Raw genomic sequence first — 57,671 nt, 5'->3', positions numbered from 1 at the left:
CACCGGCCACTTCGTCGAGAATGCGCAGGACGAACCCGGCATCATCCTCCAGGTGGAAGGCCAAATCGGTGCCGGGGATCAGCGCGGGGACGCCGTCGATGATTCCGAGGGTGCTCTCGTTGGGGCTCGGAACGAGTCGGGCCATGACTGCTTGCAACGCCTCCCGGGTAGATGGGTAGCTCGCACCGGACGCCTCCGGCAACGCCTCGACCTTGTTGAGGTTGGTAGTCGGCACGCCGGTGACGATGAAGCGCACACTCTCGACGCTCGTCGCTAGGCGAACATCGATGTCGTGCAGGGCGCGGTCGCGTTGCACGAGGTAGGCCGTACCGCCCGCAACGGCCAGACCAAGGCCGGCGACGACCAGAATGGCGGTGAGGATGCGCACCCGCACCGACCAACCGGATCGCACAGCGGACGAGGCAGTCGAGGTCATAGCTTCAGTATCCCTTAGAGAGTCGCAACCTCGCCCACGTTCGTGGTCCGGGCCCCGACCACTAGAGGAGGGTGGAAACTCGAGCCTGGATGGTGGCGGCGATCTCAGCGGCGGGGGCGGCAGCATTCACTACCAGAAACCGGGAGGGCTCGGCGGCGGCCAACTCGAGAAAAGCAGCGCGCACGCGGGCGTGAAAGTCGTTCTTCTCCGCCTCCAGCCGGTCGAAGACCTTGTTGTCTGCGTCGAGGCGGGCTCGGGCGGCGCGCGAGTCGAGGTCGAGTAGCACGGTCAGATCGGGCAGAAGCCCCTCGGCGGCCCAGAGCGACAGGTCGCGCACCTCGGTGGCACCGAGCACCCGGCCAGCGCCCTGGTAGGCGACCGAGGAGTCGAGGTAACGGTCCTGCACGATGACATCGCCGCGGGCGAGTGCCGGCCGCAGCTTCGTACCGACGTGCTGGGCCCGGTCTGCGGCGTAGAGCAGGGCTTCGGCGCGGGGATCCACCTCGCCGCGGTGGTGCAACACGATCTCGCGAATGTCGACGCCGACATCCGTTCCGCCGGGCTCGCGGGTGCGCACGACGGTGCGCCCCTGCTTTTCGAGCCAGTCGGTGAGTAGGAGCGACTGCGTGGTTTTGCCGGATCCGTCGCCGCCCTCCAGCGTGATGAAGAGGCCGGTCACGGCGCAATCGTGGTGGTCGACGCAGAGTCAGCGGCCGAGCTGGACAACTTCTTCACTGGTGTTTTCTTGGCGGCAGGCCTCGTCACAGCAGCCTTCTTGACCGGAGCCACTGGCGTGCCGACCAAGGCTGCCTTGGCCGCCGCATTCGCGGCACGGGTCGCAGCCGCCTTCTTGGCGGTGGCAGCCTTCGCTGCCGCAGTCGGCGCCTTACGCACGACCGGCTTCTTGGCGGCTGGTTTCTTGACAGCGACCTTCTTGGCCGGCGCCTTCTTGCGCGGCGCGGCCGGACCCTTAGCGCGCTTGTCAGCGAGCAGCTGCACGGCCCGCTCGAAGTCGATCTCCTCGATGTCCTCCGACTTAGGAATCGTCGCGTTGGTGACCCCGTCGGTCACGTAGGCGCCGAATCGGCCGTCCTTGATCTTGATCGCCTTGCCGCTCTCCGGGTCGGGCGCTTCGAATTCCTTCAGTGCACTCGATGCCCGGCGGGCACCATACTTCGGCTGGGCGTAGAGCTCGATCGCGCCAGGCAGGTCGATGTCGAAGATCTGGTCTTCGCTCGTGAGCGACCGGGTGTCGATACCCTTTTTCAGATACGGCCCGAACTTACCGTTCTGGGCCAGAATCTCGGTGCCGGTCTCCGGGTCCAGCCCCACCACGCGCGGCAGGGCGAGCAAGCGCAGCGCCGTTTCGAGATCGACCGTGGCGAGATCCATCGATTTGAAAATGGATGCCGTGCGCGGCTTGTCCGCGGCGGCCACCTTTTTCGCCGCCGGCTTGCGCTTGGGTTTGGCCAATGCTGCGGCAGAACTGGTGACCTCGCCGGTGACGGGGTCGATCGTTTCCACGGGAACAGCCACGACGACCGGAGCGACCGGCTCGGCTGGAGCCGGCACGAGCTCGGTGACGTACGGCCCGAAGCGGCCGTCCTTGGCAACGATCTCCTTGCCGTTTTCCGGGTTGAGTCCGATGACTCGATCGGTGACGACCGGAGCGTCGATGAGTTCGCGGGCCTTCGTCGCGGTCAATTCGTCTGGAGCGAGTTCCGGCGGAATGTTCACCCGGCGAGGCGGGGCATCCGCTGCAGCATCGGGGTCGATGACCTCGAGGTAGGGGCCGTACTTGCCGATGCGCAGGGTGATGTCATCGCTGATGGCGACCGAGTTGATCACGCGCGGGTCGATCTCGCCGAGATTATCGATGACCTGGCGCAGGCCGCGGTGCTTGTCGCTGCCGAAGTAGAAGCTCGTGAGCCAATCCAGGCGGTTGGCTTCACCGCCGGCGATGCGGTCGAGGTCGTCCTCCATCTCGGCGGTGAAGTCGTATTCGACCAGGTCGCCGAAGAATTCTTCGAGCAGGCGCACAACCGAGAATGCAATCCAGTTGGGGACGAGCGACTGACCGCGCGGCGTGACATAGCCACGCTCGGTGATGGTCGAGATGATCGACGCAAAAGTCGACGGCCGGCCGATGCCGAGCTCTTCCAGTTTCTTGACCAGGCTGGCCTCGGTATAGCGGGCGGCCGGCGTCGTCTCGTGGCCCTTGGCCTCGAGGCCCTGCAGCGCTAGCTTCTGGCCCTCCTCGAGCGGCGGCAGCTTCGATTCGGTCGCGTCGGTTGAAGCGTTGCGCTCTTCGTCCTTGGACTCTTCATAGGCGAGCATGAAGCCACGGAAGGTGATGACGGTTCCGCTGGCCGCGAATTCGGCGAGCGCGCCCGAGGCGGCGGGATGCTCCGACGTGCCGGTCGGGCCGGCCGCAATGGTCACCGAGGCGGTCGAACCGGTTGCGTCCTTCATCTGCGAGGCGACGGTGCGCTTCCAGATCAGGTCGTAGAGCTTGAAATCGTTGCCGCGCAGGCTCGAGGCGAGCGAAGCCGGGGTGCGGAAGGTGTCGCCGGACGGGCGGATGGCCTCGTGCGCTTCCTGCGCATTCTTACTCTTGCCCTTGTAAGCCCTTGGGGCATCTGGAACCGTTTCAGCGCCGTAGAGCGCTGCGGCCTGGGTGCGGGCGGCCGTAAGGGCCTGCTGCCCGAGCGACGGCGAGTCGGTACGCATATAGGTGATGTACCCGTTTTCGTACAACGACTGCGCGACGCTCATGGTCTGCCGGGCGGTGAAGCGCAGCTTGCGGGCCGCTTCCTGCTGCAGGGTCGAGGTCGTAAACGGTGCTGCTGGGCTGCGTCGGTACGGCTTGGAGGTGACTCTGGTGACCTCGAGCTTGACGCCGGGGCTCTGCAGCGCGGTCGTCAGAGCGTGGGCAGCGGATGCGTCGAGGGTGACGGCCTTCACGGTGGGCTTGAGCGCACCGGAATCGTCGAAGTCGCCACCGGTGGCGATGCGCTCACCGTTCAGCCGCACGAGCTTCGCATCGAAGGCCTGGTCAGTTTCTGAAGCGGATGCTGCCAGTCGCGCCAGCAAATCCCAATAGCCAGCGGAGACGAACGCGAGGCGCTCCTTCTCCCGGTCGACGACGAGGCGGGTCGCGGCGCTCTGCACACGTCCGGCGGAGAGGCCGGGGCCGACCTTGCGCCAGAGCACGGGAGAAATCTCGTAGCCGTAGATGCGGTCGAGGATGCGGCGGGTTTCCTGCGCGTCGACGAGGGCGGTGTCGAGGTCGCGAGTATTGTCCTTGGCGGCAAGGATGGCGTCCTTGGTGATCTCGTGAAACACCATGCGCTTGACCGGAACCTTGGGCTGCAGCACCTGCAGCAGGTGCCAGGCGATGGCCTCGCCTTCGCGGTCCTCATCAGTTGCGAGCAAGAGTTCGTTCGCATTCTTGAGGGCACGCTTGAGTTCGCTGACGGTCTTCTTCTTGGCGTCGGAGACCACGTAATATGGTTCGAAACCGTTTTCCACATCGACCGAGAATCGGCCGAGGGCACCCTTCTTCAGCTCTGGCGGCAGGTTTTTCGGCTCGATCAGATCGCGAATGTGACCGACTGAAGACAAAACTTCATAGCCGTCGCCGAGATACGCGGCGATCGACTTCATCTTGGTCGGTGATTCAACAATGACCAGCTTCTTAGTGCCTGGCACCAGACTCCTCTTTATATGTAGTGGCCAAATGATAGGCCAAGGCACACCATACACACTGGAATGGAGTGCCCGCCTAATCGACGAGTGCATGTCGGCGCGTCCCGCCGGCATACACGCCACTCCCAGCGACCGTTCAGTTCGCTCTGGGCGTGCCGCATATCGGCTCGATATCCTTGCCGTTTGCCCGCCCGCGTGCAGAATAGATCCATGGGTACAATGACGGCCACATACACCGCGATGTTGACGGATGGGCCCCTCCAAGGCAAGACAATCACAACGACCTTCCTCGATTCGGGCGATCCGCAGCCGCGCATTGAAATTCCGGCCGACGCTGGCAAGCGCTATCTCTACGCGCGTGGTGCTGGGCGGGAGTTTGAGGGCACCGACTCCGGTCGTCCGACTGCGGTCGAGTACCGGTACCTCGAGGTTCTCCTCTCTTAGGTCGTGTCTCCCTCGGGCGGCTGAGCTTCGGGCGGTGCAGACTCCGGCATTGCTTACTCCGGCGGCGGGCCGGCCCGTGCGCTCGCCGAGAGTTCGATGCCCAGTACCGTGCGCGATACCGAAACGGAGGTGATCAGTCCGGTCACTGCGCAGCGGGTTACGGCCACCTCGTTGAGTGCTGCGACGGCATCAGCCGCTGGGCAGGGGTAGCCCGCGATTGCACCGGATGCGGTGTCGGCCGCAGCGAGCGCGGCCGCGTCGGCGGCGTTCGCGACGGACCGGCCAACGCCGAGCAGTGCAAGAGTGGACACGACGAGGGTCGTCAGCAGTACGGTGGAGGCGAGTACCGCGATCGCGAGGATTGAGCCTGCTCCCTGCTCCGACCCGCTCTGCCGACCGTCCGCGCTCACTGGCCACCGGCGAGGGAGCAGGACTGAGCTTCGAGGGTGAACTCGGCGAACAAGCCAGAGCCGGCCGCTGTGACTCGGGCGCAGACGAATTCCCCGCGTCGTTCCGCCGCCAGGTCGGCTCCCGCCACGGCGCCGGCGACGAGCCCGGCTGCACGTGCCACGCTGTCACCGCGGGACAGAACGCGTGCCGCGGTGGCGGCGGCATCTGTCAACCGCACCTGCACCCCGACGACCTGCACGGCGCCGAGGCAGCAGACCAGCACGAGCACAACGGCCGGCAGCGCGGTGGCGAACTCGGCGGTGATGCTACCCCGATTCGCCTGACCACTCGTCCTTGCCCGGCCGGCTCGCTTTCCCCGGCTCGCCCAGCTGGCCGGGCGGGCCGGGCGTGCCGGGCTCGCCCGGACCTGTAGCAGATGCGCGCGCCCTCGACTACCCGATGCTGAGTGCACGGCGCACCAGGTCGGTGAGCATCCCACGCACCTCGTCGCTGCGCAGAATGACGATGAGTAATCCGGCGAAGCCAACCGCGGCCATCGTGGCAACCACGTATTCGGCGGTGGCGGCTCCAGCCTCGTCGGTCAGCCGTCTCAGGGCATTCCGCGCAGGCACCACAGCAATACTCACTGATTTCATCGGCACGGTTTGGGCCAGCACCACGTCGGCGGATTCCCCGGCCGCAGGCGCCGCTTTTTCCACCACCTCGATCTTTGTATACACAGACTCGTCTCCTTCTGGCGTCTGTCGACGCGGGTTGGGCGGCACGAGCACATTCACTCTGCTCCGGTCTGTCAACGGCAACCGCACGCATCCGCTGATCTGTGCACAGCCTTAGAACGTGGCGAGGGTGGAGGAGAGCACGCTAATCAGCAGCGGCACGACGCCGACGAGCATGAACGCGGGCAGAACGCACAGGCCGAGCGGCAGCATGAGCGTCACCGAGAGGGTCTCGGCTCGACGCTGCCCCGCACTTCGGGCATCCCGTCGCGTTTGTTCGGCTTCGCTGCGCAACAATTCCGCTGCCGGAACCCCCGCCCGAGTGGACAAATCAAGCACCCGCTCGATCGGGTCATCCCGCGACTCCGTTCCGGACCCGATCGCATATCGCGCGGCCGCAGCGTGCACGAGCGCCCGGGAACGATCGATCGACCCGCCCCCGGACATGGCAATTGCCATAAGTTCGAGTCGCAAACCGGGAGTCAGCTCGGTCGGCGCCGCTCGACGTACCAGCGCGCGGCTCCACCCCGCAGCGGCGAGCATCAGCACACCGCCACCGGCCAGACAGAGCAGCCCGGGAACGGTCGCGAACAGCGTGTGCACCGAGTCGAAGCCCATCAGGCTGCCAAAGAGGATGCCGATCACCGGCAGCACCATGACCAATCGTGCCGTCGCGCGTGGGGCGGCCAGCGCGACCTCGAGGTCGCGCTGCACCTGCGCCAGGTCACGCAGAGACGCGGCAAGTTCCCGCAGGCAACCGGCCAGTGGTGCCCCCGCCTGCGTGGCAACCTGCCAGGCTGCGGCGAGTCCCCGCCAGGCGGATTCGGTCTCGCCGCGTGCCTGTCCGACGATCGCATCGGCCACGCTGTCGCCACAGGCCGCAGCCCGAGCGGCAGCCCGCAGGATGCCCGTGTTCGCAATCTCCGCGTCGCCAGCGCCGGGTGAGTCGATCTGTCGCCCGACACCTCTCGTCACCGGCTGCTCCGTCGACGCGCCCCGCGGCGGCAACAAATATTCCCAGGCCGAGACCGGAGAAACGCCGGCCGAGAGCAGCACGGCCAGCCGTTGGGTGACCGCCGCGACCTCCTCGATCGGCGGCACCGATTCACCGCGCCGCATGAGCGAAGCCTCCCCGGGCGACCGTGTGCAGAGGCACACCGTTCCACGCGATCGCTGCCTCCGGCCGCATCACAAGGCCTCGATCGCCAGGCGGTCCCGACCGTTGATGGTGAACCGGCCGACCGCCTCAAGCCGGCGCACCCCCTCGGTGCGCTCCAGGTGCAGCACGAGCCCGATCGCGCTCACTGTTTGGCGCGCCACAGCCGCCGCGCTCATTCCGGCGAGTGCCCCGAGTGCTTCGAGGCGGGCCGGTACGTCGTTGAGTGAATTCGCGTGCAGGGTGCCAGCTCCCCCATCGTGCCCGGTGTTCAGTGCCGCGAGCAGCTCCCGAATTTCGGATCCGCGGCACTCGCCCAGAACGAGCCGATCCGGCCGCATGCGCAGAGCCTCACGCAGCAGTGCCTCAAGGCCGATGCGCCCGGCGCCCTCAAGGTTGGCTTGTCTGGCCTCAAGCGCGACCACGTGTGGATGCAGGATGCGCAGCTCGGCCACGTCTTCGATCGCGACGATGCGTTCGTCGGCCGGGGCCTCGCCGAGCAGCGCGGCCAACAGGGTGGTTTTTCCGCTGCCGGCAGCGCCGGTGATGAGCAGGTTCTGCCGACCGCGCACCGCGGCACGCAGTCGATTCAGCAGGGCAGCAGACGCCTCGCCCACGCCGAACAAACCGGCGTCAGCGAGTGCACGGAGGCTGCGATGCGCAGCGTGCGGAAGCCGAATCGACAGGAGCGTTCCCGTGCTCGATACCGGTGGCAGTACCGCATGCACCCGAATGCCGTCGGCGAGGCGCACGTCCACACACGGGCTGGCCTCGTCGATGTGGCGTCCGCCCAGGGCGATCAGCCGCACGGCCAGGGCGCGTACCTCCGCCTCGCCGAGCTGCCAGGCCGGTGCGAAGGCAAGGCCATGGCCGGCATCGATCCACAACCCGGAAGCCCCGTTGACGAATAGGTCGGTAGTCTCGGGGTCTTCGGCGTAGCCGGCCAGCGGTCCGAGCGCCCGAAGGTCGGAACGGTTGGTCCCGGAGCGAGTCGGGCTGTACGCCGGTTTGGTGCTGATCTCGCCAGCGATTTCACCGGCAGCGATCATCTGCTGAACTGCGCTGTTCTGCTGCACAGTACCGACGGCATCCGTGGGCATCGTGCGATGCCGGGCAGTGGGCGCTCGCTGCGGCGCGGCGACCGGGCGCGTGCCCGACGCGGTGATCGGATTCGCAGGCGACGCCGCAACCGCACCGGCGCAAGACGAACCGGCGACACCCGGAACGATGTCGGACACAACGGCGTAAGACGGAACGGCAACGAAGGGCTGGACCATGCTCCGACCGTAGAGCGGGTCAGGGCACACAGGCAGTCCGCTGCCGGGATCGGTGGGAAACGGCTGATGGTCGCATCTGGGGAGGATCAGCACCAATCCCACGCCCCGCGCAGCACGGCAAGCGCGATCCACCGGCCCTTGAGACGATCCGCCGCGCACGCGACTCACGACTGAAGACCTGCGACTGAAGACCTGCGACTGAAGACCTGCGCTCTTAAAAAGAAAGGGCGGCACCTATTGGGGGGAACAGGTGCCGCCTAGCAACACGCAGATTGGGGGGAACCATACGTCTTGCTGGCCAGAACTTTCGCTCGGACACCCTTAAGTTTACGCGGCGCGGGACAAATTGCAAGTCCGATGTCCTCCAAAAAGAGGACACTCGCATGGGGGCGTACAAAAATGCTATTTCTCATCTAATTTTTGGGCTCCTGTTGCTCAAAGGAGCGCTCTGTATACAGAGATTGGCCCGGAACCGCTAGGGTTCAATTGAGCTGGCAATGTCTTGCATGCACGTACCGCAAAGGAGCGAATTACAAATATGACGGTCAACATCGATAACCTCCTCCACGAATCGCGCCGATTCGCACCGACTCCGGAGTTTGCAGCGAAGACCGCAGCGACACCGGAACTGTACACCCAAGCGCAGAAGGATCCGGCCGCATTTTGGGCTGATCAGGCCCGCAATCTACTGCACTGGCACAAGCCGTTCACTAAGTCCCTCGACTGGTCCAACCCGCCGTTCGCCAAGTGGTTTGAAGACGGTGAACTTAACGTCGCGTACAACTGCCTCGACCGGCACGTTCTCGCCGGCAACGGCGATCGTGTCGCGCTCTACTTCGAGGGCGAGCCGGGCGATTCTCGCAGCTACACCTACGCCGAGCTGACCACCGAAGTCAAAAAGGCCGCCAATGTGCTGCTCGGCCTCGGCGTCAAGGCTGGCGACCGCGTGGCCGTATACCTGCCGATGATCCCAGAGGCCGTCATCTCCATGCTTGCCGTCGCCCGCATCGGCGCCGTGCACTCGGTCATTTTCGGCGGGTTCAGCGCCGAGAGCCTGCGCTCGCGCATCGATGACGCCAACGCCGTGCTCGTCATCACGGCCGATGGTGGCTACCGCAAGGGAAAGATCAGCGCCCTGAAGCCAGCCGTCGACGCTGCCCTCCAGACCAACGACTCCTCAGTGAAGAATGTGCTCGTGGTCAAGCGCACCGGCCAGGACGTGCAGTGGAATGACCGCGATATCTGGTGGTCCGATGCCATGGAGACCGCCTCCCCCGAGCATGAGGCCGAGGCCTTCCCGGCCGAGAACCCGCTGTTTATTCTGTATACATCGGGCACTACCGGCGCCCCCAAGGGCATCCTGCACACCAGCGGGGGCTACCTCACGCAAAATGCGTTCACGCACCAGAATGTGTTCGATCTCAAGCCCGAAACGGATGTTTACTGGTGCACCGCCGACGTCGGCTGGATCACTGGTCACAGCTACGTCGTTTACGGCCCCCTTGCTAACGGCGCCACCCAGGTGCTCTACGAAGGCACTCCCGATTCCCCACATACCGGTCGCTGGTGGGAAATCATCGAGAAGTACAAGGTCTCGATTCTGTATACAGCGCCCACGGCCATCCGCACGTTTATGAAGCTCGGCCGCCAGATTCCGCAGAAGTTCGACCTGTCGAGCCTGCGCGTGCTCGGCTCGGTCGGTGAGCCCATCAACCCCGAAGCCTGGATGTGGTATCGAGAGGTCATCGGCAGCAACATCACGCCGATCGTCGACACCTGGTGGCAGACCGAGACCGGATCGATCATGGTCTCGGCCCTCGCTGGTCTCACCGACACGAAGCCGGGCGCGGCCCAGGTTCCGGTTCCGGGCATCACCATCGACGTGCTCGACGATGACGGCCTGCACGTTGGCCTCGGCAACGGCGGACTCCTCGTGGTCACCCAGCCCTGGCCGGCCATGCTCCGCGGTATTTGGGGCGACCCGGAGCGTTTCAAGGAGACCTACTGGGACAAGTTTGAGGGGACCACCGGCGCGACGGACGGCCCGCTGTACTTCGCCGGGGACGGTGCCCGCCTTGACCACGACGGTGATATCTGGCTGCTCGGACGCGTCGACGACGTGATGAACGTCTCAGGACACCGCCTGTCGACCGCCGAGATCGAGTCCTCGCTCGTGGCGCACTCGCTCACCGCTGAAGCGGCCGTGGTCGGTGCCGCCGACGAGACGACCGGTCAGGCCGTCGTCGCGTTCGTCGTGATCAAGTTCAGTCAGGCCGAAGTTGCGTCGCACGAGGACATCGTCGGCATCCTGCGCAAGCACGTGGCCCAGCAGATTGGTGCGATTGCCCGCCCGCGCGACATCTACATCGTCGACGAGCTGCCGAAAACCCGCTCAGGCAAGATCATGCGCCGTCTGCTGCGCGACGCGGCCGAGGGGCGCGACGTCGGCGATGTAACGACCCTCGCCGACACCATGGTGATGAACACCATCACGTCACAGATGAAGAAGTAGTAGCCGCGCCAAACTCGCGTTAAACCACTGAGGCCGCCCCACCGGGGAGCGGCCTCAGTTCTTTGCGGTGGCTAATTCAGGAAACCCGGGTGCCGGCACCCCGTAATTGCGGGCTGCGCTAGACGCGGCCGTCGCATTTTTCCTGAAGTCGCCACCGCGGACCGGCATCCGTTTTACGGCGGATGCGCCGGCGCGCCAGAAACGCGCTTAGGCGAAGGCGACGACGAACTCGATCTCGACCGGAGCATCGAGCGGCAACACTGCAACACCCACGGCGGAGCGGGCATGGCGGCCAATGTCGCCGAAGATCTCGACCAAAACGTTCGAGGCACCGTTGACCACGGCCGGCTGGCCGGTGAACGCGGGGTCGGAGGCGACGAAGCCGGTGACCTTGACCACCTGGGTGATGCGGTCAAGCGAACCGATCACGCTCTTGATGGCCGCGAGGCCGTTGAGCGCGCAGGTGCGTGCGTAGTCCTGGGCATCAGCAGCTGGAACCAGGCCGTCGCCGTCGCCGACCTTGCCGGCCGCGGGCAGCGCACCAGACACCATCGGCAGCTGGCCAGCGGTGTAGACACAACCGTTGCTGATCACGGCGGGCACGTAGGCGGCGACCGGCGGCACGACGCTCGGCAGTTCAAGGCCCAGTTGGGCCAGGCGCGCTTCGATCTTCGACACGGCTATGCCCCTTCCTTGGCTGCGAGTGGGCGTTTCAGATAGGCAACGAGGCCACCTTCTGGACCGGGTACGACCTGTACGAGTTCCCACCCGTCAGAGCCCCAGCTGTTCAGAATGGCGGCCGTATTGTGGATCATCAACGGCGTTGTGAGGTATTCCCAGGCGGGCATGTGACTCCTATTGAGGCGGGCTTTCAGATTTGTCGCTTACGCTCAAGTCTATGTCTGCCAAAAATCGAACTGTGAGCGGGGCTCTGGGGGGTCTCCTGGGTCTCGTCGGGATGAGTGCCGTCGCCGGTATTCTCGTGACCGCCGCCGTCGCCCCAGCCGTTGCCCTGTCCGGCATGGCCGCCACGAACACCATCAATGTGTTCGACAGCCTGCCCGAGTACCTCTCCATCGATCGGCTCTCCCAGAAGAGCAACATCTACGCATCGTCGAACCCTGAAGATCCGGTGGGCACCCGCCAGCTCCTCGCCTCGTTCTACGAGCAGAACCGGGTCGAAGTGGCCTCTGACGCCATCAGCCAGTTCGCCAAGGATGCCGCCATCGCCGGTGAAGACCCGCGGTTTATGGAGCACGGTGGCGTTGACATTCAGTCCAGCTTCAACGGTGCCGTGCAGACCCTGGCCGGCGGTGACACCCGCGGTGGCTCGTCGATCACTCAGCAGTATGTGAAGAACGTGCTCATTCAAAAGTGCGAGGTAATGACCGACGCCGACGAGGCCAAGGCCTGCTATAAAGACGCCACTATACCTACTGCTGACCGCAAGCTGCGCGAGATGCGCCTCGCCATCGGGCTGGAGAAGAAATATGAAAAAGCAGACATTCTTCGCGGCTACCTGAACATCGCCGGCTACGGCGGAACGGTGTATGGCATCGAAGCCGCCGCGAGCTACTATTTCAACACGACCGCCCTCAACCTGACTCTGCCGCAGGCGGCGAGCCTGGTGGCGATCGTGAACAACCCGGTCAAGTTTCAGCTCGACCGCCCCGACAGCGAAACCAACGGTGCGGCCAACGGCTACGCCGACAACAAGTTTCGGCGCGACTACATTCTCAACGAGATGCTCAAATACGACAAGATCACTCGGGCCGACTACGACGCGGCTGTGGCCGCGCCGATTGAGCCCGTCATCACCGTGCCGAGCACCGGCTGCCAGACCGCCGGAGGCAGCGCCTACTTCTGTGATTACGTCACCAAGATTCTGAAGTCCGATCCCACCTTCGGAGCGGATGCTGAGACGCGCCTCGCGAACTTCCAGCGTGGCGGATTCGACGTCTACACCACACTTGACCTCGAACTGCAGGTTGCCGCCGAAACTTCCCTGAACAAGTACGTCCCCAAGTCGTATCCCGGTTGGGATGTCGGCGGGATCGTCTCGAGCGTTAAGGTCGGTACCGGTGAGGTGCTCGCTATGGCGCAGAACAAGGACTACAGCCAGGCGGAGCAGCCCTCTGGCAGCAACTTCACCAGCATTAACTACAACACGGACTACGCCACGGGCGGTTCGGCCGGATTTCAGCCCGGTTCAACCTATAAGGTCTTCACGCTGGCCGAGTGGCTCAAAGAGGGGCACGCCCTGACCGAACGGGTTGACTCACGAGTCAAGTCGGACTGGGGAACTTTCCAGGACAGTTGCCTCGGTCCGCAGAGTTACGGCACGACGTTCGCCCCTCGTAATGACGGTGGCGAGGGCGGCCCAAATGAATCGGCGCTTCATTCGACCACCCGGTCGATCAACACCGGCTTCGTCGGGATGGCCAAGAAGCTCGACTTGTGCGGCATCAAAAACACCGCTGAGGCCTTCGATGTGCACGCGGCAGACGGCGGCGCGCTCGGCCAGAACGCATCTTCGCTCATCGGCACGAACTACATCGCCCCGCTGACCATGGCCGTCGCCTTCGCCGGCATCGCCAATAACGGCACGACCTGCACTCCCATCGTTATTCGCAGCATGATCGGTTCTGACGGAGCCGAACTTACCGTGCCCAAATCGACCTGCACCCAGTCCGTTTCGCCGGAAGTAGCCGCCGGAATGCAGTACGCCATGGCGACCACGACAACCGGCGGAGGAACAGCCTCCGCCTCGGGCGCGCGCACTTCGCCCCGGGTACCGATCATCGGCAAGACCGGAACCACTGACAAGGCCAAAGACACCTGGATGAGCGGAGCCAGCAGCAAGGTTGCCACCGTTGTCGGCGTGGTCAACGTGCGCGGCGACTCCAAGAATCAGCGCTTCACCACACTCAACGGCGTCACGGCGTCCCTCGTCCGCCACTACGTCTGGCCGGACGTCATGAGTGTCGCCAACGCCAAATACGGCGGAGATGACTTTCCGGAGGCCACGTCGAGCGTGATCAACGCGGTCGCCGTTCCGGTACCCGACGTGCGCGGTAAATCCATGGCCGATGCCAGATCCACCATCCAAGCAGCAGGCTTCTTCTTCGTCGACGGCGGCGTGACCAGCTCCGAGCTGCCGGCCGGCACCGTGGCCAACACCGACCCGGCCGGTGGGTCCTCCTCCACTCGCGGTTCGAGCATCACCGCCTACTCGAGTGATGGCACCGGCGTCACCATACCTACCGTCATCGGCAAGAGTGAAGCGGATGCCCGCAGCACGCTCACCGCCGCTCCGTACGGTTTCACGGTGGCTAAAACCGAACAGATCACAACGGACAAGGCCCAGGACGGCAACGTCGTTGCCGTGCAGCCGGGGGAAGGTACGGCCAGTCGCCCCGGCGATACCGTGACGATCGTCATCGGAAAGTACACGGTCCCTAAGACACCCGAAACCGACAAGAAGAACGAATGACAGCGTTTCATCACCGCGGTGAGGGCGGGCGGCTCGTCGGCACGTCGCTCGCGGCGGCGGGCGCGGTCGGCCTCGCCGCCTTCGCTTGGGGCGCAGTGATCGAGCGCACCCGGTTCACGCTGCGTGAGGTGAGCGTTCCGGTACTCGCGCCGGGTTCGGCACCCATTCGTGTGCTGCACCTCTCCGACCTGCACATGGCTCCGTGGCAGAAAAACAAGCAGGAGTGGGTGCGCAGCCTCGCCGCGCTGAAGCCCGACCTCGTCGTCGATACCGGCGACAACCTCGGACACAAAAACGGCGTCACCGGCATCGAATATGCCTTCGCGCCGTTCCGAGGTCTCCCCGGTGTCTTCGTCAATGGCTCCAACGACTACGTCGGACCGCAGCTGAAAAACCCGTTCACCTACTTTGGCGGGCCGTCCAGCCGGCGCATTATTCGTCGGGAAGAACTCGACACCGATGCGCTGCGTCGAGTGTTCGCCGATCTCGGCTGGACCGACATCAACAATGCTGCAGAGTCGCTCGATCTCAACGGCACGCACGTGGAATTCTTCGGTGTCGACGACCCGCACATCGGGCGCGACCGGCTCGACCTGATCACCCGCGCGATCGATGACCTGCGGGCCAACGATCCACTCGGTGACGACGTTTGGCCCGACCCCGAGGAGGCCGCAGCCCCGCGCTCCACGCTGACCATCGGCGTCGTTCACGCGCCGTACCAGCGGGTATTGAATTCTTTCATCAACCACGGCGCCCAGCTGATTCTGGCCGGGCACACCCACGGCGGCCAGGTCTGCGTGCCCGGTTTCGGAGCGCTCGTGACCAACTGCGACATTCCCCGCCGCCAGGTGAAGGGCCTCAGTACCTGGAACCATGGCCTGCGTACCGCCTTTCTGAACGTTTCGGCTGGCCTGGGAACGTCGATTTACGCTCCAGTGCGATTCGCCTGCCCGCCCGAGGCAACCCTGCTCACCCTCTGCGCAGGTTAAAGCCGGGCCACCCGGCTGCTTGCTCAATTCGTCAGGATGGCGCTGAAGCGCCTATACTGATCAAGGCCCAAGGGCCATCGGGGTATGGCGCAGCTTGGTAGCGCGCGTCGTTCGGGACGACGAGGTCGCAGGTTCAAATCCTGTTACCCCGACAGCAGCAACGCAAAACCCTCACTTCATCGGAGTGGGGGTTTTGTTGTGGGATCGTCTGTCGACGTCAGCGTCACTCCTGCCAAGAACCGCAGATTGCCAGCGCTGGTCGATGTGACTCTCGGCAGGTTCGAGCAGCGACAAGGGGCAAACCACACGCCTGCACTAGCCGATACGGGTCAGCTCGGTGAATGACATGGTGGCACTCGAGCCGTTGATGCAGGTTTGGTAGAGCAAGTCGAACCCGCGCGGCACGTCATCCGCTGTGTCGGCGGCCACGTTCAGCACGGCGGCGACCGACCCCACGCGATAGATGCCGCCGGCGGCCCCGGTCAGGGTAATCGTGCTGCCCTCCCGCGGAAACCGTGATCCACCGCACGACCAATGCTCGGCGATGACCGGCACCCCGTAGTGTGCGCCGATATCGACCGCGCCCTGGCAGGCATCAATCTCGCTCTGCCAACCCGCCGTCCACACCAACTTGGAGAAGGAAACGGAGGTCGCTGCATCGGCCGACCGGCCAACTCCCGGCCCCTGGGCCGCCGCCGACCGGGCTGCTTGCTCGGCCGCCATCCGAGACGCTTCCGCCCGTGCCTCGACTTGCGCCGCCTCTTCCGCCGCCAACCGCGCCTGTTCCACGTGCCAGGCCGCAACCGCCTCGGCCACGACCCGCTCCCACGCGGTCAACGATAGCTGCAGGTCGGCCAGGTCGGTCGCCCGATCAAAGCGGATGCCCGCCAGCACGACCGTCTGCGTCGCCAGGTCGGGCCGGGAAATGAAATGCTCGGCGCTGGCCTGGGAGAAATCGCTCATCGTGTTCGCCCGATCCAGCTCACGAACAGCCTGATCCACCCGGCTCAGCCCACTGTCAACCTTCCGACGAAGTTCGGTGCGCGCCGCGCTCTCGCCAATGATGGCCGCACTCGACTGCCAGGCCAGCTCGGCAGCAGCGATATCGGCGCGGGCGGAGTCGATGCGGCGAACAGCCTGCGCGCGGTCGGCCGTGAAAGTCTCGACGGCGGCGTTGTAGGTGTATTCGGCCAACAATGGCGCGGCGGGCGATGAGGGTGCGGCGTCCTTCTCGGAGCCACCGGCGACGACGGGCGGTGACAGCGCAAAGGCCGCCAGGCCGACCGTGAGCGTGATGAGCACCAGCCGGTGCAGCGGAACATGCCTGGCTCTGACCACAACAATCCTCCTTCGGGAGGGGCTGCTTGTGGAACGGGACAGCAGCGCAACGGGGGTGCGCGGTGGGCTGCCATTAAACCTCCACTTCACCGAATTTCACAGGCCCCAGTCGGACTAGACCGGGCGTTCACGGCCCGAAATGTAGGGCATAGTGGCTAGTCGGCGTGCCGACTCAAACCGGCCGGCAATCAGGAGATGTCATGACCGCAAACCGACGACGTCGGCACACCCTGCTGCGCCGCGCCGCAGGGGGGATGGCTCTCGCTTACCTCGCTGCCTTGACCCTGATCGCGTTCTGGCCGACCCCGGTGGACCGCGGCCTGCACGGATCGTTTTCTTCGGTCGTCCTGTGGCTGCACGCGCACGGAGTGCCGGCCTGGTTCGACTACGAGAGCATTGAATTCAGTGCCAACATCGCTTTGTTCATTCCGGTCGGCCTGCTCGTCGTGCTGCTCACCGGTACCCGTCGCTGGTGGATCGGCACGCTGATCGGCACTTTGCTTAGCTGCACCATCGAACTCGGCCAACTCGTCTTTCTGCCGGAACGATTCGCCACTGTCAACGATGTGATCGCCAACAGTCTCGGCGCCCTGCTCGGAACCCTGCTCGCGACCGTCGTGCTGCGGGTAGCCCTCGGCCCAACGCATCCGTCGGACGAGGTGGCCCGATCAACCTGATCGCGAAATTCGGGTTGGACCTCAAAGAATCTCTCTGCTATCTTCGGCAGAATGAATCGTCGAGGGTTTCTCACATTATCAACCGCTGGTGCAGCAACGTTGGGGCTCGGTGCGCTGGGCGCGCCCGTCGCAGTGGCTGTCACTGCTCCACCACTACCCGGAGAGGTATCACGCACGGCGAACGTGCTCACCCAAAAGGGAAAAAAACTCTACGACAATATTGAAGTGGACATCGGCGGCGACCGCGCCCGCTTGTTCATTCCCCAGACCGTGTCGCGCAATTCGACGGCCTCTATTGGGGCCGTCTGGTTCTACCACGCAGCCTCCAGCTCGCACAACGCGCTCAACGGTGGTTTCAAGTACCCCGGCGAACTCGTGGTCGACCAGAACGCAATCGCCATCTGCATCAATGCCGGCGGTACCCAGTACACCAATTCCGTCGCCACCAACGCCCAGAAGAATGCCTGGACGTACCTGAACGCGCTGTACACCGTGCGCCGCAACTTCTTACGCGCGACCTCGTTTGGCGGATCCCTCGCCTGCTACACCTACGGCAAGAAGCTCATACCCTATATTCGCGGCCTGTACATGGTCAACGGACTCTACGACAACGAATGGCTCTACGCTTACGACACCAAGAACCAGGCCCACGTCGGCGACGCATACAACAACGATCTCACCCTGATCAAGGGCACCAACCCGGCCCGGATCAGCGCCACCCCGTGGAAAAACAGTCGGGTGAAGGTGCTCGTCTCCGATGACGCTCACCCCGACAATGTGGTCATCCCGAGCAGGAACGGCCTCGCCCTGATCAAGAAAATCGCGCCGGTCGCCATATCCGCCGAGGTGATGTACCACACGCTCGCGCACGACACCCCCGGCTTCGCTCACACCGACATGATCAAAACCTTTGCACAGTGGTCGATCTAGCAGGGAGATAGTTCGTGGCGGAACGCAGGCGGGTCGACTGGGTTGACGGGGCCAAGGGCATCGCGATCCTGCTCGTGGCCCTCGCTCACGCGGTGCAGTGGACGGTGCTCTCCGGTCTCGCGCCAGAGTTCTGGAACAAGATCAACCTGATCTTCATCGTGTTTCGCATGCCGTTGTTTTTTCTCGCTTCCGGTCTGTTTGCTGCCGCGATCATCAAACGCAGCTGGCCGGCGCTCTGGCGAACCCGGCTGAGCCTGCTGGTCTGGGCCCTTCTGCTGTGGACCCTCATTCGTTTCGGCTATTTCTCGCTCCTGGCCAATCCGGCCCGCTTCGACGAGACCAATCCGATCGACCTGCTGCTCGCGCCGGTGCGCCCGAGCAACGGCCTGTGGTTTCTCTACGCGCTGGCCTTGTTCTTCGTCGCCGCCAAGCTCATGCGCTCTCGCATCGACTGGCGAGTGCAGATCGGCGGCACCGCTGTGCTCTCAGTGCTGTTCTTCGCTCGCGCCGACACCGGCAACATCGCTTGGAACGGATTCGGCCGTTACTTTCTGTTCTTTCTACTCGGCTGCTACCTGCGCGAATGGATCCTCACCTTCGTCAACCGCCCCAGCCGCCTCGGCGCGCTCGGTCTCGGCCTCGGCTTCGGCGCGGCCTTTCTGGTGCTGGCCGGGCTCATTCTCACCATGGACGCGCGCCTGCCATTCATCACCGGCACGCTCGTCGTGGTAAGCCTGTTCGCCCTCGGCGCCGGCCTGCTCGTAGCCCGATTCCTGGTCGGCTTTCACGCCATGGCCTGGCTGGCCTATGTCGGTAGAAATACCCTGCCGATCTACGTCGTGCACGTACTGCTGGTGTCCCTGATCACGAGCCTGCTGCTGCTCGCCCGCGGCCAAGCCTGGCTCGATCGCCTCGGCCCGGCACTCCCCCCAGTCGTCGCCGGCCTCGCCGTCGCCACGTCGCTGCTCCTCTGGCGACTGATGCGCGACCTTCCGTTGCTGCGCTACGCGTTTGCGGTGCCGACCTGGTTTGCCGGACAGGCGCCGGCGGCGGGTGAGGCAGCGGCATCCCCCTTAGCAGAAGCAGCAGTCCCGGCAGAGCGGATACTGCCGCGCAGCGAGTGAGGTCGCCGCACCACCGCGCCGGGCGCCAGCGTGCCCTCGTACTGCTGACCGGATTTGTGCTACTGATCGTTGGGCTCGTGGCCGTCACCACGCGAACGGTCATGTTTCCGCGCGAAGACGCTCCGAGCAGCGCCGACGCCATTGTCGTGCTCGGCGGGCTCGGGAGCGCGGCCGTCGTGCAGAAGGCCCTCGATCTGGCCGCGGCAGGATACGGCGATCACGTGCTCATTTCGGACGCCTTCGGCGGGGACACCCGCCCGGCCAACCTGTGCGCGCGACCCGGCGGTGCCGGGCACGGCGATCGAGGTGGAATGTTTCGACCCGCACCCCACGAGCACCCGCGGCGAGACCGAAGCCATCGCTGCCTTGGCGAGCGCTCAGGGCTGGAACCGCGTGATCGTGGTCACCTCGAGCTATCACGTGAGTCGGGCCCGCCTGCAGATCTCCCGCTGTTACCCGGGGGCGCTCGCGGTGATCGGTGCCGCGCAGCCGATGGATCCGCCTAAGTGGGTGTACCAGTTCGGGTACCAGAGTGCCGGATTCATCAACGCCTGGCTGACTCCAGCCTGCTGAACGCGCCTGCTGAACCGGTCAACGCCGCGCCATCAGCCCCTCGGCGATCGAATCGACCCGTTCCCGGTAGCTCTGGCCCACCATGTCGGACTCGGCCGGCCACTGACTCAGCGCTGCGTGAAACTCGGGCCAGGACTTGATCGGGCGGGCCGGAACACCGGCCACGATGGTACCGTCCGGCACCGACGCCGTCACGACCGACCCGGCGCCCACCACGCAGCGGTCGCCGATGCTCACCCCGGGCAGCACGGTCACGCCGGCACCGATGAACACGTCCGAGCCCACCCGAATCGGCGCGAAGCGAAAGCGGCGACCTCGTTCGTCGCGGTAGAGCCAGCCCGATCCGTCGTGGGTGATGAAGGTAACCCCGGAGCTGATGGTCACCCGGTCACCGACCGAGATGAGCCACGGCTCGGTTGTGGCGATATCAGAGAGGATGCGACATCCACTGCCGATTTGCACACCCAGCGTTCGAATCGCGTACACCCGGCCATGGGAGCGCCGCAGAATCTTATAGGTCAGTCGGGACAATTTCACCGTGGGGCTCCATTTCGTCGGCGATGCGGTGCGGTGCGGGAGCATCTTGCACATTTCGAGGCGTGTGCAGCCTGACCCGCCTAAAGTATCGGTTTTCCTGCCGCATTGCTGGCGCTGAGGAAAGTTCACGTGTTATCGTTGCGGCTAATCGCATCAACAGCGCTGCGGCTCTATCCCGAGCATTCCCCGCGCAGAGTTTCTGCGCCATCACCCTGCGCCATCACCCTGCGCCATCACCCAAAGGCGGCCGATGTTCGATTCCACCATGTTGCGATTGCGCCGCACGTCGATCATCATCAGCGCGCTTGCCGCACTGTTCGTCATTGTGGCAAGCCTGGTACTGCCACGCTTCGTGGCCAGTCTCGGCTTTATCGTGATTCCGCTGACCTTGCTCGCCTTCGTTGCCGCGGTCACCCTGTTCATGCTGCCCGTGCATATTCTGCCGGCCGTGGCACTGGTCACCTTTGCGCTCATTCCGGCCCGCGTGCTTCCCCAGGACGGCCCGATCGGTGCCCTGCCGCTGACCACCATGATCATCGTCGTCTGGGCGCTGCGCCGGCTGGTCACCACGACGGCGAACGAGCCGCTTACGCGGGAACCAGCCCCGTTCAAGTCGGCCACCCGCTACTTAGCGGTGCTCTTTCTGGTCTGGTCGCTGTTCACGCTGCTGCGCAGCTCCGACCTGCAGGCGAGCCTCGGCTGGACTATCAGTTTCAGTGCCGCCGCGTTGCTTCCGCTTGTCATCGGCACCGCGAGCCGGGAGGCCTTCTGGATTCGGCGAGTCTGGCTTCTGCTCGGCGCCTCGCTCGGAGCGTACGCCCTGATCGAGGGGGCACTGCGCGCCAATCCGATCTGGGGCACGCTGTACACGGTGTTCGGCCTAAGCGACAGCCAGCATTGGTCGGTGTATCGCGCGACCGCGTCGTTTGGGCATCCGCTATTCGCCGGCCTGTTTTTTGCCGTCGCCTGCGCCTTGGGGATCGGTGTCTGGCTGCGCGAGGACTCGAAACCGGCCCTTGTCGCCGCGGTCCTAAGCGGCCTCGGCCTCGTCGCCACGGTCTCGCGCGGCGCTATCCTGTCTGCGGCGATCGCTATCGGTTTAGCCTATTTCGTGTCGCTCGTGCTGCGCGGCGAAAAGCGCTGGGGTAAGTTCGCGCTGCTCGCGGCGCTCGTGATTGTCGGCATCGTCGCGCTGTTCCAGTTCGATGCCTTTACCGCCCGCAACAACTCGATCGAGGCCGAACTGTCGTCACAGGCCCGCGACCTCGGCGTCTGGGTGTCGCTGCAGGCCGCGAATCTGACAGGCTGGATCGGGTCGGGGCCTGGCACCTCCGGCATCACCGGGCGCCTGTTCAACAAGGTCACGATCGAGAATTCGTTATTGCAGTTGCTGATCAGCATCGGCCTGCCCGGAGTGCTCCTGTTTCTGCTCGTGATCGGCTCGGCCGTGGCGCACGCGCTGTCCCAACGTGCCGTCGGGGCCGCGGCCGCTCTCGTCGCGTATACCGTCTGTATCACCGGATTCAACGCGATCGACGCCCTACGCCCGATGCACCTGCTGCTTGGCTGCCTGTTGATTCTGACGCTGAATCCGGGCAAAACGGATGCCGCCGCCGAGCTACGCACCGCGCCGGCACGACGGTCGCTCGCTCGCCCTAAACGGGGGTATGCGCGTGTCTAACGTGCCGCCGGCTGGCACGCTACTCTAAACCGACAGATTCTCAATTACCGCCGGTATTTTCTGCCGGCCCGTAAGGGGTATGGGCGTGAAGACGATAGCCGCGACAAGCACGGGCTCGACAAGTGCGGTCACGACAAGAATCACCGTGTTGCAATCGCTGAGTGCACCCGATGGCACCACGCGCTACGTCAACCAGGTCGTCGAAGGTGCTCCGCAGGCCGTAACCATGCGGTTTTTTACCTGGCGCACCGCGCTGCTGGGCCGGTACGACGTGTTGCACGTGCACTGGCCGGAGCTGCTTATTCGCGCTCCCCGGCCGCTCAAGGCGAAGCTTCGTCGCGCCGCCCTTTACGCACTGCTGCTGCGCGCGCGGCTGCAGCGCATTCCGATTGTTCGCACCATGCACAACCTCACCCCGCACGAGGCCGGACAGAACGCAGAAACCCGAGCCCTCGAGGCACTCGATGCCCGTACGGCGCTCGTTATTCGACTGAATCCGACCACTCCGATCGAACCGGAGTCCAAGGCCGTCACCATTTTGCACGGCCACTATCGGGACCGCTTTGCCGGCATGCCGCTGCCGAACTCCGTGCCGGGACGCATCCTCTATTTCGGACTGATTCGACCCTATAAGGGGGTCGAAACCCTGCTGCAGGTGTTTCGGTCGGTTCCGGGCGCGAATCTGACGCTGCGCATCGTCGGCCGTCCGTCCAGCGGCCTCGACGCGGTCATCACCGCCGAACAGGCCGAGGACGAACGCATCAGCTCGGTGCTGCACTTCGTCTCTGACGAGGAACTCGTGGTCGAGGTCGGCGAGGCCGAACTGGTCGTGTTGCCCTACCGAGAAATGCACAATTCGGGCGTTCTACTGGTGACCCTCTCCCTGGATCGGCCGGTACTCGTGCCCACGACACCGTCCAATCTGGCCCTGGCCGAGGAGGTCGGCCCCGGCTGGATCTATCTGTACGAGGGTGAGCTCACGCCGTTGATCCTGCACCAGACCCTGGAGCAGATGCGCGCCGCCAGCTCCCGTCCCCGCCCCCACCTCGACGGTCGCGACTGGAAGACTTTGGGGCTGCAGAGTTACGGCACCTACCTGCGGGCCTTGCAGCTGACCGGTCGGCCCCGCCGGAGCATCCGTTGACCGCGACGATGCCACCATCGACCCCCGCAGCCCCGCTTCCCCGTTCCACCGCGGGACTCGGCCGTACAGCGGGCCGGGGCGCATCGACGACCCTGGTCGGCCAGCTCATTCGCATCGGCGTGCAGCTCGGCGGCATCGTCGTGCTGGGCCGCCTGCTCGACCCGAGCGACTACGGGCTCGTCGCCTCGGTCGCGGCCATCATCGGCGTCGGCGAAGTGTTGCGCAACTTCGGGCTGTCGTCGGCGGCGATTCAGGTGCGCGAACTCAGCCGGCAGCAGAAAGACAACCTGTTCTGGATCAACAGCCTGATCGGGCTCGCCCTCATGCTGCTGGCTGTGCTGTTCAGCCCCTTGATCGCGACACTCTACGGCGATGACCGCCTCGTGCTGCTCACTCAGGTGCTGGCCAGCACGTTTCTGCTGAATGGCCTCGCCACCCAGTTTCGGGCCGATCTCAACCGCAACTTGCACTTCAAGGCACTGGCCGGCTCGGAGATCGGCGCGCAGGTCGGTGGGCTGGCCGTCGGTATCTTCATGGCCCTCAATGGTTACGGCTATTGGGCCCTCGCCGGGCAGCAGATCAGCCAGGGTATTCTCACCATCATCATCCTCGTTCCCATCACCAACTGGTTTCCGGGTGGGTTTCACCGCAAGACGCCGATGCGGCACCTGATCGCGTTCGGTTCCAACCTGGCCGGTACCCAGCTGCTCGGCTACGCCAGCCGCAACACCGACACCATCGTGATCGGCGCGACCCTCGGCGCCGGCCCGCTCGGCCTGTACAACCGCGCGTTTCAGCTGCTGCTGCTGCCGCTCAACCAGATCAACGGCCCGTCCACCCGGGTGGCGCTGCCGGTACTGGCGCGGCTGCGGGACGACCCGGCTAAGTACGACCGGTTCATTCTGCTCGGGCAAATGATTATGCTGCACGCCGTCACCATCGTGCTCGCGTTTTCCTGCGCGCAGGCGCTGCCGATCATCAGCATCGCTCTCGGCAGTAATTGGCTCGGTTCCGCGCCGATCTTTCAGATTCTGGCCATCGCCGGGTTCTTCGAGGCTGCGGCCTACGCGACCTATTGGGTGTTTCTGTCGAAAGGCGTCACCAAGCAGAACCTCTACTTCGCCCTCTGCACCCGACCACTGCTGGTCACGTTCGTGCTGCTCGGCTCCTTTTGGGGCGTCTACGGCGTCGCCGCCGGATATTCACTCGGCGTCGCCCTGATCTGGCCGATCGGCCTGTGGTGGATCAGCCGGGTAACGGATGCCCCGGTGCGCGCCATGTTTTTCGCCGGCGTTCGCGCCATCCTGGGCTACGGCTTCGCCACCGGGGCGTCTTGGGCTGCCGTGCAGTGGATTCCGGTCGAACTGCCCCTCGCCCGGGTGGCGCTCGGCAGTGTTGCTCTGCTCGTCGCGATTGGCATCGTCATGCTGGTCTGGCCCCGGTTTCGGCGCGATGTACGCTCGATCACGCAGGCCCGCAGCTTTCTGCGGTCGACGAAGGTATCACCCGTTTTATCTGCGGCCGGCGGGTCCGCGACGGCGAGCGATCAGCTCACTCCGGGGCCCCCCGCCGCGCGCAGCACCCGCAGCGCTGGGCGTACCCGGCTGCGCATTATGCGCCGACTGGACCGGATTTTGCACGGCCTGGCAGCGGCATCCGCTCTGCCGTATCTGCGTGATCGACGAACACTGCGCCGGGCGATCGGGCAGCTGGGGCCAGCCCCGGCGGGCGCCGAGCGCTGGCACGTGCTCATTGCGCCGCCCGGGGAGGGAAACATTGGCGATCAGGCCATGATCGAGGCGTTCCTCGAGAATGTCACTGGGCCGGTGCGGGTACTCGTGCGGGGCCCCAATGACGTACGCATTCCTGCGGAACATTCCGCCCGGGCACGGCTCGAGCCGATCGCGCACCTGATCTATGGCAGCGGCCGCGCCCACCGACGGTCCATGGGGCAACTCGCAGCCGTGCTGAACGGGGCCCTGTCAGTGACCGTGGTCGGCGCCGACATCATGGACGGCGCCTACAGCGTGCGGGCGTCGTCACGGCGAGCGGATGTCGCGAGTCTGGCCCGCAGCGTCGGGGTTGAAGCGCGCATTCTCGGCTTCAGCTGGAACGGCCACGCCAATCTGGGGCCGCGCCGTTCACTCGCCCGCGCCGGTCGGTTGGGCACCCGGCTGCAACTGCGCGACCCGGTCTCATCCGCGCGAGCTCGCGCCGACCAATTCAAGAACGTGATCGACGTCGCCGACGCCGTGTTCGCGGTGTGCACGAGTTCGCCCACCGCCGCCACGGAATACCTCGGCGCCGCGCCGACGCCCTACGCCGTGGTGAACGCGAGCGCGCTGGTCGGGCGCAGCTTCGACCAGATCTCGGAGTACGCCGTGATCATCACTGCCCTGCTCGAGGCCGGGCTGCGGGTGGTGTTGCTGCCGCATGTAGTGCGGCACAGCGGCGACGATGCCGCTGCTTGCCGCGCGGTGTTCGACCGGTTCGCCCAGGGGGCCGGCGCTGACGGCCGAATGGTTCTGGTGAACCGGCTGCTCACGCCGGCCGAGGTGCGCGGACTTTGTGCCGGGGCGTCGATCGTGCTGGCCGGGCGCATGCACCTCGCCGTGCAGGCGATGTACCACAGGGTTCCCGCCGTTGCACTGTCCACCCAGGGCAAAGTCGCGGGCATGATGGGCCTGTTCGGCATGCAGGAACTTTGCGTGGAACCCGGCGTCGGCCTGGCCGAGCGTATGGTTCCCGTCGTGCGCGCGGTCCTCGCCCAGCCGGACGAGTACCGCGCCCGCCTGGCCGCCCAGCTGCCCGAGGTGCAGCGACTCGCCGCCCTCAATTTTGACCTGCTGCAAAGCGGCGCCCGATCAGACCCTCCCCGAGCAAACCAGCCGCGATCCCGACCCACATTCTCGCGACCACGAGACGATAGAGAAGGCCGAGCATGACACAGCCCACTTCGCCCGACCCCACCCATCCCCCGGCGAACCCGAAGCCGGCGCACCCGCTGCTGCACCGCATCCTCTTTGTCATTCCGTCGCTGCACGGCGGGGGCGCGGAATTCGTCGCACGCACGTGGATGGGCTGGCTCGCCGACCAGGGCTACGAGGTGCGTGTCGTGCTCACCGCTGGCGATGTGGAGCCGGAATACCTTCCCGAGGGTGTCGAGGGGCGATCGCTCGCCGGGCAGCACGGGCACGTCGCGAAGACGGCGACGCTGCGGCGCAGCCTGATTGACTGGCAGCCCGATGTCGCCGTGGCCCTGCAGGTGTACCCCAACCTCGTACTGCTGACCGCGGCCCGCCTGCTGCCGGCGCGCGTGCGGCCCCGGGTGCTCGTAAGCGAACGTAATCTGGTCTCGCTCGGCCTGCCCGGATCGAGCTTCGCCCACCGGGTCAAGATAGGCATCGCCAAGCGGATGTATCGGTGGGCTGACCATGTCATCGCCATCTCGCATCCGGTCGCCGCTGAGTTGGTGTCGGCGTTCGGGGTGCGCGGAGACCGCATCACGGTCGTCGCCAACCCTGCGACTGCGAAGCTGCGCGGAACACCGCGCGGGCCGGGCCGGGCGAGTGTGTACGCCCGCGTAGCCGAGAGCGGAGCCGTGACCGAGAGCGGTGCCGACCTGACCAGCACCGCTACGATCGTGGCGCCCTCGACGCGGCAGCCCGGGGCAGCCAACGGAATCCAGATCGTGCTGGCCTGCCGGCTAGTCGAACAAAAACGTCCGTTGCTGGCCATTGCGGCGGCGGCCGAACTGGCCAGGCGGGGCGTAGCCGTTGAGGTCGTGTCGTTCGGCGGTGGTCCGCTGCTCGACGATGTGCAGGCCGCAGCCCGACAGGCCGACGTGATCTTTCACCACCGCGGCTGGGTCGAGACCTGGTTCGACGAGTTCGGCGACAACGCCGTGGCCCTGCTCACGTCGAGCCGGGAGGGTTTCGGCAACGTACTGGTCGAGGCCGCCGCGGCCGGGTATCCCTCGGTAGCCGTATCGGGGGCGCTCGGCGTAGCGGATGCGATTGTGCCCGGTATCACGGGCGAACTCGCGTTGTCCGCGAGGCCCGCGGACCTCGCGGACGCCATTCTGCGCGCGGCCGAGCTTTCGCTCGACCACATCGAGCCGTGGCTAGCCCACTTCTCCGAGCAATCGAGCGGCACCGACCTGGAGCGAGTGCTCATTTCGACGCTGGAGCGCGCATGAGAATCTTCGCCTCGGCCCTGGGCCAGATCGATAATGTCGGAGACACCGTGCTGCGCCGGGCCTTCCTCGGTGCCCTGCGGGAGGCCGGCGAGCTGCAGGTGTTTGTCGGATCCCGAGCTGACTCCTACCTGAGCGGACTCGGTCTGCACGACGCCGATCGGCTGTTTCGCACGAGCACCGAATGGCGACGCGAGATTTCACGGTCGACGCTGCGGGAAGCATCCGTTTATGCCTTCAATGCGGGGGAAATGGAGCTGCAACGCGCCTACGCGCTGCGCTATCTGCGCCTTGCTCCGCACCTCGCCCTCAACCGGCTGCGCGGCGGGCACGCCGTGCACACCGGGTTCGGCGTGCGGCAGAACACGAAGTGGCGCATTCCGGTGGCCGCGACCCTGCATTTGTGCGATCTCGTGGCTTGGCGTGACAACTACAGCCTGGGAGCGATGGGGCTCGGCCGTGTCGCTCCCGATTGGGCCTTCGCCACGGGGGCAGCGGATGCCGACCTGCTCGCCGAGGCCGCTGCTCGGCCGCTGCTCGCCGTTTCGGTGCGCTACAACGGGCGACGCCCGGATTCCGAGTGGATTCAGGCCATGCGCGGCCTGGCCGGCGCCTTAGGGCTGCAGATCGTCGCGGTCTCCCAGATTGAACGCGACGGACCGCTGGCCGAGGAACTCGCGATCAAGCTCGGCGGAACGGCTCTGGTTTGGGATGGACCGGACCATGCCGAGCAGGAAGTGAAGCTGCGGGAGGTCTACCAGCGGGCGCTGCTCGTGGTGACCGACCGGCTGCACGCAGCGGTTATCGGACTGACCGAGGGCGCCCTGCCGCTCGTGATCGCCGACGCCGGTCACTCGAAGGCTGCGCGCACGCTCGATGCGGTCGGCATCAAGGGCACCACGATCGCCTGGACCATGCCAGACGCCGCGGCGCTCGAGCGTCGCGCCCGCGATGTGATCAGCCGCCGCGAACCGATTCTGCGGCACGTGGTCGAGGCCAGGGCTTCGCTTTCGGAGTTGACCCACTCGATTCGAAAGCTGACCGAATGAGCGGGGTTGGCTCACCGATCGTGAGCGTCATCGTTCCGGCCTACAACGCCGCCGAGTTTCTGGAAGGTGCGATCGAGCGGCTACTGCGCCAGACACTGCCTGGCATTGAAATCATCGTGGTCGACGACGGCTCAACGGATGCGACGGCCGCGATCGGTGCGCGGGTGGCCGGCGCGCACGCATCCGTTCATTTCTTTCAGCAGGAACGCAATGGCGGGGTCGCGCTCGCCCGGAGCCGGGCGGTCACCGAAAGCCGAGGTGAGTTTCTCTGGTTCGTCGATTGTGACGATGCGTGGGCCGACTCCGCACTAGAGAAGCTCGTGGCGGCGGCCCGGTCGACCGGCGCCGACGTGGTGGTCTGCGGCGCGGAATACGTCAATCCCAGCCAGCGACGCGCCCTGGCCTCGCCCGTTCTGCTGCGGCCGATCACCGGTGCGGCGGCATTTGCGCTGCTGCTCGACGGCGGCATCACCGGGCATCTCTGGAACAAGCTGTTCCGACGTGCTCTCGCCAGCGAGATCGAGTTCACGCCGGCCCGGGTGCACTCCGACCTCGCCATGGTCGCGCAGCTGCTCGCTGCGTCCGATCGGGTCGCCGCGATCAGCGACACGCTCTACTCCTATGTCGCGCGCGGCGGGTCGATCATCCGCTCCGGGTCGCGCCGGGCCGAATCGCTGCTGCTGGTCGAGCAGGCCGTCACCACTGCAGCAATCACCCTCGACACCCGCATCATCGGCTCCAACTCGTACGGCTACTTTCGGCTGCGCTACGTGCTGCTGTCCGGGTTGAAAGACGCCCTGAGCGGTGCATACGACACCGAGGAGCGCGACGAGATCGTGGCCGAACTGCGCTCGCGGCTGACCTGGCGGCTCGTGCTGCTCGCCGCGCGCCGCCGCGATTGGAAGCGTCTCGTGCTGGCCGCCACGGCCAAGGTGAGTGTCGGGCTGCACCGTCGCGTACTGCGCCTCGCGGCCGAGCAGGACGCCGCCTGAATCGCTGAGCGCCAGCATTTGTCGGTCGCGCCAGCAGTACAGCTGCGCGGCCGAGCTTCGCGGGAAAAAGTCGGGTGATAGAAATTCAAGAGTTCAAAAACCACTCTAGGCACTTTCACAGGAATGACGAATGTCGCACGCCGGCCACCCCGCTGCCTCCTTCCCGTCGAGTCGGCAACTACGCCCACAACGAGCATTAGCACTGGTCAGGACCAAATCAAGAGACTCGCTCAGTTTCACAGCGACCGACCGTCGACACGAGCGCAGTTGCTCTCGCGCACGCCCGCACGCGAGGAGGCCCCTGCATCCGCTTAATGCGTGCCCACAAACCCATTTGCACACGGGTAACGTGCAGCAGTTCAGACGCTAATTGACGACGTGAGCACGGCATTCACCGCCGAGCATCACGCAGATCATGTGCGTCGAAAACCCCCAGGTTCACGGACGTAGCCACCAAGTCCAAGAATATCCGGAAGGTTCACCATGTTGTTCCCCCGCTTCACCCGACATGCCACCATCGCCGCCGTCGCCATCGCCGCGTTGGTTCCGCTCAGTGCCATGATTCCCGCCGCTGCGGCCTCCGCCGCAACAGTACCCGCCGGCACCACGGTGATCGACAGCGCCTCCGCACAGGTCAAGTACGCCGGCACCTGGCGCACCTCCGGCTCCAGCAACGACTCCGGCGGTTCGGTTAGGTTCTCGACCACCTCGAGCAGCGCTTCCTTTACCTTTCAGGGCACCAGCGTCGCGTTCATTACCCGTCTGACCAGCAGCTCCGGCACGAGCAACGTCGCCATTGACGGCCAGGTCGTCGCCACGGTCAACGGCTACTCCGCTAGCACGGCCTACAAGCACGCTGCTTACAGCACGACGAGCCTCTCCGCCGGCACCCACACCATCACGGTATCCCGCACCGGCCAGAAGGATGCCCGCTCCACTGGCACCAGCAGCATTATCGACGCATTCGTCGTGTCGGCCGTGCCGAGCACCGCGCCCACCCCGGCCCCGATCAGCACCCACCGCTACGCCAATTGCCCGGCCGCGACCGTCACCGTGACGACTGCCAAAGAGCTCATGACCGCCTCGGCCCAGGCGCAGCCCGGCACCGTCATCAAAATGGCCCCCGGAACCTACAACGCCCAGATCAACATGACCGTCAACGGAACAGCCAGCAACCCGATCTGGGTCTGTGGACCGCGCACCGCCGTGGTCAACGTCGGCAGTATCCAAAACAACCACGGCATTCAGGTCTCCAACTCCTCGAACCTCGTGGTCGCCGGAATGACCGTCACCAACAGTCTCAAGGGCATCAGCGTGATCCGCAGCAAGAACGTCACCATCGCCGATACCCTGGTTGACAACATCGGCTATGAAGGCATCCACCTACGGGCTTTCACCACCGACAGCAAAGTCGTCGGCAATACCATCCGCAACACCGGCAAGCGCGACCCGTTCTACGGTGAGGGCATCTACATCGGAACCTCCGACGCCAACTGGTGCGCCCAGACGAACTGCCTGCCCGACCGCACTGACCGCACACTCCTGATGGCCAACAACATCAGTCTCACCGGCGCCCAGCCGATCGAGGTCAAGGAGGGAACCTCGAACGGAATCATTCGCGACAACGTCATCAACGGCGCCAACGCAATGCCACGCGCCGCGGAATGGGTCAAAGTCAAGGGCAACGACTGGCAGATCTACCATAACGAGGGCACCAACAGCACCATGCACGGCTTCGCGGTCAACGGAAGCGTTGCCGGCTGGGGCCTGCGCAACGTGTTCTTCGATAACACCGTTCCGGTCAACGCCGCGGGCTTCGGCTTCTTCATTCACGAACAGGGCAGCAAGGGTGCCAGCGGCACCAAAGTCTACTGCTCCAACACCGTCACGGCTGCTGGGTCCGGGTTCTCGAACCTGGCCTGTACTTCTTAGCCACCCGGTTTGATCGTCGGTCGAGTGCAGTGGTCCAGCTGCGCTCGATGCGCGGAAAGACCGCGGCAGCCGAATAGGTAGTCTCAAAGGCGGATCTGGCCAGATCCGCCTTTTTGGCGCGCCAGGGGGCATCCGTCATCGCCCGGTGCAGGGCCGCCTCGAGCGCGTCGACGTCGCCGGGCTCCACGAGCACGCCGACCCCACCGGCCAGTACGGCCGGCACCCCACCCACGCTGGTCGCCACGACACAGTTGGTGCGGGCCATCGCCTCGAGAATGAACATGGGCATCGCCTCGTCGCGGGAGGGCATCACCGCGATCGCGGAGCGCTCGAGCATCTCCATCAGGGCAGCATGGCTGAGCGGGCCGACGAATTGCGCCCCAGCCAGCGGCTCAGTGGGCTGGTCGGCGATCGGCCCGGCAATGACCAATTTCCAGAGCGGATGCTGCGGCGCGAGCCGTTTCCACGCCGCCACGAGTATATCGACGCCCTTGCGTTTGCTGACCGCACCGCCGAACACGACGACGTTCTCGATCTGCCGCACGATACCGTCGGCGACTGCGTTCGGCACGAGTACGACCCGCTCCCCCGGCACGAACTCCGACGCGGCGGTGTGCGATTGCGCCGACAGGGTCAGCACCACGTCGGCGCAGCGCAGCACGCTCCCCACCAAACGGGGGCGCTTGCGGGCGAAGTCGGCAAACGAACTGCCGTGCAGCTGCGCCACGGTCGCGAAACCGCGCACGTGGGCCAAGGCGAGCAGCGCGCCTTCCCGCGCGAAGGATCCGCCCTGGGACAGGTGCGCGACGACGACGGTGCGCTTCGGATTGGCCAGCCGCAGCAGCTTCAAGAAAGCGGATGCCGCAACCCCGGCCGCGCGCAGCCCGCCGCTGCCGTCCCGTGAGGGCACCATACGCAGGTCGAAGTCGACGAAGGAATGCGCCAGATAGCCATTGACCACCTGACTCATGCCGCCGGCGACCTCACCGCTGCGTCCAACGTGCACGGCGATGAAACGTTCGGCCGTGCGCCGGGATACGTGCCGCTGGGCGGCAACCGGAGCGGCATTGAGCGGGTCAACGTTGAGGTGGTTGATCGTGAGCGCCGCTCCGATGATCGGTTCGGTGTCGATTGACTCGGCGTCACTTGATTCGGTTCCGCTCGACTCGATCGGGACGGGCTCAAACGCGGCCTGCTCGAGATCAGCCTGCTCGAGGTCGATCGGTTCGATCGCGACCGGCTGGAGGTCGGCCGCTTCGTTGATGCTCACCGCACGCTTTCGATGCTCAGCACCTGGTCGAGTAGGCGACGCACGGTTTGTAATTCGGTCTGCGCTTCGGCCAGGCCGGCCAGAATGGGGGCGCGCCGGCCGAGCAGGTTCTGCAACCGATCCCGAATCTGGCTGCCGCGAAGTCCTGCGCTGTCAATGCTGACGTCGTGCAGGCCGGCCGCGGCGAAATGCCGGGCGATCTTGTCAGATTTGCCGCTGACCAGGAGCGCGGCCGGAACCGCTCCCTCAGTGAGCGCGCCGACGAGCACGTGCAGCCGGTCGCTCACGGCGAGCGCCGCCCGTCGGTAGAGGTCGCGCAGGCGCTGCTCCTGCTCGTCGTGGCCGGTGCCATTCCAGCGCAGGGCATACCCGTCGAGGTCGGCCGCGAGTTGGCCGCACCTGTCATCGTCGCGCAGAACCTGGGTCACGCACCAGATCATGAGGCCGTTGTCGGCCGCCACGGCGCGTACCCCGGCGAGCCACTCGGCGTTCGGATAGTCCAGATCAAAGCGCATGGAGACGACCAGCACGTCACGAACCTCGTCGGCCAGATCACGCTTCTCTGTTCGTCCGTCGCTCGCAAAGGCGAGGTCGGGCATGATACGGCCCTGCCCGAGATATCCCGCGGTAGCGGCATCGCGCCAGAGCGACAGATTGGACAGCGCAATGGATGGACCCATCAGCGCGCGCGGCAGCGGTGCAAAATTGCGGCTGCCCACGCCTACCCGGGCCACCCGGCCGTGTCGGGCGCGCACGAGCGCGAGTACCGGCAGCATGGCGAGGTGCTCCTTCATACCGATCAGGGTCAGCTGAATTTCTCCCGGCTTGAACACATACGATGCCCGGCCGCGGGCGGCGCTGCAAAGTGCCGCCGTGTACCAGGCACGAAAGGACCGGTACTGCACATCGTCCGGCGTTAGAGCGAGTCCTTCGGCGTAGCCTTCGGGGGCTTCGCCGACATAGACGTGCAGCGGGCCGTTGGGGCGTAACCAGTCGAGCAGCTGCCGGCGCAGCAGAATGTCACCGATATTGTCGTACTGTCCGCGGGCCGGTACGAAAATTTCCCGCGGCATCCGCTCGACTGACGTAGTGGCGCTCATCATTCGGCGGTCAGCGGAACGCGCACGCCGGTGTCGATAGCGCGACCGGCAGCGAAGCGGATGACGTCTGCCGTCAGGTCCGGCGCGTCAACGGCCCGTGCGACTCCAAGGCATTCGGCGAGTTCGGCGATCTGCATCTGATGGTCGTCCACGTGTTCGCCGCGGTGCTTGCGGCGGGTCACGATCACCGGAAAGACACCCAGCTCGAGCAGCCCCATGAAGGTGCCGACACCGGCGTGAGTGATCACGACGTCGGCCGTGAGGGCGGCATCGACGAACATCGCGGTTGGCATCATCTGGTGTACCTGCCCGGGAACGTCGGTGCGGTCGGTGGTGAACCCCAGCTGCCAGACGGTGCGTTCGTCGGCGAAGCCGCTCGCGAGTACGGCATCGACGAGGGAATCGAACCGATACCCCTCGATGGTGCCGAGGGTCACGAACAGACTGGGACGGTCCGGCGCGTGTTTGACCAGCGCGTGGTAGGTGGAGAGCACACTCGGGTACGTTCTCCACCGCTCCGTCGCCCAGGCCGGATGCTGGGTGCGCACGCTGACCAGACGGCTGGCGGCGAGCATCCGTCCGCTGAGCGAAGGACCTTCCACTCGCGAGACGCTCTCGATGTAAAGACTCGGCACGCCGCTGATCGCGGCCTGGGGCAATGCCGCGACAGCCAGACCGGCCCCCGTGCTCACAGCTCCGTCGAAAGATTCGTGCTTGAGCACGCGCCGTACGATTTTGGCCGCGCGCATCATGCCGAGGTAGTCGCGCGGGCGTACATAGGGCACATGGATGCGGCGCTGACCGGCCAGCAGGGATCGGCTTTGCATGGAGTCAAAGGTGACCCAGAGCGAGCTCGGCGAGGCGCCGAGTCCGGGGGCGAGGCGAACGAGCTGGGCAAGGTGGCCGCCGGTCGAGGCGACGAGCAGAAGCTTCCGTTGCGTGGGCGGCAGCGGATCGATCGGGTATGACGAGTGCACGGACACTGAGGCTCCCTTCGGGTACAGCCTGGGTGGGACGGTTTCAAACGTGCGTCATCGAACGTGCCCTATTCGGGCGGCGAACCTGCCGATCAGCGAAGCTGAACAGGTGCGGCTGAATTACCAAGTGACGCGGGTTTGGATCGGGTTGTCGGTCGCGGACGTCTCCCTATCGACAGGCGTCGGGCCACGATCGACCGCGGTCGTGGCGGCAGCGGATCGGCTCGGCCGCAAGGGCGGGCGCGTCGAGACCGCGAATCCACCGTCACGCACGAGCGCGTCGGGGCCGCGGGTGGGGACCATGGCAAGCACGACGCCGAGCGGCGTCGTGCCGACGGCTTCGAGGGCGTCGAACGCGCCGAGCAACTCGGCCTCGCGCACCCGGTTGGCGCCGACCACGAGCACGGTGCCACCGGTCCAGCGGCTGAGCACAGCGGCGTCGGTGACCGCGAGTACTGGCGGGGCATCGATGAGTACATAGTCGTAGCTGCTGCTAAGCACGTCGAGCACGGTGCCCATGGCCGTCGAACCGAGCAGTTCGCTCGGGTTGGTGGGGATCTTGCCGGAGGAGAGCACGGTGAGCGGATGCAGCGTGCCCCACGATTGCAGGGAGTCCTTGAGTTGCAGATCCCCGACCAGCACGTCGGTCAGGCCACGGTCGGGATCAAGGCCGAGGTAGTCGGCCAGCCGGGGCGTGCGCAGGTCGGCGTCGATCACGGCGACGGTCGCGCCGCTCTCGGCCAGAACGATGGCAAGGTTGACCAGGGTGGTGGTCTTGCCCTCACCCGTGACGGACGACGTCATGACCAGACTGCGCCGACTGGTATCGGCGTCGGCGAACTCGAGGTTGGTGCGCAGCACCCGGAACGCCTCGGCGCGTGCGGTGGCCGGGCCGTCGGGGGTGATGATCGGGTTGGCGTGTGCTTCAAAGGGGATGCCGCCGAGAATGGAAACTGCCGTGAGGCGTTCGATGTCGTCGCGGTTGTAGATGCGACGATCAAGGAGTCCGATCAGGAACGCGGTCACCAGACCGACCAACAGGCCGATGAGTAGGCCGACAGCGAGGTTGAGGTAGAGCTGGGGCAGTGCAGGGTTGTCCGGCACCACCGCGGGGTCGAGGACACCGACCGTGACGGGGCTGGTTCCGCCGTCCGCCGGGGTTTCCAACTGGTTGATGACCACGTCGGTGAAGCTTTCCGACACGGCCTCGGCAAGCTGCTGCGCGGCATCCGCTGTCGCAGCGAGGGCAATGATTTCGATGACGGCCGAACCAGGCTGGGTAGTGGCGGTGACCCGCTCAGCCAGGTTGGCGGCGGTCTCGTCGAGGCCCAGGCTCGTGATCACCGGATCGAGCACGCGCGGGCTGGTCGCCACGTCGAGGTAGTACGGCAGCTTCTGAACGACAAAGTTGTTGCCCTGCACCAGGTCGCCGGGGGTGGATCCGATCTGAATCTGCGCGGCTACGAAGACCCGGGTCGAGGCCTGGTATTGCACGGGGGTGAGCAACGCGGCTGCGGCCCCACCGACGACGCCCAGCAGAGTGAAAGCCACGATGAGAATCCATCGCTTTCGTAGAATATGAGCCAGACGCTTCAGTTCCATGCGTGCTTCTCTCCGCGTGATTAATGCGTCGCACTTCGGGTGCACGACGACAGAAACCTATGTTGGCATAAAAATCCTCACTTTTGGACTGCCAGTATTGAGAATTTAATCAGCTCGTTTTGAGCTGTTCACAAGATTGTCGATCAAAAACTGACGAATACTCGCTCGAGTGGCCTCGTCGAGTAGCTCCAAAGCGTGTCGTTCACCGGGTTTCACGTCGAGGGTGACGGGAACGCCGACGGCCGTGAGTGCGACCTCCATAGCCTCGGCTTGTTGCACCGGAACCAGTTCTTTCTTTGAGATAGTGATGTAAAACGGTGGATCGGTCTTGTCGACGGAGTACAGCGGCGAAGCTGTGCGCGAGTTGGGGCAATAGGTGAAGTCGTTGCAACCGAGGTATTGCAGGATCGAGCCGACGGCCAGCCTCGACGGACGACCAAGCCTGAGGCCCGTCTCGGTGAGGTCAACCGCCGGCGACAGTGCTACGACAGCGGCAACCCGGTCGCCCTCGGTGAGGCTGCCGGAGCCGTTGGTTGCGATAGACGAAGCGATGATCGCCCCGGCCGAGCTGCCGAGCAACCCGATGCGCTCGGGGTCGATGTTGAATTCCCTGACTCGCTGCGGATCACGCAGCCACTCGAGCGCATCGGTGACATCGTTCACCTGCGCCGGAAAGGCGAACTTCGGGGCGAGCCGGTAATCCACTGCGAAGGCGGCGACGCCGCTGCCGGCCAGCTCCTCACACAGGGCGGTCATGCCGCCAAAATCCTTGCTGCCGCTGTCGAATCCGCCGCCGTGGATGAGAATAACGGCCGGGGCACGCTGGGGCTTCTCCTCGGGCAGGCAGGCGTTCAACATCAGATCCTCCCCCTGGGCCGTGCCGTACTGCAGGTCGTGCTCCACCACGACCGGGCCGGGTTGCGAGGACCGGTCGGGCGTGATCGGCGTGGCTGAGCATCCGCTCAAGAGCAGACCAACGGATGCCGCGACCAGCGCGGTGCGGGTGGGCGTCACAGCAGGTCTCCGTTCAACCGAGCGCGACGCGAGACCGATTTGGTCTGCCGCTTGCGGAACGGGCTCACCCAAAGGAATGAGAACCGGCGCAGGAGCTTGGCGAGGTAGACCGAGCCGACGAGCACGATGGCGGCGAGCAGAAACGGCAGGGCGTTGGCCGCGCATTCCAGCCAGGCTGCCTCGGCGATCGGGGCGAGCAGGGCGAGGGCGGTGGCCACGACAAACAGGTGCAGCAGGTAGATCTGAAAGCTGTACTGGCCAAGCGTGTTCATGAAATTCAGCCATTTCACGCGCACCAACAGGGTGGCCAGGGCGACACCCATGGCCACGGCGACGGCGCTTTCGAGCAGGATCAGGCCGGGCAAGCGAGAGAGGTGGAACGGCACGAGGAGCACAGCCAGACCGAGATAGACCGCAACCAGCACGATGGCGTGCCAGACCCGCACCCGCGCGGCCAGCCGGTACACGGTGTGCGAAAAATAGACCGCGACGATGAAGAAGATGAAGTTGGCGGTGACTCGGTCCCAGCCGACATTGTCGAGGTCGAGCAGGTTTGGTGTCGTGGACGCTGCGGCGACCAGCGCGGCGAGGGCGACCTGCACGCTGATCGGCAATTTGCGCAGCAGCCAGGCGAGCAGGGTGAAGACGGCGAGGGCCCAGATGAACCAGTAGCTGCTGGTCGGCCAGACTGGCAGGAGGGCAATGTTGAGCAAGTCGGTCGGGGAACGTTCGGTTCCGCGCAGGTGCGGCACGACGAGGTAGAACAGCACGCGAATGATCGACCAGAGCAGGTACAGGTAGACCAGAGTGAGCAGCCGGCGCCGCCACAGGTCGTGTAGGTTCCAGGTAAGCATGCGCCGGGCGGTGAGGCCCGCGATAAAAAAGAAGACCGGCATAGGAAAGTAGCTGAGCACCAGGCGCAGCCGCGGGGTGCTGCCGGCCAGGCCGAGATCGTTGAGAAACAACGCCGAATGGTAGAGCACGACGAGGATGATCGCCGCGCCCTTGGCGAAGTCGATCCACTCACGGTTTTCGGTGGCCTGTATCTCTTTCACAGACGAAATGTACACGAGAAAAACTCAGGATGGAATCTCGGGTCGGGTTGCAGGGGCGGTCAGCCCGGCCAAAACGGTCTGCTCCAACGGGAGAGGCCGTGAATCGGGGCAAAGCTACTGCGGTAACGACCTCGTGGCCGCGGTTGATGAGCAGCCCCCGTGGCTAATTCAGGAAATCTGCCGGGACGGGGGTGGCGCCCCGCGTATTTCGGCGGCCGCGGCATCTACCTGCATCAGTCTTCCTGAATTAGCCACGGGGCGAGCAGGCGGAAGGTTGACCGCCCCGGCCACTACCGGGGGCGGTCAGACGGCGGCGTAGCGGGGAATGAGGTCTTCGAGCAGGGCGACGGTGTCGGGCCAGCCTGCGACGGCGATACACTCGACGCCGAGAACCTTGACCGGATAGTCATTGCCGTTCTCGTCGAGGCGATCGCCGACGAACAGCATGTCGTCGAGGTCGACCCCGGTGAGGGTGGCCAGCCGCTTCATTCCGTAGGCCTTGTCGATGCCCTGCCGGGTGATATCAACGGAAGTCGACCCACCCGAACGCACCTCAAGGTCGGGCAGCAGGGTCTGCACGGCCTCCCGCAGGGTGTTCTTCTTCTCCCCGGTCGGGTCCCAGGCGATCTTGGCGGCAACCGGGGCGGCCTGGCCGAGCGCGGAGAAGGTGATCTGCGAGCCGCGGTCTTCGAGGATGGGGCCCCAGGTGTCGCTCTCCCAGTAACCGAGGCTGCGCGCGGTCTGTTCGACGGCGCCCTGGGCCCGGGTCTTCTGCTCGTCGGTCAGGTTTTCGGCGTAGACCTGCGTCCAGCCCTGGGGGCCGCTGCGGTAGTACTGGGTGCCGCAGGTGGGCAGCAGGTGCAGCCGGGCGAGTAGATCGGGGCTGATCTCGGGCAGGTTGTCGATGATTTGCGCCTGGAACTGGCCGAACTGACCACCGGAGATGACGCAAACCTCGGTGACGCCGAGCAGCTTCACCAGCAGTTCGATCATGGACGGGTCGAGCGCTGACTTGGACGGCGCGAGGGTATCGTCGAGGTCGAAGGCCACCAGACGGGGAAGGATAGGCATCAGGCCACTCTATCGATCGTAGAGGGGCCGGTCGGTGTGAGCGGGGCCGGGGATGCGGGCGAGTTGTTAGCCTGAGCGAGTGCGTACTGACTTCGATCCCCGAGACCTTGCCCGCCGCGACTTCTACCGCCTGCTGAACTCTCTCGTGGTTCCGCGGCCGATTGCCTGGGTGTCGAGCCATTCGGCAGACGGGGTCGACAACCTGGCGCCGCATTCATTCTTCACCGTGGCATCCGTTTCGCCGCCGATCGTGCAATTCACCTCGGTGGGCGTCAAGGACACCGTGCGCAATATCCTTGAGACCGGGGACTTCGTGGTGAATTTCACGCCGGAATCGCTGTTCGAGGAAGTGAATGCGACCGGGACCGACTTCGGGCCGGCGGAGAGCGAGTTCGACCGCGCCGGGCTGACCCGCGAGCCGAGCCTGACCGTTTCATCGATGCGGGTGGCCGAGTCCCCCGCGGCGATCGAGTGCCGACTGCACTCCACGCTCGAACTGGGCGATTGCACGCTCGTCTTCGGCGAGGTGACGCACGTCGCGGTGTCGTCTGCGATGCTGGATGGCGGGCATCCGCTCGTTGAGAAGTTGCGACCGTTGTCGCGGCTCGGCCGGGACGAGTGGGGAACGATCGGCGCGGTCAAGGAGATCAAGCGCATTCGCGCGAGCGACTGGCCGCGCGAGTTTCGGCCGCGCGAGCACTGAACGGCTCCGTACGCTCGATAGCGCGGTATTTTGCTGCATACGGTGCCAAGGCTTGCTGGCGCGACTGGTTCGCGGTAGCACCATCCGCTCGCGCGTGCAGCGTTCCGTCGCGCGAACGCGGGGCTACCGAGGCGAGCGCCCCATCACGCGCACTGCGGATGAGCGCGCCCGATCCGGGCAGCCGCTACACCGGTCACCGCTATGCCGGTCAACGCTATGCCGGTCACCGTGGCGCGGCGCCCGATATCGAGCGCGGCCACGGGCGGCGCGACCTGGCGCGGCCGCACTAGGCCACGGGCGGGAACAGGGCCGCGGCGAGCAGCGGGCCGAGCTGAGTGCTCGCCTCGCGCACGAAGTGCTGGCCGGCGGCGGTGAGAGTATAGCGACGTGCTTGGTTGACTCCTGCAGCGCAGTGATCGTGGCGGCCGTAGCGCTCTGCCACTCAGTGAGGGCTTCGGATTCCTCGTTGCCGCTGGCGAGGCGCACGAGGGGTCCGGCGAGGCTCGACATGAGCACGGGGTCGGGCGACAGACGAGCGATCTTGGCGTAGACCCAGGCGTGGTGGTCGTCGCACTTGGCGGCGGACGCATCGGAGGCGCTCGTGGCAGCGACCGAAATGTCACAGCCGGGCAGGAGAACATGGTGAGCGACTGCACGTTGTCGCCGAGCGGTTCGAGCGCGGCGCGAATGGCCGGCATGTAGCTGATCACCATGGAATCGCCGAGCAGCACCGCGGTTTGGGCCGCGGCTGGGTCGCGGCTGGGTCGCGGCTGGGTCGCCGTAGACACATCTGGCGGCGTTCTTCTCGCTCAGCGAGAGGCAGTTGTCGTCGACCCATTCCGGCGCGCCGGAATGGTCACCGAGCGCGTCGAACGCAGGCGTCGCCTCGGGCCAGGCCGTATTCGCCAGCGCCGCGGTGATGGCAGCCTGCCGAGTGGCCTGCAGGGTGGCCTGCAGGGTGGCGGGTTCGGTGGCGGTTTCGGTGGCGGGTTCGGTGGGAGCTTCCACACCCAGATTGACGTTCGCACCGATCGGCGCGGCATCGGCGCACGGTTCGGACGTGCGGGACTTCAACGCAACGAAGAAGATCGAGACGATGACGGGGGTGACAGCGACGAGGGTGATAGCGACGAGGGTGACAGCAACGAGGGCGCCGATCCAGGCCTTGGCCGGGGTGATGCCGGAGCGGTGCTGGGTATCGGGGCGGCGCATCCGTTCTCGCTGACGGGTTTGCCGACTTTCAAGCCAGAGCGAGTGCCGAATGGGATCTTCGACGAAGTGGAAGGAGAACACCGAGAGGGCGACCATGAGCATGAGGGCAAGCGGTAGGTAGCGCGGCGAGTTGGTCGCGAAGACTGTGGCGAGCAGAATAACCACCGGAAAGTGCCAGAGATAGAGGGAGTAAGAGATCTTGCCGATGTAGCGGCTCACTGGATTGGTGAGGGGAAAGAGCAGGCGCTGTTCGGAGGATCCAATGTCGGCAGCGAGGATGAGGGTGCTTCCCGCGACGGGCAGCAGAGCCCATGGGGCAGGGAACGGTGAGTCTCGGCTGATCAACACGAGGCTGACCACGATGAGGGCGAGGCCGAGCCAGGCCAGCACGGGGCGCAGTGTCGCCAGTAATTTGGCAATGCCGGGGGCTGAGGCAGCGAGGAGGGCCCCGATGCCGAGTTCCCAGGCGCGGGCGCCGGTAGAGAAGTAGGCGATGGCGCTGCTCGTGAAGGTTTCGAAGAAGCTCCAGGCCAGAAAGCCGAGGGTGATGAAGCCGGTGCTGACGGCCACGGTCGTGATTAGGGCGCGGGCGTTCAGTGTGCGACGGTCGGCCAGGGTGAGGATAACGATGATCACAAACGGCCAGAAGAAGTAGAACTGTTCTTCCATGGCGAGCGACCAGTAGTGCTGCAGCGGGGACACAGCGTTGGTCGCCTGCAGGTAGTCGGTGCCTCCGGCGGCAAAGTGCCAGTTAGCCACGAAAAGTGACGAGGAGACGCCATCCCGGAGGGTGCTGAGAGCGCGGGCACTCGGTAGCAGCAGGGTAGCCGATGGCCACCGTGACGACGAGCACGAGCAGCGACACCGGCAGGATGCGGCGGACCCGACGGCGGTAGAAATCGACGAGCGAGATGCGGCCCGTGCGGGCGTGTTCCTTGAGCAGCAGGCTCGTGATGTGAAAGCCCGAGCTGACAAAGAAGATGTCGACGCCGATGAATCCGCCGGACGGCCAGCCGATCAGGTGATCGAAAATGACGACTATCACGGCGATCTCGCACAGGCCCTCGATGTCGCTACGAAAGGTGCGGGTGGCGGACTTGCCGCCCGTGCCGCTGGCTTCGGGCGAGGGTTGCCGCCGTTCAAGGGCGGACTGAACGGACATGTAGCCTCCGACTCGGGTTGCGGAACTGGTACCTGCTTTCACCCGGCGACTTTTTACCCGTCAGCCGGGCATATCCTGCGCTTATGACGTAATCTCAGTTATCGAGGTAAACCCGGTCGCGTTGTTTACCTGACGGACACAACCTCACCCGTGCGCGCCGACTCCTGTGCAGCGAGCACAATTTTCAGCGAGCGGATGCCAGCAGCCCCGTCGGGCTGCCCCGCTCGTCCCGTGCGCACCGCGTGCAAAAACTCGTGCAGAAGCAGCTCGTCGGTGTTAGTGCCGTACCCCAGAAACACTGCACCATCAGGCCCGACGCCGCCCACGTGCTGCGCAAACGGATCAATGTCCGCAATGCCCTGCGTGCCGACGATCTGGAGGGTCAGCCCGCCCCAGGTCGGCGCGGTGTCGGGCTGGCTCCACGAGCAGTCGATCGTCGCGACGAAGCCACCGGTGTAGCTAATAGTCACCAGCCCCCCGGTTTCGGCGCGCACCTCGGGCTTCTCGGCGTGCAGAATGCGGTTGGACACGGCTCGCACGCGCTCGGGAGCGAGGCCGGTGAGGGCGTCGAGCAAGTCGGCGACGTGCACGATGTGATCGACCATGGCGCCGCCGCCGGACAGCGCCGGGTCCGTGAACCACGCCCGATCGCCGATTGGAATCTGCCCGTTGTTGGTGCCGGTCGCCGCGAGCAGCGCGCCGAGTCCGCCGGCTTTGACGAGTTCGCGCAGCTGTGCGAACGCTGGCGAGAACCGCACCGGGTAGGCCGTCATCAGACTCACGCCGGCCGCATCGCAGGCCGCCTGCATGGCGAGGGCATCCTCAAGAGTGGTCGCGAGCGGCTTCTCGCACAATACGGCGGCCCCGGCCCCTGCGGCCGCTTCGACGAGTGTACGGTGCCGGGTGTTTTCGCTCGTCACGATGACGGCGTCGGGCTGCCAGTCGAGCAGTTCGGCGTAGCTGTCGACGTAGGTCAGGCCGAGGTCGTTCGCGAGGTCTAGTCCGCGCCGCTCGCCCTGCTCTTTGTCGCCGTCGGGATCGGAGGCGCGCAGTTCAACGTTCGGCATCGCCTGCAACAGACGTGCGTAGCCGTCCGCGTGCACGTGCGCGAAGGACATGAGGGCGACCCGCAGTGGGCGTTCAGCGTCGACAAGTGGAAGCTGTGGCGCGGCCTGGTCGGTTACCGGCGAGGTCCTCGGCGCGCCGACATTTCGCCCGTCGGTGGCTGCACCGCTCATGCCGACACCCCGTGACGAATGACGGACACGCTGCGCCCGGAGGCGATCGACTCGTTCGCGGCGACGGCGAGCTCCACCGCGCGACTGGCATCTCCGAGACTGACCCGCGGGGCGGCTCCACCCTCGATGGCCGCGGCGAACTCGCGCAGTTCGGTCAGGTACGGGCTTTCGCCGAGCGACGTGTCCGGGCGCTGAGAGTGAGCTCCCGGTAACGGGGCGCCGAGATCGAATCGGAGCGAGGCATCTGATTTAGAATCGTGGTTGAGCACTCCCTTCGAGCCGGCGATCGAGAACGAGGTGGCGAAGGTGGTGCCGGGAGCGCCCCAGACTCCCGTGACGTAGCTGAGCGCGCCGCTTTCGTGGGTGAGCACGACCTGCGCGGTCTCGCATCCGCTCGCCACGTGCTTGACAGCGTAGATCTCGATGACCTCGCCGGCGATCCAGCGGGCGATGTCGAGGTCGTGGATCATCTGGTCCAGCACGATTCCGCCGGACTGCGCCTCGTCGGCGAACCAGCTGGCCCAGGCCGGAAACTCGCCGATGCGACTGAAGCGCAAAATGGCCGGCTCGCCGATGGTTCCGGCTCCGACCGCCTTGTGGGCGAGGGCATACTCGGCGAAATAGCGCACGACGTGGGCCGGGTGCAGCTGCTTACCGACGAAGGCGGCGAGTTCGGCGAGGGTGTCGGCATCCGCTGCACAGAGCGCAATCGGTTTTTCGCAGATGACGTGCTTGCCGGCGCGTAGGGCACGCTCGGCCAGGCGATAGTGCGTGGGGGTGGGGGTGCAGATGTCGACGACGTCGCAGCGCTCGAGCAGCTCGTCGAGTGAGTCGACCGCGTCAATGCCGTACTGCGCGGCGACCGCGGCGGCGCCCTCGAGCGAGAAGACGGTAACCCGGGCGCCGAGGGCGAGCCAGGCCGGAATGTGCACGTGGGTGATGCCGCCGGCGCCGATGAGGCCAATGTTCACGAGAAGTCCTGACATATATAAGAGGAGCACTACTTCGAGCCGCTGAAGGCGAGGCCCTCGACGACGCGGCGCTGCAGCATGATGAAGAGGATGAGCACGGGCGCCATCGCGAGCACGCTCGCGGCCATCATGACCGGGTAGTCGGTCGTGATGCTGCCGACCAGAGTGGCGAGGCCAGCCGAAAGAGGCATTTTCTCGGCATAGGTGGTGACGACGAGCGGCCAGAGCAGATCGTTCCACGACCACAGGGTGGTGATGATGATGAGGGCGCTGATTCCGGGAGTCGCGAGCGGCAGCATGATCTTGTAGAAGATCTGGAACGGGTTGGCGCCATCGAGCCGGGCGGCTTCTTCGAGTTCGAGCGGCAGCCCGAGAAAGATCTGCCGCATCAGAAAAACGCCGAAGGCGCTGAAGATGCCGGGCAGCGCGATGCCGAGGATGGTGTTGAGCAGGCCGAGGTTCTGGATGATCTGAAACTGCGGAATCAGGTACACCTGCGGCGGCACCATGAGAATCGAGAGGATGACACCGAGAAAGATTCCGCGACCGCGAAAACGCATGCGGGCGAAGGCGTAGCCGGCCATTGAGCACAGCATGACCTGGCCGATCACGCGAATGACGGTGATGCCGACCGAGACGCCGAACTGGTCGAAGAACGGCAGCTTGGTGAACACGTCAACGAAGTTGCCCCATTGCAGCTCGCCGGGCCAGAAGGTGGGCGGCACGCTCATCACCTGGTCGTTGGTGGAGAGCGAGATGATCAGCTGCCAGATGAACGGAAAGACCATGATGAAGCCGATCACGCCGAGCAGCACGTGCGCGCGCACGCTGTTCGTGCCCTGTTGGGCCGGGGACAAAGATTCTTTAGACATAGTTCACCCACTTCTTCTGCATTTGAAATTGAAAGAAGGTGACGATGCCGATCACCACGAGAATCAGCATGCCGATCGCGGCGGCATAGCCCTTGTCGTTTTGAATGAAGGCCTGGTTGTAGAAGATGTAGACGAGCGACTGGCTTTGCACAAGGGCCGGGTTGTACTGGCCCATGATCGCGTAGAGCAGATCGAACAGCTGAAACCCGTTGATCACCGAGATGATCGTGACGAAGAACAGGCTCGGCGTGACGAGTGGCACGGTGATCGAGGTGAACTGTTTCCATGTGGTGGCGCCGTCGAGCTGCGCCGCCTCATAATATTCGGGCGAGATGTTTTTGAGCGCGGCGCCGAGAATGATGATGCCGAATCCGAGCGAGGCCCACATGCCCACGATGCCGACCGAGACAATCGCGAAGCCTGGGGTGGAGGTCCAGTACGGGCCGTCGATTCCGACGAGGGAGAGCATCCAGTTCAGGATGCCGAAATCACCGTTGTAAATCATGCGCCAGACCAGGGCGACCGCGGTGGGCATGGCGATATAGGGCATGAAGAACAGCACACGGTAGAAGGAGGCGAAGCGCAGCCCTGGCTGGTTGACCAGGTTGGCCATGAGCAGCGCGATCGGAATGCCCGCGAGCACGATGACCGTGTAGATCAGGGTGTTGATCAACGCCTGACCGACATTGCCGTCGGCAAGCATAGTTTGGTAATTGTCGAGTCCGACGAATTCTTCACCGCCGAACGGGCCGGTTTCGGTGAAGCTCAGGTAGCCGGTCTGAACTATCGGCCAGATGTAGAAGCCGAGCACGCCGAGCAGGGTGGGCAGCACGAACAGCCACGGCCAGTAGCCATCGAAACTTGTCTGCTTCTTTGGTGGTCTTGCCGATACAGGCACCGGGCGGTCGACGGGAGCACGGCTCTCGCCGACCGTGCTCCCGGTGCGCAGGGTCATTCTGCGGCCAGCGCTTTGTTCATACGGGTGGCCAGCTCATTGGCAACGTCTTCGACGGTGCGGGTGCCGGAGAATGCCTGCGGCAGCAGCTCGTTCTCAATCGTGGTCCAGGCCGCGGTGTCCTTGGAGACCGGGAACGGGTAGGCATAGTTGTCGGCTTCATCGATGAAGACCTCAAGGTCGAAGTGTTCGACCGAGTCGAGGAAGGCCTGGCCGGCACCGATGAAGGCGGGGTTGGCCGCTCCCATTTCGGCCTGCAGGGTCTGCGCTTCTTCGGTGCCGAGGTAGGCCTGGAAGGCCTGCGCGGCCGACTTGTTCTCGCTGCCCGCCGAGACGACGTTGGCGAGACCGTGAATGACAGTGGCCTGCTTCTCATCCTGCGGCAGCGGGGCGACGTTCAAGTCGAGGGTGTTGCTCGCGGCGGCGAGTTCGGCGACGCTCCAGGTGCCCGACCAAAAGAATGCGGTCTTGCTGCTGGTGAACCAGGCGTTGTGCGGGGTGTCGGAGAGCTGCTGCAGGCTCGGGCTCGAACCGTCAGCGATGAGATCGGCCCAGAACTGCAGACCCTTGATCGTCTTCGGATCGTCATAGCCGCTGGTCGTCCCATCTTCAGAGAGGATGCTGCCGCCCGCCTGCAAAATGGTGTTGTAGTAGCCTTCCTGGCCTCCGGTCAGGCCGGTCGCAACGCCGTAGATGCCCTGGTCAGCGAGGGTGTCACTCACGGTTTTTGCCGCGGTGGCGAAGTCTTCCCAGGTCCAAGTGTCGTCGGGAATGTCAACGCCGGCCTCGGCCAGAATCACCTTGTTATACCAGAGGGCGACCGTGTCGAAGTCCTTGGGCATGCCGTACTGCTGATCATTGAAGGAGTAGAGGTCATTGAGCACCTCGACGTAGTTGGCCGGGTCGACGGTGCCGTCGTCGATGAGGTTGGTCATCGGCTCGAGCTGGTCGTTGGCGGCGTAGAGCTGAAAGTTGGGGCCGTTCATCCAGAACACGTCGGGCAGGGTGTCGCCGGAGGCCTGGGTCTGCAGCTTGGTCCAGTACTGCGCCCACGGAGTGATGTCGATCTTCACTTCAATGTTCGGATAGATCTCGTTGAACGCGGCGATGTTCGCCTCGAGTGCCGGAACCTGGTTCTCGTCCCAGATGGCGTAGCTGATCGATGCTTGCGAGTCTTCAGTGACTGCTTCGTCGGATGCTGCCGGTGCCGAACACGAGGTCAGAGCGAGTGCGGCGACGAGCGCCAGTGGCGCCAGTCTGGTGATTTTTCTCATGGGAATCCCCTGCTGTGTGTGATGGATGGTCAGGAAAGTGAGTGGGTGGCGGTGGCGTTTGCACTGGCCGCGTAGGTTGCCAGGCGGGCACCGAAGGTGACGGACTCGGCTGCGGCCGGCCCAGTCACGCCCGGCTCAGTCGTGGCGGCACTGGTGCCGAAGTCCGCGGCGTCAGGATTCGCGACTCCGGACGCGGCGGCATCAGCTTGAATGGAGCCAATGGCGGGCAAACTGAACCGCGGCACGGTGATGTCGGTGGAGCCGTAGAGGCGTTCCGAGAGGACTTCGAGGGACCGCACCAGGCCACCGAGGGCGACGCCGTTGCGGCCGAGGGCCGACGAGACGAGCGGCGGCTGCGTGCTGCGGGTAACCAGGCGGGCAAGTTCGGCCTGCAGCACACCGAGCAGCACTGGCCCGACGGAGAGCCCGCCGCCGATCACGATGACGTCGGGGTCGACGGTCAGCCCGACGACGGCGATGCCGCGGATAATGCGGTGCGCGAACCGGGAGACCAGCTGCAGGGCGTCCGCGTCACCAGCCTGTGCTGCGGCAAAGACCTCTTCCGGGTCACGTCCGAGAAACGCGCCGAGCACGCTCGTCTCGTGCACGTCTTGGTAGCCCCAGCCGGTGGATTCGAGGTCGCCGACCTCGCCGGCGGCAAAGTTTCGGCCGCGGTGCAGCGCTCCGCCGAGGATGATGGCGGCGCTCACGCGGTGCCCGACCATGATGAACACGACGTCGTCGGCGTTCTGCGCCGCACCGGCGTGCAGCTCGCCGAGAGCGGCCATGTTGACGTCATTTTCGACGATGACGGGGCAGGCCAACTGCCGGCTGAGGCTCGCGGACAGGCCGAGTCCGTTCCATTCGGGCAGCACGTTGCTCTGCAGGACTCGGCCGGAGGCATCTACTATGCCCGAAATGCAGACCGTGACAGCGGCGAGCCGGGTCGCGTCAAGTCTGGCGAGCGCCCGTTTGAGGGTCGCGGCGGCGAGGCTGATGAGTTCGGATCCGGTGATGTCGGTGTCGATGTCATGGAGCGCGGTACCGACGATGGTGCCGGCGAGGTCGCTGATCAGCACTGTGACGCGGTGCAGCCCAAGATCTATGCCGGCGACGTAACCGGCGGAGGCGTTGAATGCGACCCGGCGGGCCGGGCGGCCTTTGGTAGCGGTGGCCGCCTGCTGCTCGTGCGTGACCAGGCCGTGGGTTTCGAAGTCGGCGACGATCGATTCGACGGTGGGTCGGGAGAGGCCGGTAATGCGGGCCAGTTCACTGACCGTGAGCACGCCGTGGTCGCGCAGAGCGCCGATACAGGCGGCGGAATTGCGGCGGCGAAAAGCGAGCATTTCACGTTCGTGGTGTCCGGACAGTGCCATGGCGATATCTCTCTCACGTCGTGGTGAGCATTATGCAAGTCGTTTGCATAATTGCCGTGAGTTCAGAGTAGGCGCGTTGACGCGGTGTTGTCAACGACTACAGTGATTGAGAAGCCTCGTTTTCGATCAGTATCAATCAATTTCGGACCCCTTATGACCCCTCTACTTGGGCCCGGCGCCCCCGTGCTCGCGTTCGACATCGGCGGCACCGACATTAAGGGCGCCCTGGTCGACGCAGATGGCAACCTGATCGGGGTGCGCCGGGCCCCGACCGCGGTATCGCCCGACGGCACAGCGGATGCCGTACTCGACCAGGTGCAACAGCTCGCCGACGCCCTGATCAGTAATTTTCCGCGCGTCGCCCCGCAGGCGGTCGGCCTGATCGCCCCCGGAATCATCGACGACTCCGTCGGAATCGTGCACCGCGCCGTCAATCTGAACTGGACCGAAATTCCGTTTCAGACACTGGCCGGTGCGCGGCTGGGGCTGCCAGCCTCCTTCTCACACGACGCGCGGGCGGCCGGCGCGGCCGAGTTCGCGCTCGGAGCCGCGCACGGATTCTCCGATGTAATCGTTATCGTGATCGGCACCGGGCTCTCCTGCTCGCTGTTTCTCGGCGGCCGTCCACACAGCGCCGGTGGGTTCGCCGGCGAGCTCGGACACTCGATCGTCGAGCCGCACGGCCTGCCGTGCGCGTGCGGCGCGAACGGATGCCTCGAAACACTCGCCTCCGCCGGCGCCATTTCGCGCCGCTACGGATTGTTGACCGGCACGCCCCCGGCGGGCGCGCGATTCGTGCTTGCCCGTGTGGCGGTCGGCGACCCGGCTGCCGAGCGGGTCTGGACCGAGGCGCTCGATGCCTTGGCGGTGACCATCGCCCAACTCGCCGCAGTGCTCGCGCCGGAGGCGATTGTGATCGGCGGCGGGCTCGCTCAGGCCGGGCCTGCCCTGTTCGAACCGCTTCGGGAACGGGTGAACGCGCTGCTGAGCTTTCACCGGCATCCGCTTATCGTGCCGGCGTTGCTTGGCGAAAACGCCGGGTTACTCGGGGCGGCGCTGCGGGCGCGCGGGGCATTGGAGGTCGAGGCGTCTGCAGCGGCCTACTCCCCGACCATAGCGACCGCGCAGTCCGCGCAATTTGCTGGCGCCCGAGCGTCTCTTGATGATCCGACCCTTCACGAAAGCGAGCGACCATGAACCGCGCCGAACGGCTCGCCGCCGTGCTCGACCTGCTCGCCGATTCGGGGCAGGTTGAGGTCGATGACATCATCACCAAGCTCGGAGTGTCTGCCGCGACCGCGCGCCGGGACCTCGATACCCTCGCCGAGCAGCAGCTGCTCACCCGCACGCGCGGCGGTGCGATCGGGCAATCCGTCGCCTACGACCTGCCGGCACGCTACAAGCAGGAACGGCATGCGCCCGAGAAACTGCAGATCGCCCAGGCGGCGAGCGCACTCGTGACCCGCGGCGATATCGTCGGGCTCTGCGGCGGCACGACCAGTACCGCAATTGCCGGTGTGCTGAGTTCCCGCGCGGATATTGCGCAGGCCAGCCCGCACGCCAACCTCACGGTCGTGACGAACGCGATCAATATTGCCGCGCAACTCGCGATGCGGCCGCAGATCAAGACCGTGGTGACCGGCGGAGTCGTACACGCGCGCTCCTACGAGCTGGTCGGCGCCTACGCCGAATCGGTGCTCACCCAGGTGCGCCTCGATCTGGCGTTCATCGGGGTGAACGGCATCGACCCGGTACTCGGGGCCACGGTGAACGACGAGCGCGAAGCCGCCGTCAACACCCTCATGGCCGGGCGGGCCACCCGAGCGGTGCTCGTGGCGGATTCGAGCAAGATCGGACGTGTAGCCTTCGCCGCCCTCAACGCCCTCGACCAGTTCAGCGCGCTCATCACCGACGCCGGCATATCGGCCGAGCAGCTGGCCGCTTTCGCCGAGGCCGGGCTCGAGGTGATTGTCGCGTGAGCGTGGTGTGCGCGGCGCGGCGCGGCGGGTCTCTGCTCAACGGCCTGGACGCGGCCCGGTTTGCTCACGGCGATTTCACCGGACGGGAGGCGTCATGAACGTGACCCGGGTAATCCACTCGGCGCGGCTCGTGTCCGGAGGTACCCTGACACTCGATGCGTGGGTCGCGTTCGCCAGCGACACCGTGTCAGCGGTCGGCACGGGCGATTGCTGGCGTGGTCTCGTCGGTTCGACCTCGAAGTCAGCCTCCGCGGCCGATTTCGCGACCGTTTCGGTGTCGACGCGGGGCGGGGGGACGCCCGCTGCGGCATCCGCTGCCGAGATCGTCGATGCCCGCGGGCGCTGGCTGACGCCGGGCTTCATCGATATTCACTGCCACGGAGCGGGCGGGGCCGCCTTCGACGACGGCTTGTCGGGCATTCGCACCGCTCTCGCCGTGCATCGGGCGCACGGCACGACCCGGTCGGTGCTCTCGTTGGTGACCGCTCAGCTATTCGACCTCGAATCCCGGCTCGGCATCATCGCCGCCGCCGCCGAAGCGGACCCGCTCGTTCTCGGCGCGCACCTTGAGGGCCCGTTCCTCGACGCTGCTTTTCGCGGCGCGCACGATCCGGCGCTGCTACGGGCAGCGGATGCCGCAGCCACCGATCGCCTGCTCCTCGCCTCCCACGGGTACCTGCGTCAGATCACGCTCGCCCCCGAGCTGCCCGGCGCCGGGGCCGCCATTACTCGCTTCGTCGACGCCGGGGTCGCTGTCGCGATCGGACACAGCGCCGCAGACTACTCCCAGGCCTGCGCCGCATTCAATGCGGGTGCGTCCGTGCTCACGCACGCATTCAACGCCATGCACGGCATTCATCACCGGGCGCCGGGCCCGGTGGTGGCAGCGATGCGGTCGGGCGGGGTCACGCTCGAGATCATCAACGATGGGGTGCACGTGCATCCGGAGGTGGTGCGCCTCGCCTTCGCCGGGGCTCCCGGGCGCATCGCCCTGGTGACCGACGCGATGGCCGCGACCGGGTTTGGCGACGGCGAGTATCGGTTGGGGTCGCTCGCGGTGGTCGTGGTCGACGGAGTCGCCCGGCTCGCCGTCGACGCCCGCAGCGTTGACCGCACTGTCGACCGCACTGTAGACCGCATGGTCGATCGCACTATCGGCGTCGTAGATCGCGTGGGCGGCGCGGTCATCGGGTCTGCCCGCGACGAGGCGGCAGCCGTTTGCGGAGCGATAGCGGGGTCGACGCTGACCCTCGATGCGGCACTGCGGCGGGCAGTCTTCGAGGTAGGAATACCGATCGCGGAGGCCGTGACCGCGCTGACCGAGACGCCGGCCCGCGCTATTGGCCGCGCGCACGATCTCGGGCTGCTCGCTCCCGGATTCGCCGCCGACGCCGTGCTCCTGAGTGACGACTTCGCGGTCGAGGAGGTCTTCGCTGCGGGGCAACGGCTCTCGTTCGACATTCCGCCTAGATAACACCGGCAGATTTCGAGAACCGCCGCAATCTCGACTCGATTTACCCGGAGTGTTCCAATTCTGCCCGTGTTGGGTACCGACAGGCACCGTCGGCACGGCTCAGATGCCCTGCCAGGCTGGCTTGTTGGCCCAGATGTAGCGGTAGTAGTCGAGACCGGCGAGCTGGGCGGCGGCTTCTTCGTCGAGGACGACCGTGACGTGCGCGTGCAACTGAATGGCCGACCCGGGCTGGCTTGCGGTTACCGGGCCCTCGACCGCGGCCGCGATCGCGGTGGCCTTCTCAACGCCGAACGCGAGCAGCACGAGATGGCGGGCGCGCCGGATTGTGCCGAGCCCCTGCGTGATGCAGTGCCTGGGTACGTCCTCGGGCAAAGCGAAGAAGCGCGCGTTATCTGCGCGGGACTTCGGGGCAAGAGTCTTGACCCGGGTGCATGAGGCGAAGGAGGAGCCGGGTTCGTTGAATCCGAGGTGGCCGGTGCGGCCGATGCCGAGAATCTGCAGGTCGATTCCGCCGGCGGCCTCGATCGCACGCTCGTATTTTGCGCCGGCGTGCTCGAGCGTCGCAACGTCACCGTTCGGAACCTGAATCTGGTTCGGCGTCAAGCCGAGCGGCCCGATGACGTCACGGGTAATCACCGTGCGATAGCTTTCGGGGTGCTCCGCAGGCAGCCCTACATATTCGTCGAGCGCGAATCCACGCACCCGCGACACGTCGAGCGGGTTAGCCCGGAACGATGCCGCGAGGGCCGCATAGACCGGCAAGGGCGTAGACCCGGTCGCGAGCCCCAGCACGGTATCGGCCTTCGACTCGATCAGCCGGCGAATTTCTGTGGCTACCAGCTCCCCCGCGGCCTGCTTGCTCTCGACAACGACGATCTCAGCCATGCGCGCTCCTAAGTGATTACTTCTGACTCTAGAGTAGCAAATTCGATCATCAATGGTCAGAAAAGCTGCACGGCACCGAAGGCCAGTGCGGCGATCAGAGACCAGGAGAGCAGCCCGACGGCCAGTGCCCGGCCACCCGTGCGCAGCAACGTGCCGAGATTGACGGCCGCCCCGAGGGCAAAAAGCGCCATGGCCAGCAGTGCGGTTTGCAGCAGGTCAGTGGTCTCGAGGACCTCAACGGGCAGCGGAATCAGCGTACGCACCAGCATCGCGACGATGAACCCCGCGACGAACAGCGGAACGATCGGTGGCCTCGTCGACGAAGAGATTCGGGCGACGGGGCCAGACCCGGCTGGGTCGCCGGCGCCGGGCTCTGCGGCAGGTGAGTCAGAGGAAGCGCGGTCAGCGAAACCTGGGCCAGACACGCCAACGTCGCCGCCCGCGGGGTCGACCGGAGTGGCGGCATCCGCTTCGATCACGCCGAGACGACGGCGCTCGACTATAGACGCGACGGCCACGATCGGGGCGAGCATGAGCACGCGGGTGAGTTTGACGACGAGGGCGACGGCCAGAGCGGCCGAGCCGGCGATTTGTGCGGTCGCGACGACCTGGCCGACGTCGTGCACGCCGGCGCCGACCCAGTGTCCGAATTGCAGGGCGCTGAGCCCAAGCGGATGCCACAACAGCGGCAACACGGCGATCGCAAGGGTTCCGCACAGGGTCACCAGGGCAATCGGGGTGGCGGTCTCCTCGTCTTTCGCCTTGACGACGCCGCTCATGGCCCCGATTGCCGAGGCGCCGCAGATGCTGAATCCGGTGGCGATGAGCAGGGGCTGATGACCGGGCAGGCCGAACCAGCGGCCGAGTCCGAGAGTACCGGCGAAGGCCATGAGCACAATCGCGACCGTGGTCGCGATTGTCACCCAGCCGAGCGCGGCGATGTCGACGAGGCTGAGTTTGAGGCCGAGGAGCACGATTCCGAGCTGCATGAACGATTTGGTAGCGACCGCGAGGCCGGGTGCGAGCGCTCCGACGAGCAGGGGACGCGCAGCGGGGATCTGGCCGACGACGATCCCCAACACGACGGCGATAGTGAGCAGCGGAATGGCGGGCAGAGCGGTGTGCACGCCCCAAGCTGCAAGGGCTGCGAGGGCCGCCACGAACACTCCCCGAAGCCACATTGACACCAGTTTACGCTGGCGCACCAAGCGTCTCCTGCATGACCCGGTGCAGTTTGCAGGCTGGGCCCACTTTCACAAGGTGGGCCTGCGCGGCGGCTCAGGCCGAAAGGTGTCGCAAGACAGGGGCCAGACGGGCGGCGAAGATATTCGCCTGTTCGACGCTGGCCTCGGTATAGGCGCCGGACGCGTCGAGAAAGTTCATACAGCCGAGAAATCCGGCGTCGTCGACGATGACGGCATTGACGGTGGCGGCCCGGTTGGGCGCGGTCAGCACTCCCTCGTGGTCAAGGTCGCCAGCCTCGTCATCCGAAAGAAGCGACTTCTGCCCGATGACGCACTGCTCGACCCAGTTCGCGTCCAGGTCTGATGAGACCCCACCGAGCTGGTAGACGTGCGGCCGGCTGGAGTACACCCGCACGAGATCGTCGAATTCTTCTCGCCAGAGTGACACGGTGACCAACTGGGCGCCGACGGCATCCGCTGCCTCGATCGCAATGTCATGCAACTGCAACGTCACGTCATCGGACAGATTAAGGGCGGCCACGTCTTCGTGCTCGCGCGGTAGACCGATGATCGGCACCGCCCCGGTGAGCACACCGACGATCGGAATCGCTCCGGTGAGCAGCCCGAGCCCCGCCTGCTTGCGCCGCGACGTCGCCCGCGAGAGCATGACGACCCCAACGAGGGCCGCGCCGCCGCCGACCAGCGCGGTGATCGTTGGCACTTCGCTGAGCAGCAGCCAGCCGAGCAGCAGCGAAAATATCGGCACGATGAGCAGCAGCGAACCGCCCTCAGCCACGCTCGTGCGGGAGAGGGTCAGATTCCACAAGTAGTAGGCCAGCACGGTGTTCACCACGACGAGCACGAGAAGCGCCACCCAAACGGATGCCGTCAGCCGGCTCGGATCGACGTCGAACCGGGCCGTCGGCAGTGCGGTGAAACCCCCGATGGCACAGCCCCAAAAGGCCATTTCAATCGGAGGCACCCGCGCAAACAGCGGCTGTTGCACGATCAGAAAGACGGACAGGAGCAGGGCTGCACCCACGATGAGGAGGGCATTGCCGTTGAATCCGGTCTCGCTCCCGCCGCCGAGGGTGATGACGATGACGCCGCCGACGGCGATGACCATGCCGAGGTAGCCAAGCCAGGTGGTGCGCTCCACGAGCACGAAGTATCCGAGGATGAACGCGAACACCGGCGAGATGTTGAGCAGCAGGCTCGTGGTTCCCGCTGGGACCGTGGCCTGACCGAGGTTGACCAGCATGCCGTAGCCGGCGTAGCCGCAGAGGGAGACGGCGAGCATGCGCGGAATATCGTGCCGCCGCAGGGTGAGGCGCTGCCGAGTGATGAGCAGATGGACGCCGATAATGGCAGCGCCAGCGAGAAAACGGACGGCGGTGAGATCTTGCGGGGAGAGCGCCGTGAGCGCTTCCCTGGTAGCCACATAGGTCGGCGCTGTCGCAGCTACCATGAGCACATCGGGCCTGGCCAGCCACCGTCGCACGAGACCCGATTTCCCTTTAAGTATGTCTCGAGACTAGCGCAACCAGAAGCTGCGGGCGGGGAAAGAGCTGGCGCTACGGCCGCCCGAGCCCGTGATAGGTCCACCCGGCGGCACGCCAAACGGCGGGGTCGAGCGCGTTGCGGCCGTCGATCACGGTCTTCGTTTTCACGAGTGAACCCGCCCAGACCGGGTCGAGGTGCCGAAACTCGGGCCACTCGGTGACGAGCACGACAGCATCCGCTCCCCGCAGGGTGTTCTCGAGGGACTCCTCATACTGCAGCTGCGGATGCCGTGCCCGCGAGTTCGCGATGGCCTCCGGGTCGGTCGCCACTACTTCGGCTCCCAGACCGCGCAGCTGCACGGCCACGTCGAGTGCCGGCGAGTCGCGCACGTCGTCGGAGTGCGGCTTGAAGCTCAGTCCGAGCACCGCGACCTTGGCGTTGTAGACCGTGTTGCCGAGGGCCTCGGTGGTCAAGTCGACGACCCGCTGGCGACGACGCAGGTTAATTTTGTCGATCTCCTTGAGAAAAGCCACGGACTCGCCACGACCCAGTTCTTCGGCGCGAGCGGTGAAGGCGCGAATGTCCTTGGGCAGGCAACCGCCGCCGAATCCAACGCCGGCGCCGAGAAAACGGCGGCCGATGCGGCCGTCGTAGCCGATGGCATCCGCTAGCTGGGTGACATCGGCACCGGTGACCTCGGCGATCTCAGCCATGGCGTTGATGAAGCTGATCTTGGTCGCCAGAAACGCGTTCGCGGCGACCTTGACGAGCTCGGCCGTGGCGTAGTCGGTGATGACCAGGGGGGTGTCCGCGGCGAGCGCCGTGGCGTAGATCTCGTTGAGCAGCTTGACCGCGTGCGCGCCGGGCGCGCCCGGCGCGACACCGTAGACCAGACGGTCGGGGCTGATGGTGTCCTGCACGGCGAATCCCTCGCGCAGAAACTCCGGATTCCAGGCCAGCGACGCGCCACTACCGGCTCCGATGAGCTCGGCCAGGCGGGCGGCGGTCCCCACCGGAACGGTGCTTTTGCCCACGACGAGGTCGCCGTCGGCCAGATGAGGGATGAGGGACTCGATCGACGCATCGACATAACGCAGGTCGGCGCTGTAGCTGCCGGGCTTCTGCGGCGTGCCGACGGCGATGAAGTGCACCTGCGAGCCGGCGGCATCCGCTATATCGGTACTGAATCGCAGTCGGCCGCTGTTCACGGCCTTGCGCAGAACCTCGGGAAGTCCGGGTTCAAAGAACGGGGGTTTGCCGATGGCAAGTTGAGCGATCTTGGCGGCGTCGACGTCGATCCCGACGACATCGTGCCCCAGCTCGGCCATAGCTGACGCGTGTACGGCGCCCAGGTAGCCACATCCAATGACAGAAATTCTCATATATCCCTCTCGGTCCCCCCAGAGCCTAGTGGCAGCGACACATTGCCCCAATTCGCGGTTTCTTTCAGAGCGGATACCCGCGCCGCACGGCCCGCGCA

Annotated in this window: 51 protein-coding genes, 1 tRNA gene and 1 pseudogene (1 of these 53 only partly in view); 21 read left to right on the top strand and 32 right to left on the bottom strand. The window is 65.5% G+C overall.

Annotated elements, in window-relative coordinates; genetic code table 11:
• From CXY73_RS21585 to topA, 3 genes are all read right to left on the bottom strand, one after another.
• Nucleotides 1-436, bottom strand: partial view of a cell wall metabolism sensor histidine kinase WalK gene (locus CXY73_RS21585; RefSeq protein ID WP_158253140.1) — the start only. Its footprint begins 1,040 nt before the window's first position; the window shows 436 of its 1,476 coding nt (coding positions 1-436); its start codon is at nt 434-436; its stop codon lies beyond the left edge, outside the window.
• A gap of 61 nt (nt 437-497) precedes the next feature.
• Nucleotides 498-1,115: a dTMP kinase gene (gene tmk / locus CXY73_RS13090; RefSeq protein WP_104177957.1), complete on the bottom strand. Its 618-nt coding sequence runs from the start codon at nt 1,113-1,115 to the stop codon at nt 498-500.
• On the bottom strand, nt 1,112-4,147 hold the full coding sequence (gene topA, locus CXY73_RS13085) for a type I DNA topoisomerase (protein WP_104138100.1): 3,036 nt from the start codon (nt 4,145-4,147) through the stop codon (nt 1,112-1,114). Before topA ends, tmk begins: the two co-directional genes overlap by 4 nt.
• 207 nt (nt 4,148-4,354) lie before the next feature.
• Here topA and CXY73_RS13080 point away from each other — a divergent pair, with 207 nt between their 5' ends.
• On the top strand, nt 4,355-4,588 hold the full coding sequence (locus CXY73_RS13080; RefSeq protein ID WP_104138103.1) for a hypothetical protein: 234 nt from the start codon (nt 4,355-4,357) through the stop codon (nt 4,586-4,588).
• Nucleotides 4,589-4,641: 53 nt separating this feature from the next.
• Here the strand turns inward: CXY73_RS13080 and CXY73_RS13075 are convergent, their stop codons facing one another.
• From CXY73_RS13075 to CXY73_RS13055, 5 genes are all read right to left on the bottom strand, one after another.
• Nucleotides 4,642-4,998, bottom strand: a complete 357-nt coding sequence (locus CXY73_RS13075; RefSeq protein WP_104177956.1) for an Rv3654c family TadE-like protein — start codon at nt 4,996-4,998, stop codon at nt 4,642-4,644.
• Nucleotides 4,995-5,450, bottom strand: coding sequence for a TadE family type IV pilus minor pilin (locus tag CXY73_RS13070; RefSeq protein ID WP_233198326.1), 456 nt, complete (start codon nt 5,448-5,450; stop codon nt 4,995-4,997). The genes CXY73_RS13075 and CXY73_RS13070 overlap by 4 nt, the downstream gene beginning before the upstream one ends.
• Nucleotides 5,431-5,634 carry a DUF4244 domain-containing protein gene (locus tag CXY73_RS13065; RefSeq protein WP_104138366.1) on the bottom strand — a complete coding sequence of 68 codons (204 nt, stop codon included), beginning with the start codon at nt 5,632-5,634 and terminating at the stop codon, nt 5,431-5,433. The genes CXY73_RS13070 and CXY73_RS13065 overlap by 20 nt, the downstream gene beginning before the upstream one ends.
• Nucleotides 5,635-5,829: 195 nt before the next feature.
• Nucleotides 5,830-6,834 (bottom strand): type II secretion system F family protein, encoded by a 1,005-nt coding sequence (locus CXY73_RS13060; RefSeq protein WP_104138109.1) that lies wholly within the window; start codon nt 6,832-6,834, stop codon nt 5,830-5,832.
• 69 nt (nt 6,835-6,903) lie between these two features.
• Entirely contained in the window at nt 6,904-8,148 is a 1,245-nt protein-coding gene (locus CXY73_RS13055) for a TadA family conjugal transfer-associated ATPase (RefSeq protein ID WP_369831243.1), read from the bottom strand.
• Between the two features lie 538 nt (nt 8,149-8,686).
• On the opposite strand from CXY73_RS13055, the gene acs reads away from it, so the two are divergent.
• The gene (gene acs, locus CXY73_RS13050) at nt 8,687-10,660 is read left to right on the top strand and encodes an acetate--CoA ligase (protein ID WP_104138113.1); all 1,974 of its coding nucleotides are present in this window, start codon (nt 8,687-8,689) and stop codon (nt 10,658-10,660) included.
• Nucleotides 10,661-10,867: 207 nt separating this feature from the next.
• Here acs and CXY73_RS13045 read toward each other — a convergent pair whose 3' ends face one another.
• Together CXY73_RS13045 and CXY73_RS22350 are read right to left on the bottom strand one after the other, a co-directional pair.
• Complete coding sequence (locus CXY73_RS13045) at nt 10,868-11,338, bottom strand: RidA family protein (RefSeq protein ID WP_104138116.1); 471 nt, start codon at nt 11,336-11,338, stop codon at nt 10,868-10,870.
• 2 nt (nt 11,339-11,340) lie between these two features.
• Nucleotides 11,341-11,508 carry a DUF4177 domain-containing protein gene (locus CXY73_RS22350; RefSeq protein ID WP_199184350.1) on the bottom strand — a complete coding sequence of 56 codons (168 nt, stop codon included), beginning with the start codon at nt 11,506-11,508 and terminating at the stop codon, nt 11,341-11,343.
• A gap of 71 nt (nt 11,509-11,579) precedes the next feature.
• On the opposite strand from CXY73_RS22350, the gene CXY73_RS13040 reads away from it, so the two are divergent.
• The 3 genes from CXY73_RS13040 (at nt 11,580) to CXY73_RS13030 (ending at nt 15,294) form a co-directional block, all read left to right on the top strand.
• A complete protein-coding gene (locus CXY73_RS13040) occupies nt 11,580-14,153 on the top strand; it encodes a transglycosylase domain-containing protein (protein WP_233198325.1) in 2,574 nt (857 codons plus the stop codon).
• Nucleotides 14,150-15,142 (top strand): metallophosphoesterase, encoded by a 993-nt coding sequence (locus CXY73_RS13035; protein ID WP_104177954.1) that lies wholly within the window; start codon nt 14,150-14,152, stop codon nt 15,140-15,142. The genes CXY73_RS13040 and CXY73_RS13035 overlap by 4 nt, the downstream gene beginning before the upstream one ends.
• Nucleotides 15,143-15,220: 78 nt before the next feature.
• Nucleotides 15,221-15,294, top strand: a tRNA-Pro gene (locus CXY73_RS13030).
• Nucleotides 15,295-15,457: 163 nt separating this feature from the next.
• Here CXY73_RS13030 and CXY73_RS13025 read toward each other — a convergent pair.
• Complete coding sequence (locus tag CXY73_RS13025; protein ID WP_104138125.1) at nt 15,458-16,480, bottom strand: hypothetical protein; 1,023 nt, start codon at nt 16,478-16,480, stop codon at nt 15,458-15,460.
• Between the two features lie 200 nt (nt 16,481-16,680).
• On the opposite strand from CXY73_RS13025, the gene CXY73_RS13020 reads away from it, so the two are divergent.
• The 4 genes and pseudogenes from CXY73_RS13020 to CXY73_RS13010 all read left to right on the top strand — a co-directional run bounded on the left by CXY73_RS13020 (nt 16,681) and on the right by CXY73_RS13010 (nt 19,211).
• A complete protein-coding gene (locus CXY73_RS13020) occupies nt 16,681-17,157 on the top strand; it encodes a VanZ family protein (protein ID WP_104138128.1) in 477 nt (158 codons plus the stop codon).
• A gap of 51 nt (nt 17,158-17,208) precedes the next feature.
• Nucleotides 17,209-17,283: pseudogene (locus CXY73_RS23590) on the top strand (twin-arginine translocation signal domain-containing protein); the annotation flags it as partial.
• 6 nt (nt 17,284-17,289) lie between these two features.
• A complete protein-coding gene (locus tag CXY73_RS13015; RefSeq protein WP_233198324.1) occupies nt 17,290-18,087 on the top strand; it encodes a hypothetical protein in 798 nt (265 codons plus the stop codon).
• A 14-nt stretch (nt 18,088-18,101) separates the two neighbouring features.
• Entirely contained in the window at nt 18,102-19,211 is a 1,110-nt protein-coding gene (locus CXY73_RS13010) for an acyltransferase family protein (protein WP_104177952.1), read from the top strand.
• 59 nt (nt 19,212-19,270) lie between these two features.
• On the opposite strand, the gene CXY73_RS22010 is transcribed toward CXY73_RS13010, so the two are convergent.
• Nucleotides 19,271-19,432: a hypothetical protein gene (locus CXY73_RS22010; protein ID WP_158254122.1), complete on the bottom strand. Its 162-nt coding sequence runs from the start codon at nt 19,430-19,432 to the stop codon at nt 19,271-19,273.
• Between the two features lie 85 nt (nt 19,433-19,517).
• Between CXY73_RS22010 and CXY73_RS22005 the strand changes: the two genes are divergently transcribed.
• On the top strand, nt 19,518-19,784 hold the full coding sequence (locus tag CXY73_RS22005; RefSeq protein WP_158253142.1) for an ElyC/SanA/YdcF family protein: 267 nt from the start codon (nt 19,518-19,520) through the stop codon (nt 19,782-19,784).
• An 18-nt stretch (nt 19,785-19,802) separates the two neighbouring features.
• Here CXY73_RS22005 and CXY73_RS23335 read toward each other — a convergent pair whose 3' ends face one another.
• The gene (locus tag CXY73_RS23335) at nt 19,803-20,321 is read right to left on the bottom strand and encodes a DapH/DapD/GlmU-related protein (protein ID WP_304481837.1); all 519 of its coding nucleotides are present in this window, start codon (nt 20,319-20,321) and stop codon (nt 19,803-19,805) included.
• A 250-nt stretch (nt 20,322-20,571) separates the two neighbouring features.
• On the opposite strand from CXY73_RS23335, the gene CXY73_RS12995 reads away from it, so the two are divergent.
• From CXY73_RS12995 to CXY73_RS12965, 7 genes are all read left to right on the top strand, one after another.
• On the top strand, nt 20,572-22,002 hold the full coding sequence (locus CXY73_RS12995; protein WP_104177950.1) for an O-antigen ligase: 1,431 nt from the start codon (nt 20,572-20,574) through the stop codon (nt 22,000-22,002).
• Between the two features lie 145 nt (nt 22,003-22,147).
• Nucleotides 22,148-23,146, top strand: a complete 999-nt coding sequence (locus CXY73_RS12990) for a glycosyl transferase (RefSeq protein ID WP_233198323.1) — start codon at nt 22,148-22,150, stop codon at nt 23,144-23,146.
• An 8-nt stretch (nt 23,147-23,154) separates the two neighbouring features.
• Nucleotides 23,155-26,091: an oligosaccharide flippase family protein gene (locus CXY73_RS12985; protein WP_199185365.1), complete on the top strand. Its 2,937-nt coding sequence runs from the start codon at nt 23,155-23,157 to the stop codon at nt 26,089-26,091.
• On the top strand, nt 26,088-27,344 hold the full coding sequence (locus tag CXY73_RS12980; RefSeq protein ID WP_104138148.1) for a glycosyltransferase: 1,257 nt from the start codon (nt 26,088-26,090) through the stop codon (nt 27,342-27,344). Before CXY73_RS12985 ends, CXY73_RS12980 begins: the two co-directional genes overlap by 4 nt.
• Nucleotides 27,341-28,390, top strand: coding sequence for a polysaccharide pyruvyl transferase family protein (locus CXY73_RS12975; RefSeq protein WP_104177947.1), 1,050 nt, complete (start codon nt 27,341-27,343; stop codon nt 28,388-28,390). The genes CXY73_RS12980 and CXY73_RS12975 overlap by 4 nt, the downstream gene beginning before the upstream one ends.
• Nucleotides 28,387-29,382: a glycosyltransferase family 2 protein gene (locus CXY73_RS12970; RefSeq protein ID WP_104138154.1), complete on the top strand. Its 996-nt coding sequence runs from the start codon at nt 28,387-28,389 to the stop codon at nt 29,380-29,382. Before CXY73_RS12975 ends, CXY73_RS12970 begins: the two co-directional genes overlap by 4 nt.
• Nucleotides 29,383-29,865: 483 nt before the next feature.
• The gene (locus tag CXY73_RS12965; protein WP_104177946.1) at nt 29,866-31,314 is read left to right on the top strand and encodes a right-handed parallel beta-helix repeat-containing protein; all 1,449 of its coding nucleotides are present in this window, start codon (nt 29,866-29,868) and stop codon (nt 31,312-31,314) included.
• Here CXY73_RS12965 and CXY73_RS12960 read toward each other — a convergent pair.
• The 7 genes from CXY73_RS12960 to CXY73_RS12930 form a co-directional block, all read right to left on the bottom strand.
• Nucleotides 31,268-32,584 (bottom strand): glycosyltransferase family 4 protein, encoded by a 1,317-nt coding sequence (locus CXY73_RS12960; protein ID WP_104177945.1) that lies wholly within the window; start codon nt 32,582-32,584, stop codon nt 31,268-31,270. The genes CXY73_RS12965 and CXY73_RS12960 overlap by 47 nt on opposite strands.
• Nucleotides 32,581-33,684: a polysaccharide pyruvyl transferase family protein gene (locus tag CXY73_RS12955; protein WP_146071755.1), complete on the bottom strand. Its 1,104-nt coding sequence runs from the start codon at nt 33,682-33,684 to the stop codon at nt 32,581-32,583. The genes CXY73_RS12960 and CXY73_RS12955 overlap by 4 nt, the downstream gene beginning before the upstream one ends.
• Nucleotides 33,684-34,667: a glycosyltransferase gene (locus tag CXY73_RS12950; RefSeq protein ID WP_199185364.1), complete on the bottom strand. Its 984-nt coding sequence runs from the start codon at nt 34,665-34,667 to the stop codon at nt 33,684-33,686. The genes CXY73_RS12955 and CXY73_RS12950 overlap by 1 nt, the downstream gene beginning before the upstream one ends.
• A 114-nt stretch (nt 34,668-34,781) precedes the next feature.
• The gene (locus CXY73_RS12945) at nt 34,782-36,263 is read right to left on the bottom strand and encodes a polysaccharide biosynthesis tyrosine autokinase (RefSeq protein ID WP_104177943.1); all 1,482 of its coding nucleotides are present in this window, start codon (nt 36,261-36,263) and stop codon (nt 34,782-34,784) included.
• Between the two features lie 105 nt (nt 36,264-36,368).
• Entirely contained in the window at nt 36,369-37,277 is a 909-nt protein-coding gene (locus CXY73_RS12940; protein WP_158254121.1) for an alpha/beta hydrolase, read from the bottom strand.
• Nucleotides 37,274-38,332 (bottom strand): acyltransferase family protein, encoded by a 1,059-nt coding sequence (locus CXY73_RS12935; protein WP_158254120.1) that lies wholly within the window; start codon nt 38,330-38,332, stop codon nt 37,274-37,276. Before CXY73_RS12935 ends, CXY73_RS12940 begins: the two co-directional genes overlap by 4 nt.
• 303 nt (nt 38,333-38,635) lie before the next feature.
• Nucleotides 38,636-39,403 (bottom strand): HAD-IIB family hydrolase, encoded by a 768-nt coding sequence (locus CXY73_RS12930; protein ID WP_104177940.1) that lies wholly within the window; start codon nt 39,401-39,403, stop codon nt 38,636-38,638.
• A gap of 79 nt (nt 39,404-39,482) precedes the next feature.
• On the opposite strand from CXY73_RS12930, the gene CXY73_RS12925 reads away from it, so the two are divergent.
• Entirely contained in the window at nt 39,483-40,106 is a 624-nt protein-coding gene (locus tag CXY73_RS12925; protein ID WP_104138175.1) for a flavin reductase family protein, read from the top strand.
• A 123-nt stretch (nt 40,107-40,229) separates the two neighbouring features.
• Here the strand turns inward: CXY73_RS12925 and CXY73_RS23245 are convergent, their stop codons facing one another.
• From CXY73_RS23245 to CXY73_RS12890, 8 genes are all read right to left on the bottom strand, one after another.
• Entirely contained in the window at nt 40,230-42,077 is a 1,848-nt protein-coding gene (locus CXY73_RS23245; protein ID WP_158254119.1) for an acyltransferase, read from the bottom strand.
• Nucleotides 42,070-42,480: an acyltransferase gene (locus CXY73_RS23240; protein ID WP_146071753.1), complete on the bottom strand. Its 411-nt coding sequence runs from the start codon at nt 42,478-42,480 to the stop codon at nt 42,070-42,072. Before CXY73_RS23240 ends, CXY73_RS23245 begins: the two co-directional genes overlap by 8 nt.
• 125 nt (nt 42,481-42,605) lie before the next feature.
• Nucleotides 42,606-43,718 (bottom strand): Gfo/Idh/MocA family protein, encoded by a 1,113-nt coding sequence (locus tag CXY73_RS12915; RefSeq protein ID WP_104177938.1) that lies wholly within the window; start codon nt 43,716-43,718, stop codon nt 42,606-42,608.
• Nucleotides 43,715-44,689, bottom strand: a complete 975-nt coding sequence (locus tag CXY73_RS12910; protein ID WP_199185362.1) for a Gfo/Idh/MocA family protein — start codon at nt 44,687-44,689, stop codon at nt 43,715-43,717. The genes CXY73_RS12915 and CXY73_RS12910 overlap by 4 nt, the downstream gene beginning before the upstream one ends.
• Nucleotides 44,690-44,718: 29 nt before the next feature.
• The gene (locus tag CXY73_RS12905; RefSeq protein ID WP_104177936.1) at nt 44,719-45,561 is read right to left on the bottom strand and encodes a carbohydrate ABC transporter permease; all 843 of its coding nucleotides are present in this window, start codon (nt 45,559-45,561) and stop codon (nt 44,719-44,721) included.
• Nucleotides 45,554-46,516: a carbohydrate ABC transporter permease gene (locus CXY73_RS12900; protein ID WP_104138197.1), complete on the bottom strand. Its 963-nt coding sequence runs from the start codon at nt 46,514-46,516 to the stop codon at nt 45,554-45,556. Before CXY73_RS12900 ends, CXY73_RS12905 begins: the two co-directional genes overlap by 8 nt.
• A complete protein-coding gene (locus tag CXY73_RS12895) occupies nt 46,513-47,790 on the bottom strand; it encodes a sugar ABC transporter substrate-binding protein (protein ID WP_104177935.1) in 1,278 nt (425 codons plus the stop codon). Before CXY73_RS12895 ends, CXY73_RS12900 begins: the two co-directional genes overlap by 4 nt.
• A gap of 29 nt (nt 47,791-47,819) precedes the next feature.
• A complete protein-coding gene (locus CXY73_RS12890) occupies nt 47,820-49,166 on the bottom strand; it encodes an ROK family transcriptional regulator (RefSeq protein WP_104177934.1) in 1,347 nt (448 codons plus the stop codon).
• Between the two features lie 153 nt (nt 49,167-49,319).
• Between CXY73_RS12890 and CXY73_RS12885 the strand changes: the two genes are divergently transcribed.
• The 3 genes from CXY73_RS12885 (at nt 49,320) to CXY73_RS12875 (ending at nt 52,619) form a co-directional block, all read left to right on the top strand.
• Nucleotides 49,320-50,363 (top strand): ROK family protein, encoded by a 1,044-nt coding sequence (locus tag CXY73_RS12885; protein WP_104177933.1) that lies wholly within the window; start codon nt 49,320-49,322, stop codon nt 50,361-50,363.
• Nucleotides 50,360-51,145 carry a DeoR/GlpR family DNA-binding transcription regulator gene (locus CXY73_RS12880; RefSeq protein WP_104138208.1) on the top strand — a complete coding sequence of 262 codons (786 nt, stop codon included), beginning with the start codon at nt 50,360-50,362 and terminating at the stop codon, nt 51,143-51,145. Before CXY73_RS12885 ends, CXY73_RS12880 begins: the two co-directional genes overlap by 4 nt.
• 94 nt (nt 51,146-51,239) lie before the next feature.
• Nucleotides 51,240-52,619, top strand: coding sequence for an N-acetylglucosamine-6-phosphate deacetylase (locus CXY73_RS12875; RefSeq protein WP_104177932.1), 1,380 nt, complete (start codon nt 51,240-51,242; stop codon nt 52,617-52,619).
• A gap of 99 nt (nt 52,620-52,718) precedes the next feature.
• On the opposite strand, the gene CXY73_RS12870 is transcribed toward CXY73_RS12875, so the two are convergent.
• The 4 genes from CXY73_RS12870 to CXY73_RS12855 form a co-directional block, all read right to left on the bottom strand.
• Complete coding sequence (locus CXY73_RS12870) at nt 52,719-53,504, bottom strand: glucosamine-6-phosphate deaminase (RefSeq protein WP_104177931.1); 786 nt, start codon at nt 53,502-53,504, stop codon at nt 52,719-52,721.
• 56 nt (nt 53,505-53,560) lie between these two features.
• The gene (locus tag CXY73_RS22850; protein WP_233198321.1) at nt 53,561-54,685 is read right to left on the bottom strand and encodes a YeiH family protein; all 1,125 of its coding nucleotides are present in this window, start codon (nt 54,683-54,685) and stop codon (nt 53,561-53,563) included.
• Between the two features lie 97 nt (nt 54,686-54,782).
• Complete coding sequence (locus CXY73_RS12860; RefSeq protein WP_146071752.1) at nt 54,783-56,189, bottom strand: DMT family transporter; 1,407 nt, start codon at nt 56,187-56,189, stop codon at nt 54,783-54,785.
• Between the two features lie 73 nt (nt 56,190-56,262).
• The gene (locus CXY73_RS12855) at nt 56,263-57,573 is read right to left on the bottom strand and encodes a UDP-glucose/GDP-mannose dehydrogenase family protein (RefSeq protein ID WP_104177929.1); all 1,311 of its coding nucleotides are present in this window, start codon (nt 57,571-57,573) and stop codon (nt 56,263-56,265) included.
• Nucleotides 57,574-57,671 lie beyond the last annotated feature (98 nt).

The organism is Cryobacterium sp. Y50, assembly GCF_002929805.1.
Taxonomy (GTDB): Bacteria; Actinomycetota; Actinomycetes; order Actinomycetales; family Microbacteriaceae; genus Cryobacterium.
This window is presented reverse-complemented; position numbering and strand designations above follow the sequence as displayed.

Bases quoted from the DNA above. Each gene is read 5' to 3' on its own strand.
- CXY73_RS13080 (WP_104138103.1), top strand. From the start codon at position 4,355: ATGGGTACAATGACGGCCACATACACCGCGATGTTGACGGATGGGCCC.
- CXY73_RS13065 (WP_104138366.1), bottom strand. From the start codon at position 5,634: ATGAAATCAGTGAGTATTGCTGTGGTGCCTGCGCGGAATGCCCTGAGA.
- CXY73_RS13060 (WP_104138109.1), bottom strand. From the start codon at position 6,834: ATGCGGCGCGGTGAATCGGTGCCGCCGATCGAGGAGGTCGCGGCGGTC.
- CXY73_RS13055 (WP_369831243.1), bottom strand. From the start codon at position 8,148: ATGGTCCAGCCCTTCGTTGCCGTTCCGTCTTACGCCGTTGTGTCCGAC.
- acs (WP_104138113.1), top strand. From the start codon at position 8,687: ATGACGGTCAACATCGATAACCTCCTCCACGAATCGCGCCGATTCGCA.
- CXY73_RS22350 (WP_199184350.1), bottom strand. From the start codon at position 11,508: ATGCCCGCCTGGGAATACCTCACAACGCCGTTGATGATCCACAATACG.
- CXY73_RS13035 (WP_104177954.1), top strand. From the start codon at position 14,150: ATGACAGCGTTTCATCACCGCGGTGAGGGCGGGCGGCTCGTCGGCACG.
- CXY73_RS13020 (WP_104138128.1), top strand. From the start codon at position 16,681: ATGACCGCAAACCGACGACGTCGGCACACCCTGCTGCGCCGCGCCGCA.
- CXY73_RS12995 (WP_104177950.1), top strand. From the start codon at position 20,572: ATGTTCGATTCCACCATGTTGCGATTGCGCCGCACGTCGATCATCATC.
- CXY73_RS12985 (WP_199185365.1), top strand. From the start codon at position 23,155: ATGCCACCATCGACCCCCGCAGCCCCGCTTCCCCGTTCCACCGCGGGA.
- CXY73_RS12980 (WP_104138148.1), top strand. From the start codon at position 26,088: ATGACACAGCCCACTTCGCCCGACCCCACCCATCCCCCGGCGAACCCG.
- CXY73_RS12975 (WP_104177947.1), top strand. From the start codon at position 27,341: ATGAGAATCTTCGCCTCGGCCCTGGGCCAGATCGATAATGTCGGAGAC.
- CXY73_RS12970 (WP_104138154.1), top strand. From the start codon at position 28,387: ATGAGCGGGGTTGGCTCACCGATCGTGAGCGTCATCGTTCCGGCCTAC.
- CXY73_RS12965 (WP_104177946.1), top strand. From the start codon at position 29,866: ATGTTGTTCCCCCGCTTCACCCGACATGCCACCATCGCCGCCGTCGCC.
- CXY73_RS12955 (WP_146071755.1), bottom strand. From the start codon at position 33,684: ATGAGCGCCACTACGTCAGTCGAGCGGATGCCGCGGGAAATTTTCGTA.
- CXY73_RS12945 (WP_104177943.1), bottom strand. From the start codon at position 36,263: ATGGAACTGAAGCGTCTGGCTCATATTCTACGAAAGCGATGGATTCTC.
- CXY73_RS12930 (WP_104177940.1), bottom strand. From the start codon at position 39,403: ATGCCTATCCTTCCCCGTCTGGTGGCCTTCGACCTCGACGATACCCTC.
- CXY73_RS23240 (WP_146071753.1), bottom strand. From the start codon at position 42,480: ATGTCCGTTCAGTCCGCCCTTGAACGGCGGCAACCCTCGCCCGAAGCC.
- CXY73_RS12915 (WP_104177938.1), bottom strand. From the start codon at position 43,718: ATGAGCGGTGCAGCCACCGACGGGCGAAATGTCGGCGCGCCGAGGACC.
- CXY73_RS12905 (WP_104177936.1), bottom strand. From the start codon at position 45,561: ATGTCTAAAGAATCTTTGTCCCCGGCCCAACAGGGCACGAACAGCGTG.
- CXY73_RS12900 (WP_104138197.1), bottom strand. From the start codon at position 46,516: ATGACCCTGCGCACCGGGAGCACGGTCGGCGAGAGCCGTGCTCCCGTC.
- CXY73_RS12895 (WP_104177935.1), bottom strand. From the start codon at position 47,790: ATGAGAAAAATCACCAGACTGGCGCCACTGGCGCTCGTCGCCGCACTC.
- CXY73_RS12890 (WP_104177934.1), bottom strand. From the start codon at position 49,166: ATGGCACTGTCCGGACACCACGAACGTGAAATGCTCGCTTTTCGCCGC.
- CXY73_RS12885 (WP_104177933.1), top strand. From the start codon at position 49,320: ATGACCCCTCTACTTGGGCCCGGCGCCCCCGTGCTCGCGTTCGACATC.
- CXY73_RS12880 (WP_104138208.1), top strand. From the start codon at position 50,360: ATGAACCGCGCCGAACGGCTCGCCGCCGTGCTCGACCTGCTCGCCGAT.
- CXY73_RS12875 (WP_104177932.1), top strand. From the start codon at position 51,240: ATGAACGTGACCCGGGTAATCCACTCGGCGCGGCTCGTGTCCGGAGGT.
- CXY73_RS12870 (WP_104177931.1), bottom strand. From the start codon at position 53,504: ATGGCTGAGATCGTCGTTGTCGAGAGCAAGCAGGCCGCGGGGGAGCTG.
- CXY73_RS22850 (WP_233198321.1), bottom strand. From the start codon at position 54,685: ATGTGGCTTCGGGGAGTGTTCGTGGCGGCCCTCGCAGCCCTTGCAGCT.
- CXY73_RS12855 (WP_104177929.1), bottom strand. From the start codon at position 57,573: ATGAGAATTTCTGTCATTGGATGTGGCTACCTGGGCGCCGTACACGCG.